A 57671-nucleotide genomic window follows, 5' to 3' on the forward strand; every position below is an offset into this window, starting at 1 on the left:
AAAGTTTGATGCTCAATGAATTAAACTTCGTAATGAATTACGTGTTCACTCTTGAGACTTGGTATTCATTTTTCGTCTTGCGACGTCAAGAATCCGTATCTTCGAGTGCCCACACAGATTGTCTGATAAATTGTTAAAGAGCAGTGCAACGCGGCTTTCGCTCACCGTTGCGAGGTGGCGTATATTACGCTTTCCTCTTTTTGAGTCAAGCCTTTATTTTCGCTTTCCTCACAGACTTCTTAACGAAGCCTTTCTGACCCGGCGGCCTGTATGCCGTTGTTCCGTGTCAGTGGTGGCGCATTATAGGGAGTTATTAGAGCCTGACAAGACCTAAATGCAAAAAAAAGCTCAACCGTTCACTTTTCAAACAACATTTGAACCAAAAGCCTATTTTCGCCTGGTTTTTAAACAAAAACGAGCCCGTCAGGGCTCGTTTTATTCAAATTTGTGACTTACTGCACTGCCACAATACGATCATCATTGGCTTCAAGGCGAATCACTTTGCCAGGAACCAGTTCACCAGACAGGATTTGCTGCGCCAGTGGGTTTTCGATCTGCTGTTGAATAGCACGTTTTAACGGACGCGCCCCGTAGACCGGATCGTAACCGTTGGCGCTCAACAGTTTCAGCGCCTCGTCGGAGATATGGATTTCATAACCACGTTCTTCCAGACGTTTGTACAGACGCTGCAGCTGGATCTGAGCAATAGAAGCGATGTGTTGCTCACCTAACGGATGGAATACCACAACTTCATCAATACGGTTGATAAATTCCGGACGGAAGTTTTGGCTAACCACACCCAGCACCATCTCTTTCATTCGACCGTAATCCAGTTCGCCAAAGCGCTCCTGAATGAGATCGGAACCGAGGTTAGAAGTCATAATGACCACCGTATTACGGAAGTCGACCGTTCTCCCCTGCCCGTCAGTCAGCCGACCGTCGTCCAGCACCTGCAACAGAATGTTGAATACATCCGGATGCGCTTTTTCTACTTCATCCAACAAGATGACGGAATAAGGACGACGGCGTACCGCTTCCGTCAAATAACCGCCTTCTTCATAGCCGACATATCCCGGAGGCGCCCCGACCAAACGAGACACGGAGTGTTTCTCCATAAACTCAGACATGTCGATACGCACCATCGCGTCGTCGCTGTCGAACATAAAGTTAGCCAGCGCTTTACACAGTTCGGTTTTACCGACCCCCGTCGGCCCAAGGAACAGGAAGGAACCAATCGGACGGTTCGGATCGGACAGCCCCGCGCGGCTACGACGTATGGCGTTCGATACTGCTTCAACGGCTTCATTCTGCCCGATCACACGGCTGTGTAACTCTTGTTCCATACGCAACAGTTTTTCACGTTCGCCTTCCAGCATTCTGGCAACCGGAATACCGGTCCAGCGCGCCAGCACTTCGGCAATTTCCGCATCCGTTACTTTGTTACGTAACAGACGCATGGTTTTACCTTCCGACTGGGTCGCGGCTTCCAACTGTTTTTCCAGCTCCGGAATTTTGCCGTACTGCAGTTCAGACATTCGCGCCAGGTCGCCAACGCGACGCGCCTGCTCGATGGCGATCTTCGCCTGCTCCAGCTCCGCTTTAATAGTTTGCGTACCAGAGAGCGACGCTTTTTCCGCTTTCCACTCTTCTTCCAGCTCAGAGTACTGACGCTCTTTATCGTCCAGTTCTTCATTCAGCATATCGAGACGTTTTTTACTCGCCTCGTCAGACTCTTTCATCAACGCCTGCTGTTCCAGTTTGAGCTGAATAATGCGGCGGTCGAGCCTGTCCAGCTCCTCCGGCTTAGAGTCAATCTGCATACGAATGCTGGATGCCGCTTCATCGATCAGGTCGATAGCTTTATCCGGCAACTGACGGTCGGCGATATAGCGGTGAGACAATGTTGCCGCCGCCACAATCGCCGGGTCAGTGATCTGCACATGGTGGTGCAGCTCGTAACGTTCTTTCAGGCCACGCAGAATAGCAATGGTGTCTTCCACTGAAGGTTCTGCGACAAACACTTTTTGAAAACGACGTTCCAGCGCCGCGTCTTTTTCAATGTACTGACGGTATTCATCCAGCGTGGTGGCGCCCACACAGTGCAGTTCACCACGCGCCAGCGCCGGTTTCAGCATATTCCCGGCGTCCATTGCGCCATCGGCCTTACCTGCGCCAACCATGGTGTGCAGCTCATCGATAAACAGGATGACGTTGCCTTCCTGTTTTGCGAGGTCGTTCAGCACGCCTTTCAGACGCTCTTCAAATTCGCCGCGATATTTCGCCCCGGCCACCAGCGCGCCCATATCCAGCGCCAGTACGCGGCGACCTTTTAAGCCTTCAGGGACTTCACCATTAATAATGCGCTGCGCCAGCCCTTCAACAATTGCCGTTTTACCGACCCCTGGCTCACCGATTAACACTGGGTTGTTTTTAGTACGACGTTGCAGCACCTGAATGGTGCGGCGAATTTCTTCATCACGACCGATAACCGGATCGAGCTTGCCCTGTTCGGCGCGCTCGGTCAGATCGACGGTATATTTTTTCAAGGCCTGACGTTGGTCTTCAGCCCCTTGATCGTTCACGCTTTCACCTCCGCGCATCTGTTCAATTGCCTGAGTGATATTGGCCGTGGTCGCACCGGCTGATTTCAGCAGATCGGTTAACGTGCCGCGAGACTCAAGCGCCGCCAGAACAAACAGCTCTGACGAAATAAAATTGTCCCCCCGTTTTTGCGCCAGCTTGTCGCAAAGGTTCAGTACGCGTACCAGTTCCGAAGAAGGCTGCACGTCGCCGCCGGTGCCTTCCACCTGCGGTAAACGGCTCAGCGCCTGATCGATAGCGGTGCGCAACTGGCCAGCATTAATGCCGGCGGAGGTTAATAAAGGACGTATCGACCCCCCTTCCTGGTTCAGCAAGGCGCTCATTAAATGAAGTGGTTCGATGAATTGATTGTCGTGCCCCAGCGCAAGCGACTGGGCATCGGCAAGAGCAAGCTGGAATTTATTAGTAAGACGATCCAGACGCATAACTCCTCCCATAACAGGTCAAAATTGCTACTGGAGATTAAATGAGGTCATCCCTCAATTATTCAAGGTGAATGACCTGAATTATGTGAAAAGAAAGTTACCCGTACCGGATCGTCTTGATTCTTTAGGTTATATCAGCCAAATAAAACTTGCCATACGACCTGTCGTCTTGTCGCGACGATAAGAGAAGAAAGTCTCACTTTCGCTAAAGGTGCAGCGATCCCCGCCATAGACATGTTCAACGCCGGTATTCGCCAGACGTTGGCGTGCAAGCTGATAAATATCCGCCAGAAATTTTTCCCCGTGCGGCAAAAATGCGCTATCGGCTTGCGCATCTTTTGCTAAAAATGCGTCACGCACTTCCGGCCCCACTTCAAACGCGGTCGGGCCGATCGCCGGACCTAACCAGGCGATGATATTTTCTGGTTTGTCAGCAAAGCAGGTGACAGTTTCCTCCAGTACGCCTTCACATAATCCGCGCCAGCCCGCATGAGCCGCCGCCACTTCTGTTCCCTCACGGTTACAGAATAGCACAGGCAGGCAGTCTGCCGTCATTACCGCGCAGACGGTTCCTGGCGTATTGCTGTAAGACGCATCCGCACGTTTGGAGGCATAAGGTTCTCCGGTAAGCCTCAACACATTTTTACCGTGAACCTGTTCAAGCCAGACAGGTTTCGAAGGCAGATTGCCCGCCGCAAACAGACGCTTGCGGTTCTCTTCAACATGCTCCGGGTTATCGCCGCAATGCGCGCCCAGATTCAGCGAGTCGTAAGGCGGTAAACTCACCCCGCCAATACGGGTAGAACTACAGGCTGCGACGCCTTTCGGCAGCGGCCACTGCGGGACAATCAGTGCATTCATAACCAGTCCACATCATCTTTATGATCTTCGAAATCGGCGCGCATCGCATCGATAAGGTCCACCATATCTTGTGGAATCGGCGCGTGCCACTCCATTTCGATACCCGATACAGGATGGTAGAGACGCAGCATCGTTGCATGCAGCGCCTGGCGGTCAAACTTACGCAGCGTGGAAATAAATTCTTCCGATGCGCCTTTCGGTGGACGTGGACGACCACCGTAGACCTGATCGCCCACTAACGGGTGCGTAATATGCGCCATATGCACGCGGATCTGGTGCGTACGCCCAGTCTCCAGACGCAGCCTAAGACGCGTGTGCACACGGAAATGTTCCATAATGCGGTAGTGGGTCACCGCCGGTTTGCCCATGGGATGCACCGACATATGGGTACGTTTGGTCGGGTGACGACTGATGGGTTCATTCACCGTTCCTCCCGCCGTCATATGTCCGATCGCGACCGCTTCATATTCGCGGGTAATCTCACGCAGCTGCAAAGACTCCACCAGGCGCGTTTGCGCCGGAACGGTTTTGGCCACCACCATCAGCCCCGTCGTGTCCTTATCCAGACGATGCACAATGCCCGCGCGCGGAACATCCGCAATCGGCGGATAATAATGTAGCAACGCGTTCAGTACCGTACCGTCCGGGTTACCCGCGCCAGGATGTACCACCAGATCGCGTGGTTTGTTGATAACCAGAATATCGTCATCTTCATAAACAATATCTAACGGGATATCCTGCGCTTCAAAACGAATCTCTTCGTCGATCTCCGCATCAATAGCCACCCGCTCGCCGCCTAACACTTTTTCTTTTGGCTTATCGCAAAGTTGACCATTGACCAACACGCGCTGATTCAAAATCCATTCTTTTATACGCGAACGTGAATAATCCGGGAACATTTCGGCCAAAGCCTGATCTAAGCGTTGACCGAGTTGGTTTTCGGAGACCGTTGCGGTGAGTTGTACTCGTTGTGCCATATACAGCTTCTTCGTTTAACGTTGGGTTTTACGGCTTTGCCGTTTAATATAGTGTGCTATTGTAGCTGGTCTTAACCGGGAGCAGGAACAGAGAATCTCCCGTAAAACATTTTGAGGAAAGTCAAAACGTCATGACGCGCATGAAATATCTGGTGGCAGCAGCCACGTTGAGCCTGTTTCTGGCGGGTTGCTCGGGTTCAAAGGAAGAGGTGCCCGATAATCCGCCGAATGAAATCTACGCGACTGCTCAGCAAAAGCTGCAGGACGGTAACTGGAAACAGGCAATAACGCAATTGGAAGCGTTAGATAATCGTTATCCATTCGGACCGTATTCTCAGCAGGTGCAGTTGGATCTTATCTACGCCTATTACAAAAACGCCGATTTGCCGCTAGCGCAGGCCGCCATCGATCGTTTTATGCGTCTTAATCCAACGCACCCTAATATTGACTATGTCATGTACATGCGCGGCCTGACGAACATGGCGCTGGATGATAGCGCGCTGCAAGGTTTCTTTGGCGTCGATCGCAGCGATCGCGATCCGCAACATGCGCGGGCGGCGTTCAATGACTTTTCGAAACTGGTACGCAGCTATCCTAATAGCCAGTACACCACCGACGCCACTAAGCGTCTGGTATTCCTGAAAGACCGTCTGGCGAAATATGAATATTCCGTCGCAGAGTACTATACCGCGCGCGGCGCATGGGTTGCGGTCGTAAACCGGGTAGAAGGTATGCTACGCAATTATCCTGATACGCAGGCCACGCGCGATGCGTTGCCGCTGATGGAAAACGCCTATCGTCAGATGCAGCTGAATGCGCAGGCTGACAAAGTCGCGAAAATTATTGCCGCTAACAGCAAAAACACCTGAAGCAATACCAACAAGCAAAACGGCAGCCTTCCGGCTGCCGTTTTTTTATTCGGTATCTGATGCAACAGAAATGATTTCACTGCAACGCATCCAGTCAAATATGGCCTGCTTTCAGCCATTCCTCAAGTAAAAGATCGCTTCTTCCTGCGATGCCTCACAAAAAGTTCGCCTTGACAAAAAGTGACAAAATAATGTGATTTACATCACACATTTTGACATTAAGAACGGTATGCTGGAATCACCAAGACGGGAAAGACAAGAGGTAAAATTTATGACAATGAACATTACCAGTAAACAAATGGAAATTACTCCGGCAATCCGCCAACATGTCGCAGACCGTCTCGCCAAACTGGAAAAATGGCAAACTCACCTGATTAATCCTCATATCATTCTGTCTAAAGAGCCACAGGGCTTTATTGCTGACGCCACCATTAATACACCGAACGGACATCTGGTCGCCAGCGCAAAACACGAAGATATGTACACCGCTATTAATGAATTGATCAACAAGCTGGAACGGCAGCTCAATAAAGTGCAGCACAAAGGCGAAGCCCGTCGTGCCACCGCATCGGTGAAAGATGCCAGCTTCGTCGAAGCAGAAGAAGAGTAGTCCCTTACATTGAGTGTATCGCCAACGCGCCTTCGGGCGCGTTTTTTGTTGACAGGATTAAAACAGTACGGGTACTGTACTTACGTACACAAAGGAAACAGTTATGAAGCTCACCCGGTTTTTCTTCGCATTCTTTTTTATCTTCCCCTGACCGGGAGGCGTTTCGTCATGTGATAAAGAATGCGAAGACGAACAAGAAGGCCTCCCCCACCGGGAGGCCTTTTTTATTGATAACAAAAAAGGCAACACTATGACATCGGAAAACCCATTACTGGCGCTGCGAGATAAAATCAGCGCTTTAGACGAAGAGTTACTGGCCTTACTGGCAAAACGACGCGCGCTGGCGATTGAAGTGGGACAAGCAAAACTACTGTCGCATCGTCCGGTTCGGGATATCGATCGTGAACGCGCGCTGCTGGACAGGCTCATCCATCTCGGTAAAGCCCACCATCTCGACGCACACTACATTACCCGTCTGTTCCAGCTTATCATTGAAGACTCCGTGCTTACTCAGCAGGCGCTGCTGCAACAACATCTGAATAATACTCACCCTCATTCGGCACGTATTGCGTTTCTTGGGCCGAAAGGCTCCTATTCTCATCTCGCGGCGCGCCAGTATGCTGCACGCCATTTTGAGCAATTTATCGAGAGCGGCTGCGCAAAATTCGCCGATATTTTTCATCAGGTCGAAACCGGTCAGGCCGATTACGCCGTGGTTCCGATAGAGAACACCAGCTCCGGCGCTATCAACGATGTGTACGACTTATTGCAACACACCAGTCTGTCGATTGTCGGTGAGATGACCGTCACTATCGATCACTGCGTGCTGGTTTCCGGCGCTACGGATCTGAATACCATCGAAACGGTGTACAGCCATCCGCAGCCGTTCCAGCAGTGCAGTAAGTTTTTGAGCCGCTATCCGCACTGGAAAATCGACTATACCGAGAGTACGTCGGCAGCGATGGAAAAAGTCGCGCAGGCGAACTCTCCGCGCGTCGCGGCGCTCGGCAGCGAGGCAGGCGGCATGTTGCACGGTTTACAGGTGCTGGAACGCATCGCCGCAAACCAGACGCAGAATATCACCCGCTTTCTGGTGCTAGCGCGCAAAGCCATCAACGTTTCCGATCAGATTCCGGCAAAAACCACTCTGTTAATCGCCACCGGGCAGCAGGCTGGCGCGCTGGTCGAAGCGCTGCTGGTGCTGCGTAACCACAATCTCATCATGACGAAACTGGAGTCGCGCCCCATTCACGGCAATCCGTGGGAAGAGATGTTTTATCTCGATGTTCAGGCGAACCTGGAGTCGCAGGTAATGCAAAGCGCGCTAAAAGAGCTGGGCGAGATCACGCGCTCAATGAAAGTGCTTGGCTGCTATCCCAGCGAAAACGTCGTGCCGGTAGAACCTGCCTGACGTTCAATAAAACGGATTTTCTTCATCCCTGCGACGGCTACCTGCAGGGTGAAGATGGCGCCGGAGAGCGGATAATCCGCCACTTCCTGAGCAGACATATTTTCTCTGGTAGTTGTAATAAACAGCGTTTTCATATCTGCGCCGCCAAAGCAAACCATCGTCGGACAACGTACCGGCAACCGGTACTCTTCCAGCTGCTCTCCTTGCGGTGAGAAACGCGCCACGCGCCAGCCGTCAAACATCGCGCTCCAGTAGCACCCTTCGCTATCCATCGCCGCGCCGTCGGGAAGTCCTTCTCCTTCGCCAAAATGGCGAAAAAGTTCACGCTTGCCCGGTTCGCCATGCTTATCAAGTAACGTGCGGTATATCACGCCATTCGGCGTATCGGAGGTATACATCCACTGGTTATCCGGGCTGAACGCCAGGCCGTTGTGTCCCTGGATATCGCACTGGATCACTTTTGCCGTCAGGTCATGATCGATCCGAATCAGCAACGCGCCATTATAGTCACCTGGCGCCCAGAACGTTCCGGCATAAAAACGTCCATCGCCATCAGTGCCGCCATCGTTAAAACGCGCCAGTTTCGTATTAGAGGGATTGTCGCAAACCTTACGCTGCAATAATCCATTTTTATCGGCCAGCCAGATAGCATGACGCATGGCCACAATAAATCCGCCCTGCTCACGCAAGGCAAAACAGCCCACCTCTTCCGGAAACGCCAGCACGCTATGCGTCCCACTCGCCGGATGGTAACGATGGATCTCCTGTTCCAGGATATCGGTCCAATACAGCGCGCTTTCATCCTCGCTCCATGTGGGGCATTCTGGTAGATGTCCGACATAATCAAATAAAACGTGCGGCGTAGTCATAACGGTTCCTTAAACGAAAAAAGCCAGCAAAGCTGGCTTTTAGTATAGATGTCATCATTATGGTCGGCTGTCATTCGCCTGACGCAATAACACACGGCTTTCATTCTGGAAGCGTCTGGCATAATCGCCAAACCAGTGTTCAACTTTGCGAAAACTGTCGATAAAAGCCTGCTTATCACCCTGTTCCAGTAACCCGATCGCATCACCAAAACGTTTATAGTAACGCTTGATAAGCGCCAGATTGCGCTCCGACGACATAATAATGTCCGCATACAGCTGCGGGTCCTGGGCGAACAGACGCCCGACCATCGCCAGCTCCAGTCGATAAATCGGCGATGATAGCGCCAGAAGCTGCTCAAGCTGGACGTTCTCTTCCGCCAGATGCAGCCCATAAGCGAAGGTAGCAAAGTGGCGCAACGCCTGGATAAAAGCCATGTTCTGATCGTGCTCGACAGCGCTAATTCGATGCAACCGCGCGCCCCACACCTGGATTTGCTCAAGGAACCACTGATACGCTTCCGGTTGACGCCCATCACACCAGACCACCACCTGCTTCGCCAGGCTCCCGCTGTCCGGACCAAACATCGGATGCAAGCCCAACACGGGGCCATCATGGGCCGCCAACATTGCCTGCAACGGACCGCTTTTCACCGATGCCAGATCGACCAGAATACAGTCGGACGGCAGGGGCGGCAGTTGCGCTATGACCTGTTCAGTAACATGAATCGGCACGCTGACGATCACCATTCCGGCATCGGCAACAATGTCCCTGGCGCGCGGCCAGTCCTGCTGTTCCAGAATACGGACCTGATAGCCCGACAGCGTGAGCATTTTTTCAAACAGACGCCCCATCTGTCCGCCGCCGCCCACAATGACGACCGGACGCAGAGAAGGACAAAGCGTTTTGAACCCCTTATCATTTTCGCTGGAGTAAGATTCACGCATTACCCGGCGCAGGACATCTTCAATGAGATCGGGCGGGACACCGATCGCTTCTGCTTCCGCCCGTCGTGAAGCCAGCATAGAGGCCTCACGCTCCGGCACGTAAATAGGCAGGCCAAAACGGCTTTTCACCTCGCCGACTTTGGCAACCAGTTCCAGGCGCTTAGCCAGTAAATTCAACAACGCTTTATCGACATCATCTATTTGATCGCGTAATGCGGTCAATTCAGCAACCATAACAACCTCTTATGCGACGCGCACCGCCAGCTGGCCGCTCAAATCTTTATGAATTTCACGTAACAGGGCATCGGTCATCTCCCAGCTAATACAAGCATCGGTGACGGAAACGCCATACTTCATTTCGCTGCGCGGCTGTTCGGAAGACTGATTACCCTCATGAATATTACTTTCAATCATTAAGCCAATGATTGAACGATTGCCATCTTTAATCTGCGCAACCACAGATTCGGCAACGGCTGGCTGGCGGCGATAATCTTTATTGGAGTTACCATGACTGCAATCTACCATCAGCGAAGGACGTAGTCCCGCCTGTTCCATCTCTTTTTCACACTGAGCGACATCTGCCGGGCTATAGTTTGGCGCTTTGCCGCCACGCAGAATTACATGGCCATGCGGATTTCCCTGGGTTTGCAATAACGCAACCTGGCCGGCCTGGTTAATGCCAACAAAACGATGAGGTTGCGCAGCGGCGCGCATGGCGTTAATCGCTGTCGCCAGGCTGCCATCCGTGCCGTTTTTAAAGCCGACCGGCATAGAAAGACCAGACGCCATTTCGCGGTGGGTTTGCGATTCGGTTGTGCGCGCGCCTATCGCCGACCAGCTAAACAGATCGCCCAGGTATTGCGGGCTGTTCGGATCCAACGCTTCGGTCGCCAATGGCAACCCCATATTCACCAGTTCCACCAGTAGCTGACGCGCTATTTTCAACCCGGCTTCCACATCAAATGAGCCATCCATGTGAGGATCGTTAATCAGCCCTTTCCAGCCGACGGTAGTCCGCGGCTTTTCAAAATAGACGCGCATTACCAGATAGAGGCTATCGCTGACCTCTGCGGCAAGGGCTTTAAATCGACGGGCATATTCCAGAGCGGTTTCAGGATCGTGAATAGAACAAGGACCGCATACCACCAACAGACGCGGATCGCGCCCGGCAATAATGTCAGAAATGATTCCCCGGGACTGCGCTATCTGCGCTTCCTGCGCCAGACTCAACGGAAAGGCCGCTTTAAGCTGCTCCGGCGTCATTAATACCTGTTCATCGGTGATACGTACGTTATTCAGCGCGTCTTTTTGCATGATGGCGATCCTGTCTTTTCTTGTTTGCGATAGTTGATCCTCCACGAGGATGTTTAAACCATACCACAAAAAGTAAAGATTTCAATCCATATTACGTAAAATAAACTTTACACCATACGAAATAGTCGATTAAACCCCTTCATTTTGTATCAAAAACTTTACACAACAAGTGAATTATTTTATTCCCAGCCTCAGAAAAGCGGTAAAATGAGCGATGCTCGCTATTTTTTGATTATTTTTTCTCCGCACACATATTTTTACTTTCTGATATAGGGTGATTAATACCATAATCACAAGAATTTAATATCAGGGACGCCAATTAAATTATTCATATTACCAATAAGACATAATGACGATATGGCAAAATAATGTTATTTTGCTACAAACAATCACGGATGTATTTTAATGCTTTACGACTGAAGATGGTGGGGACTTGTTAATGCGTTTTTCTCACCGATTTATCCTTCTGTTATCGCTATTATTAGCCAGCTTGCCTCTGTATGCTCAACGCGTCACGGAAGAAGAGAAATCCGTACGCGCCATCGTCTCCGGTATCGTCAGTTATACACACTGGCCGGCGTTATCCGGGCCGCCAAGGCTATGCATATTTTCATCTGCGCGTTTTGTCAGGGTACTTAGCGAAGAGGCTGACTGGGCTTTCCCTTATCAACCGCTTGTCATCCGTACCACACAAGAAGCCCTGAGCGCCCGCTGTGATGGTTTTTACTTTGGCAATGAATCGCCAGCTTATCAGGTGGAGTTAACGCGTCATTATCCAGTTAATGCTTTGTTATTAATTGCCGAGCAAAACACCGAATGTATTATTGGCAGCGCATTTTGTCTGATCATTAACAATGATGAAGTCAAATTTTCCGTCAACCTGGACTCCCTCTCGCATAGCGGCGTGAGAGTAAATCCAGAAGTATTAATGCTTGCACGGAATCAAAAGCATGAATAAGGAATTTTCTCTGTCCAGACCAACATTTAAACGCACACTTCGGCGGATTAGTATAATCAGCGTGCTGCTTACGATGACATTGATCTGGCTATTAATTTGCGTTGCGTCTGTCCTTACGCTCAAACAGTATGCGCAAAAGAATCTCGATTTGACCGCCGCCACAATGGCCCATAGCCTTGAAGCGGCACTGGTATTTTCCGATAACGCGGCCGCAGCGGAAACGCTCGCCACACTGGGACGCCAGGGACAATTTTCAGCGGCGGAGGTCCGCGATAAAAATGGCCGTACTATCGCCTCATGGCGCTATGATGCGCGAGCCGCAGACGATAAGCTCATCGGCTTAATTAGCCACTGGCTTTTTCCATTGCCGGTATCGCAACCCGTCTGGCACAACGGCAGGGCCATCGGCGAAGTACGGCTTGTCGCCCGCGACAGCCTTATTGGTCATTTTATCTGGCTATCGCTGGCAGTGCTGACAGGATGTATTCTGCTGGCATCCGGCATTGCCCTGCTGCTCACGCGTTATTTACACAATGGCGTTGTGGATGCGCTGCAAAATATTACTGAAGTTGTACACGACGTTCGCACTAACCGAAATTTTTCACGCCGGGTACCTGATGAGCGTATTGCGGAATTTCACCTGTTTGCGCAGGATTTCAATAGCCTTCTGGATGAGATGGAAGAATGGCAGCTACGGCTTCAGGCTAAAAATGCCCAGTTACTACGTACCGCGCTGCACGATCCGCTGACGGGGCTTGCCAATCGCGCAGCATTTCGCAGCTGTATTAACGCGCTGATGAAGGACAATTCCGCTCGTAGCAGTTCGGCATTGTTATTTCTGGATGGCGATAACTTTAAATATATTAATGATACCTGGGGACATGCGGCAGGCGACCGGGTACTTATAGAGGTTGCCAAAAGATTAGCGGAATTCGGTGGTAGCCGTTATCAAACTTACCGACTCGGCGGCGATGAATTTGCGATGGTGCTTTACGGTGTACATTCGGAATATGAAGTACAACGTATTTGCGCAGCGCTATCCCAGGCGTTTAATCGACCTTTTGAACTGCATAACGGCCAGCGAATAACGATGACCCTGAGTATTGGCTTTGCGCTGACATGGGAACATGCCACTGCCGAAAAACTACAAGAACTGGCCGATCGAAATATGTATCAGGCTAAACACCGGCGTGCGGAACGCTCGCTAAACTAAGGAACGGGCCTGGCCGTTTCTGACTCAGCGTTGAGACCACTGACCCAGACTAAACATGCAACCGTCTATGGCGTGGAGCAAACCCATAAAAAAGGGGCCAGCGTAATGCCAGCCCCTTCTTTTCTACAAGCTTTCGGATGTTGCGAAAGCGCGTTCTTAGTTAAGACGCTCTTTGATACGAGCCGCTTTACCAGTACGCTCACGCAGGTAGTACAGTTTAGCTTTACGAACAGCACCACGACGTTTAACAGCAATGCTGTCAACTACCGGAGAGTGAGTCTGGAAGACACGCTCAACGCCTTCGCCGTTGGAAATTTTACGAACAGTGAATGCAGAGTGCAGACCGCGGTTACGAATAGCGATAACCACGCCCTCGAATGCCTGCAGACGTTTCTTAGTACCTTCAACAACCCATACTTTCACTTCCACGGTATCGCCCGGACGGAAGGAAGGTACGTTCTGCTTCATCTGCTCTTGTTCAAGTTGCTTAATAATGTTGCTCATAATTTAATCTCTTATCCTGGGTAAACTGATATTCGGGGGCCTATGCCATCCCATCATGTTTATGCTGCTGTTGTGCGTGTTCTGTTTTGAACTCCGCCAGCAACCTTGCTTGCTCTTCAGTCAGAGCCAGGTTTTCCAGAAGTTCAGGTCTTCTAAGCCAGGTTCGGCCCAGCGACTGTTTCAAACGCCAGCGACGTATCTCAGCATGGTTTCCCGACAGCAATACTGGCGGTACTTCCATCCCCTCTAACACTTCAGGGCGCGTATAGTGCGGACAATCCAGCAATCCATCAGCAAACGAATCTTCGATTGCTGATGCCTCATGCCCCAGAACTCCCGGTATAAACCGGGCGACGGAGTCAATCAGCGTCATTGCCGGTAGTTCGCCACCGCTGAGAACGTAATCGCCAATTGACCATTCTTCATCAATTTCGGTCTGAATTACGCGCTCATCTACGCCTTCGTAGCGACCACACACCAGAATGAGTTTCTGATTCGTGGCCAGCTCGCTAACGCCCGCTTGATCAAGCTTGCGTCCCTGAGGCGACAGATAAATCACTTTAGCGCCTTCACCTGCCGCGGCTTTTGCTGCGTGAATGGCGTCCCGCAAGGGTTGCACCATCATTAACATCCCCGGTCCGCCGCCGTAAGGACGATCGTCCACGGTACGGTGCCGGTCATGAGTAAAGTCTCGAGGACTCCAGCTCTGGATGTTCAGCAGGCCATTTTTTACTGCCCGGCCAGTTACCCCGTAATCGGTAATTGCGCGGAACATTTCAGGAAACAGGCTAACGATACCTATAAACACAAGCCAATCCCCATAACGCCGACTTTTACCGTTTATCCGGTGGTTTAAAAACCAGGATCCCAGTCTACTTCGATAGTACGAGTAGCGAGATCGACTTTCTTGATAACCTGCCCATCGAGGAACGGTACTAGTCGTTCCTTGATACCAAATGCATCTTTCAGGTTCGCCTTAATGACGAGAACGTCATTCGACCCGGTTTCCATCATGTCGATAACTTTACCGAGATCGTAGCCTTCAGCGGTGACTACCTGGCAGCCCATCAGGTCTTTCCAGTAGTAGTCTCCCTCCTCAAGCGCAGGAAGTTGCGAGGAATCCACGACAATTTCGCAATTCGTCAGAAGATTCGCGGCATCTCGATCGTCAACGCCTTTCAGCTTGATGATCAGATCCTGATTGTGGTGCTTCCAGCTTTCCAGCTGTACCTGCTGCCACTGACCCGCCTTCTGGATAAACCAAGGCTGATAGTCAAAAATGCTTTCGGCGTCTTCAGTGGAGGAAAACACTCTGAGCCAACCACGGATACCGTATGAAGAACCCATTTTCCCCAGTACAACCGGTTCAGCGGGTACTTGTGCGGCGAGTTGCTTGCTCATCATGACCACCGTGACAGATTAAGCTGCTTTTTTTACTTCTTTGATCAGCGCCGCAACGCGATCGGAAATGGTTGCGCCCTGGCCAACCCAGTGAGCGATGCGATCCAGATCCAGGCGGGTGCCTTCTTCTTTTTCGCTAGCGATTGGGTTGAAGAAACCAACGCGCTCAATGAAGCGACCGTTGCGTGCATTACGGCTGTCGGTGACAACAACCTGGTAGAACGGACGCTTTTTAGCGCCGTGACGAGCTAAACGAATAGTTACCATAACATCCTCTTGTGTGAATAAAACAACCGGGCCCCATCGAGGAACGGAGCCCGGCGTCATATTAAAAGCCCGAAAATTTTACTGATTTCTGGGAAAATTGCAATCAACAGTTAATAACTCTGCTGTAGAAGGCCGTCGGCGGCGCAGCGAGTTCGGTGCCGGCGTGCGCGCAGCCACCGCAGCGTACACGCAGTACGTGAGGATGGCGAGCACACCCCGGTGCCGAAATAGCAAGTGAGCCAGGCCGGGAAATTAGCGGCCAGGGAAGCCTGGCGGCATCATCCCCTTCATACTCCGCATCATCTTCGCCATCCCGCCCTTCTTCATCTTCTTCATCATGCGCTGCATGTCGTCGAACTGTTTCAGAAGGCGGTTAACGTCCTGCACCTGCATCCCGCAGCCTTGTGCAATACGGCGTTTACGGGAACCTTTGATGATTTCCGGCTTCGCGCGTTCTTTCAGCGTCATCGAATTGATGATCGCCTCCATACGCACCAGCACTTTGTCATCCATCTGCGATTTAACGTTGTCCGGAATCTGCCCCATGCCCGGTAATTTGCCCATCAGACTGGCCATACCGCCCATGTTTTTCATCTGTTTGAGCTGTTCCAGGAAGTCGTTCAGGTCGAAACCGTCGCCTTTCTTCAGTTTGGTCGCCAGCTTTTCAGCCTGTGCGCGGTCAACTTTGCTTTCGATATCTTCGATAAGAGACAGTACGTCGCCCATACCGAGAATACGCGAGGCGATACGGTCCGGGTGGAACGGCTCCAGCGCGTCGGTTTTCTCGCCGACACCGAGGAATTTAATCGGCTTGCCGGTGATATGACGAATAGAGAGCGCCGCACCGCCACGCGCATCACCATCGACCTTGGTCAGCACCACGCCGGTTAACGGCAGCGCTTCGTTAAAGGCTTTTGCGGTATTCGCGGCATCCTGACCGGTCATCGCATCGACGACAAACAGCGTTTCTACTGGCTTCATAGAAGCGTGGACCTGTTTGATTTCGTCCATCATCGCTTCGTCAACGTGCAGACGACCGGCGGTATCCACCAGCAGCACGTCGTAGAATTTGAGCTTCGCTTCTTTCAGCGCGGCGTTGACGATATCAACCGGTTTCTGGCCGACATCAGACGGGAAGAAATCCACGCCAACCTGCTCAGCCAGCGTTTCGAGCTGTTTGATCGCCGCCGGGCGATAGACGTCGGCAGAGACGACCAGCACTTTCTTCTTGTGCTTCTCGCGCAAGAATTTACCCAGCTTACCGACGCTGGTGGTTTTACCCGCCCCCTGCAGACCCGCCATCAATACTACGGCTGGCGGCTGCGCAGCTAAATTCAGCGTCTGGTTCTCTTCGCCCATCGCCGCAACCAGTTCGCTACGGACAATCTTGACGAACTCCTGCCCTGGGGTCAGGCTCTTGTTAACTTCATGACCAACCGCTTTCTCTTTTACGCGATTGATGAACTCACGCACTACCGGCAGCGCAACGTCAGCCTCCAGCAGCGCCATGCGCACTTCGCGCAGCGTCTCTTTAACGTTGTCTTCAGTAAGGCGCCCACGGCCACTGATATTGCGCAGCGTGCGCGACAAACGATCGGTTAAATTATCAAACATTGTCTCTCGCCTGGGGTGGAAACGGTTGGTCGCCGCAGCGACACAGTTACAGAATTTCGCCACAGTATACCATGAAGCCGTCTTTGTTGTTATGCAACGGTTGGAGCTGCGGTCACGTAACGCTATACTGCTTCTCTTTCTCACTGGTCAACTGTCGACACAACTATGCCCGTTTTTGCTTTACTTGCCCTTGTCGCCTACTCCTTCAGCCTCGCGCTGATCGTTCCCGGACTGTTGCAAAAAAACAGCGGCTGGCGGCGTATGGCTATTCTTTCTGCGGTCATCGCTCTGGTGTGCCATGCTGTCGCGCTGGAATCGCGTATTCTGCCCGGCGGCGACAGTGGACAAAACCTGAGCCTGCTGAATGTCGGTTCGCTGGTCAGCCTGATGATCTGCACGGTAATGACCATTGTCGCGTCGCGTAATCGCGGCTGGCTACTTCTGCCCATTGTCTATGCTTTTGCGCTGATTAACCTGGCCTTCGCCACGTTTATGCCTAATGAATATATTACGCATCTGGAAGCGACCCCAGGCATGATGGTGCACATCGGTCTGTCGCTTTTCTCTTACGCGACGCTGATAATCGCCGCGCTGTATGCGCTACAACTGGCGTGGATCGACTATCAGTTGAAGAACAAAAAGCTGGCGTTTAGTAATGAAATGCCGCCATTGATGAGCATTGAGCGCAAAATGTTTCATATCACGCAGATTGGCGTCGTACTGCTGACCCTTACTCTGTGTACCGGCCTGTTTTACATGCATAACCTGTTCAGTACTGAAAATATTGATAAAGCCGTGCTCTCTATCGTGGCATGGTTTGTCTATATCGTTCTGCTGTGGGGGCATTACCATGAAGGCTGGCGGGGTCGGCGGGTCGTGTGGTTTAACGTCGCAGGCGCGGGTATTCTGACGCTGGCCTATTTTGGTAGCCGCATATTACAGCAATTTGTAAGCTAAGCTTTTAAAGGAGTTTCCCCTGGAACACATCTCCACCACCACGCTGATTATCATATTAATCATCATGGTGGTCATCTCGGCCTATTTTTCCGGTTCCGAAACTGGAATGATGACGCTAAACCGTTACCGTTTACGCCATATGGCGAAGCAAGGTAATCGCTCGGCAAAACGGGTAGAAAAATTACTGCGTAAACCCGACCGACTGATAAGCCTGGTGCTGATCGGCAATAACCTGGTCAACATTCTTGCCTCGGCGCTCGGCACGATTGTGGGTATGCGGCTTTACGGCGACGCTGGCGTGGCTATCGCCACCGGGGTACTGACGTTTGTCGTGTTAGTTTTTGCCGAAGTCCTGCCCAAAACTATCGCCGCGCTCTATCCGGAAAAAGTGGCCTATCCCAGCAGCTTCCTGCTGGCGCCGTTACAGATACTGATGATGCCGCTGGTGTGGTTACTTAACACCATCACCCGCCTACTGATGCGTCTGATGGGAATTAAAACGGACATCGTGGTCAGCGGGTCGTTAAGCAAAGAGGAATTACGCACTATCGTGCATGAATCCCGTTCGCAAATCTCTCGCCGCAATCAGGATATGCTGCTGTCGGTTCTCGACCTGGAAAAGGTCAGCGTGGATGACATCATGGTGCCGCGTAATGAAATTATCGGAATCGATATCAATGACGACTGGAAGTCTATCGAGCGGCAGCTCACCCACTCGCCGCACGGACGCATTGTGCTCTATCGCGATTCGCTGGATGACGCCATCAGTATGCTGCGCGTGCGTGAAGCCTGGCGGTTAATGGCCGAGAAAAAAGAGTTCACCAAAGAGATGATGCTGCGCGCCGCCGATGAAATCTATTACGTCCCGGAAGGTACGCCGCTCAGTACGCAACTGATCAAATTTCAGCGCAATAAAAAGAAAGTCGGACTGGTCGTCAACGAATATGGCGATATCCAGGGGCTGGTCACCGTGGAAGATATTCTCGAAGAGATCGTTGGCGACTTCACCACATCGATGTCGCCAACACTGGCGGAAGAGGTCACGCCGCAAAACGACGGTTCGGTCATTATTGACGGTACCGCCAACGTCCGGGAAATCAATAAAGCGTTTAACTGGCACCTGCCGGAAGATGACGCGCGCACCGTCAACGGGGTGATTCTGGAGGCGCTGGAGGAAATTCCGGTTGCTGGTACGCGCGTGCGCATTGAGCAGTACGATATCGATATTCTTGATGTACAGGAAAATATGATTAAGCAGGTAAAGGTTGTACCGGTAAAACCGCTGCGCGAGAGTATTCTTGAATAACCCTCCTCCTTTCTTAAAACGGCAGCCAATGGTTTGCCGTTTTCCTTGTTAATTAAGATCTTATTCATTCATCTCCTCTCCGGAATAGTGACACAATAAAAACTTATTAATGGAAAGGAAAACCATACTATGTACGATGATTACGTTGTTGAATGGGATCTGGCGTTTGCTGAATATTTAAAAAAGCTGGCCAGCATTTTCTTAAAGGAAACGCCAGATTTATGGCCCAATATCGTCTCCCGCCTCGCCAGCGATCCTGCCAGTTTTGAAGACGACGAGGACGATGACTACGGGATGGTGGAAGTGCTTGATTGCAGTGGCGGTGATTTAGACAATCGTGCATTGTTACAGGCATTCATGCAGGTTCTACGTACTGAAGGCGTTATTGAAGAAATCGATTACAAGGGGGATGGTGAAGAAGGTCTGCTCGCCACTTTTGCGGCCAATCGTTATTATGACCTGACAAAAGATTTTGCCAGTACAGATGAACTAAAAACGCGACTACTGGCACTCACCAGATATGATGAAATAGGCAAAGTCTGCAAAAAAGGCGACCGTTACGTCGATGAGATATTTGAGCGCATTCAAAGCCAGCTCAACGAACGTGGCTTTCAGATAGCCAGTCTCAATGAAAGCACTGATGCCTATAATATATTTGTTTTACCTATGGATGAGTACGAACAAATAGCTGACTTCGACACTCCATGGCTCGAAGTACAGGATTTTTTAAGCTAAAAAAATGGCCGACTTTACATCGGCCATCAGACTTTTACTTCGCCTTCGCTACAGTCACCATCGCCGCGCGAATGGTACGACCGTTCAGCGTATAGCCTTTCTGCATAATACCCAGCACATTGCCTGCCGGAACCTCTTCCGACTCCACCATCGCAATCGCCTGATGCACGTTCGGGTCCAGCGGCACGTTGGTCTCAGCAATCACTTCCACGCCGAACTTACGCACCACATCCAGCATAGACTTCAGCGTCAGCTCAATCCCTTCGACCATTGCCGCCATATCCGGATTGGCTTTGTCTGCGACTTCCAGCGCGCGATCCAGGCTATCGATTACCGGCAGCAATTCGTTGACGAACTTCTCGAGAGCGAATTTATGCGCTTTTTCGATATCCTGTTCAGTACGACGGCGCAGGTTTTCCATTTCCGCTTTGATACGCAACACGGTGTCGCGTTCGCGAGTCTGGGCTTCTGCAAGCTGAACTTCCAGATTCGCAATTTTTTCATCGCGCGGATCCACCTGCTCAGCAGAATCGTTTGGTTCAACTGCCTCAACCTCTTCGTGCTGATCCATGATAATTTCTTCCGGGGCTTGCCCCTCAGGCGTTTTCTGTTCTTTACTACTCATGAATTTCTCCGCGTTTTTTTCGCATTCATCTCGCTAACTTCGCTTATTATGGGGATCAGATTCAGGGTTTCAAGGGAAGTACTCACATTGTCATCAATCTTCGCTACAAGGACCTCAGAAAAATGAATAATCATTTCAAGTGTATCGGCATTGTGGGGCATCCGCGTCATCCCACCGCACTCACGACACATGAAATGCTCTACCGTTGGCTATGCGATCAGGGTTATGAGGTCATTGTGGAGCAACAAATCGCCCACGAATTACAGCTAAAAAATGTACCAACCGGTACGCTGGCGGAAATTGGTCAACAGGCGGATCTGGCGGTAGTCGTGGGCGGCGACGGTAATATGCTTGGCGCAGCGCGTACGCTGGCGCGTTATGACATCAATGTGATTGGCATTAACCGCGGTAATCTTGGCTTCCTGACCGATCTCGATCCGGACAACGCCCTGCAACAATTATCTGATGTGCTGGAAGGGCGCTATATCTCCGAAAAACGTTTTCTGCTGGAAGCGCAGGTCTGCCAACAGGATCGCCAGAAGCGTATCAGCACAGCCATTAATGAAGTGGTGCTGCATCCGGGAAAAGTGGCGCATATGATCGAATTCGAGGTTTATATTGATGAAACCTTCGCTTTTTCACAGCGGTCTGATGGTCTGATCATTTCTACGCCGACCGGCTCCACCGCCTATTCGCTCTCCGCAGGCGGCCCTATTCTGACCCCTTCACTGGATGCCATCACCCTGGTGCCGATGTTCCCGCATACCTTGTCGGCGCGCCCGTTAGTCATTAACAGCAGTAGCACGATTCGTCTGCGTTTTTCGCATCGCCGTAGCGATCTGGAAATTAGCTGCGACAGCCAGATAGCGCTGCCTATTCAGGAAGGAGAAGATGTGCTAATTCGCCGCTGCGACTACCACCTCAACCTGATACATCCCAAAGACTATAGCTATTTCAATACATTAAGCACAAAACTCGGTTGGTCAAAAAAATTATTCTAATTTTACGTTAGCCTCTTTACTGTATAAAAAACCAGTTTATACTGTATTTAATTACAGTCATGGTTTTTCATACAGGAAAACAGCTATGTTGGCGCAACTGACCATCAGCAATTTTGCTATCGTTCGTGAGCTTGAGATCGATTTTCAGAGCGGAATGACCGTCATTACTGGTGAAACCGGCGCGGGTAAATCTATTGCGATTGATGCCCTGGGTCTGTGTCTGGGCGGTCGCGCTGAGGCCGATATGGTCCGTACCGGAGCAACCCGCGCCGATTTGTGTGCCCGCTTTGCACTGAAAGACACGCCTGCGGCATTGCGCTGGCTGGAAGAAAACCAGCTTGAAGAAGGGCGCGAATGCTTACTTCGCCGCGTTATCAGCAGCGATGGTCGCTCACGGGGCTTTATTAACGGCACCGCTGTGCCCCTGTCTCAATTACGCGAGCTCGGTCAGTTGCTGATTCAAATTCACGGTCAACATGCGCACCAGCAGCTTACCAAACCCGAACAGCAAAAATCGCTGCTGGATAGCTATGCCAACGAAGCCGCTTTAGCGCAGCAGATGGCTGCCCGCTACCAATTATGGCATCAAAGCTGCCGCGATCTCGCCCATCACCAACAACAAAGCCAGGAACGCGCCGCGCGCGCGGAACTGCTGCAATATCAGTTAAAAGAGTTGAACGACTTTAATCCGCAGGCCGGCGAATTCGAGCAAATTGACGAAGAGTACAAACGGCTGGCCAACAGCGGGCAGTTGCTTACGACCAGCCAGAACGCTCTGGCGCTACTCGCGGACGGCGAAGACGTTAACCTGCAAAGCCAGTTATATAGCGCAAAACAACTGGTTAGCGAGCTGGTGGGTATGGACAGCAAGCTTTCCGGCATCCTGGATATGCTGGAAGAAGCCACTATCCAACTCACCGAAGCCAGCGATGAATTACGCCACTATTGCGAGCGTCTGGATTTAGACCCCAATCGCCTGTTTGAACTTGAACAGCGCATCGCTAAACAAATTTCGCTGGCGCGAAAACATCACGTCAGCCCGGAAGCGCTGCCGCAGCTTTATCAGTCACTGCTCGAAGAACAGCAGCAGCTCGACGATCAGGCCGATTCGCTGGAAACGCTGACGCTGGCGGTTAATAAGCATCACCAACAAGCGCTGGAAACGGCGCAAGCGCTGCATCAACAGCGTCAGTTTTACGCTCAGGAGCTGGGGCAGTTGATCACTGAAAGTATGCATTTACTTTCGATGCCGCACGGTCTGTTTACTATCGACGTGAAATTTGATGAGCATCATCTGAGCAACGACGGCGCCGATCGCGTGGAGTTTAAAGTGACGACAAACCCAGGTCAGCCGCTGCAGCCTATCGCTAAAGTCGCGTCTGGCGGTGAACTGTCGCGCATTGCGCTGGCTATTCAGGTGATTACCGCGCGCAAAATGGAAACGCCGGCGCTAATTTTTGACGAGGTCGATGTTGGCATCAGCGGCCCAACCGCCGCCGTGGTCGGTAAACTCCTGCGTCAGCTTGGCGAATCCACTCAGGTGATGTGCGTCACTCACCTGCCACAGGTAGCCGGGTGCGGTCACCAGCACTTCTTTGTCAGTAAAGAAACAGACGGGGCAATGACCGAAACCCATATGCAACCGTTGGATAAACGTGCGCGTTTACAGGAACTGGCCCGCCTGTTGGGAGGAAGTGAAGTTACGCGTAATACGCTGGCAAACGCAAAAGAACTGCTGGCGGCGTAAACTTTTTTACCTCCCGAAGGTCTGAGTTCACAACAAAAACGCCGTAAGACCCGACAGCAAAAGGTTTTAAAGTGATGAAAGGTCTATTATCATCGGCATATTAATATGAGCCACGTACTGCTCAGGCCCGAAAAGGAACCCAATCACTATGCGCTGTAAAACGCTGACTGCTGCCGCAGCAGTACTCCTGATGTTGACCGCAGGCTGTTCCACTCTGGAGCGAGTGGTTTACCGACCTGACATCAATCAGGGGAACTATCTTACACCTACGGATGTCGCCAAAGTGCGTGTTGGTATGACGCAACAACAGGTTGCGTATACTTTAGGCACGCCGATGATGTCCGATCCTTTTGGTACGAACACCTGGTTTTATGTCTTCCGCCAGCAGCCAGGACATGAGAACGTGACGCAGCAGACTCTGACGCTCACCTTTAACAGCAGCGGCGTGTTAACCAATATTGATAACAAACCGGCGTTGACGAAGTAATTTTGTGATACCGCCTGATGATGTTACGTTCATCAGGCCTGCAAACCTCTCCCCCGCCATTTGGTACGAGTTTGCCTGATGGCGCTACGCTTATCTGGCTTACAGGCACACCTGTGCTTCATGTGTGGTACGGCTTTCACACCGTTATCCGGCAAAAGAGTCTAATTATCTGCCAGCCGATTTTTCGGCGCGCTGGCGGCGTAATGCCTTTGGATCGGCGATTAAAGGACGGTAAATTTCAACCCGATCGCCATCCTGCACCGTATCGGTGAGTTTTACCGGACGACTGTAGATACCCACTTTATTTTTCGCCAGATCGATATCCGTGCGCAACTCCAGCAAGCCGGAAGCGCGAATCGCCTCCTCGACCGTCGCGCCCTCTTCCAGCGTTACGCGCTGCAAATACTGCTTTTCCGGCAGCGCATAAGCCACTTCAACCACAAGTTTATCCGGCACGGTAAACCTCTTTGGCGCGAACCGTAAACGCCTGCACCATGTTTGACGCTAACTCTTTGAATACACGACCAAACGCCAGCTCAATGAGTTTATTGGTAAACTCAAAATCAAGCTGAAACTCAATACGGCACGCCTCGGGGCTGAGCGGGGTAAATTTCCAGCCGCCGATCAGCTTTTTAAAGGGGCCATCCACCAGATGCATCAGAATGCTCTGGTTACGCGTTAGCTGATTACGCGTCGTAAACGTCTTGCTGATACCCGCCTTCGACACGTCAACAGCCGCCGTCATCTGTGCTGGCGATGACTCCAGGACGCGACTACCAACACACCCAGGCAAAAACTGGGGATACGATTGCACGTCATTCACTAACTGATACATCTGTTCCGCACTGTAGGGGACTAAAGCAGTCCGACTAATCTGAGGCATAGCAATTCCCATCAACATAAATCGTGTAAATAATACCACTTATCAGCGAGTAAAAAAAATGCTGTCCCCAACCGTCATGCCTTAATTGTGCGTGCATAGCCCAACTCATGCTAAGATAGATTTTTGCACCTCATCAGGACGTAATGGGGTGTTTTCGATATCAGATTACCTATGAATTCACGACACTTATGACGAAGAAAAAAGCACATAAACCGGGCTCAGCCACCATCGCGCTGAATAAGCGCGCCCGGCACGAATACTTTATCGAAGAAGAGTTCGAGGCTGGTCTCGCCCTGCAAGGCTGGGAAGTAAAATCTCTGCGCGCAGGAAAAGCCAATATCGGCGACAGTTACGTTATCCTCAAAGATGGCGAGGCTTGGCTGTTTGGCGCAAACTTTACGCCGATGGCGGTCGCCTCGACACATGTCGTATGCGACCCAACCCGAACCCGCAAACTGTTGTTAAATCAGCGTGAGCTTGATTCGCTGTATGGCCGTATTAATCGTGAAGGTTATACTGTCGTCGCGCTTTCTCTGTACTGGAAAAATGCCTGGTGCAAAGTGAAGATCGGCGTGGCGAAAGGTAAAAAACAACATGATAAACGTTCCGATCTTAAAGAACGTGAGTGGCAACTGGATAAAGCACGCATTATGAAAAATGCAGGCCGATAATAGACATTTTTTGTGACCAGCTTCTCAGTATGAAGCTGGTCAATATTCATATCTCATGCATGCCTCGAAAATATATTCTCTGTGTCTGACGCTTATCAATAGCAATAAATACCACAACAAGAATATATTCTTTGTTTAAAAAATTTTTATAGCCTAATAACACAATACTTCAAATGATTTTTATAAAATTTAATATTGCTGAATACCTTCACAAAAGGTATTGTTTTTATGTTAAAAAAGAAAAAGAAGAAGAATTTAAAATTCATTATAAAACATAAAGATAAATAAAAAATCATCATGCGTTGTTAGCCCACCCCACCTCTCCTTAACACAAACTCCGTTATATTTCAGACGCACTAACACCTTTATCAATAGATCTTAATTTGCAGAAAGATTTTTTTCTGACTATATCATCTAATACGAAAGCACTAGTCAGGCACAAAAAACAAAGGGTTATTCGGCGAGAAAACCAGACCTTCACCTACGCTCATAAAAAAGAATATGGCTACGGAAATTCATCTCTCACGATGAACGGGAAGGCTCGTCTACGCATTTTGCCCTGAACGTCGTGCCCGTTAATTAATACACAGAGCAAATCCATCAGGAGCTAATTTATGCCTCTACTCGCCGTGGTTTCGAAATTGACTGGCGTCTCCACCACTGTGGAATCCTCAGCGGTCACTCTTAACTCCCCATCAATTGTTAAATTATCAGTGGCCCGGGAGGAAATTAGTCAACTTACGCGCATTAATCAGGATCTGGTGGTGACGCTCCATTCCGGCGAAACGATCACGATTAAAAACTTTTACGTTACCAACGATCTGGGCGCAAGCCAGCTGGTACTGGCGGAAAACGATGGCACGTTATGGTGGGTAGAAAATCCGCAAGCCGGGCTACATTTTGAACAAATCGCTGATATTAATGAGCTGCTGGTCACTTCCGGCGCTTCCCATGAAGCAGGCGGCGCCGTTTGGCCGTGGGTACTGGCTGGCGCGGTGGCGGCTGGCGGCATTGCCGCTATCGCGTCTTCCGGCGGCGGCGATTCCCACCATCATTCGGATGGCGATAATCCGCCCCCCGATAACACCAATCCTGACGGTAATCCCCCTGATAACAGCAATCCCGGCGGCAGTAACCCTAACGGCAATACTCCAGGTAGCAGTAATCCTGTAGATACTACCCCGCCTCTCGCTCCCGGCAACTTGTTGATTTCAGCGGACGGAAAAACGGTGAGCGGCGAGGCCGAAGCGGGCAGTACCATTACCATCAAAGATCCTTCAGGTAACGTCGTTGGCGAGGGCAAAGCGGATAGCGACGGTAAATTTAGTATTGATCTGACAGCGCCACAGCTTAGCGGCGAACAACTTACCGTGACCGCGACTGACGATGCCGGCAATACCGGCCCATCCGCAACTATCGATGCGCCCAACATTCCTCTCCCCGATACACCAGCTATCACCGCCGCTATCGATGATGCCGCTCCCCTCACCGGCACGCTGAGCAATAATCAGTTTACGAACGACAATACCCCCACTCTGGAGGGCACCGGCAGCGCAGGCACAGTCATCCATATTTACGCCAATGGTCAGGAAATAGGCTCAACAACGGTTGATAGCAGCGGAAGCTGGCGTTTTGCCATTACCAGCGCGCTAGCGGATGGGGAAAATCATTTCACCGCCATTGCGGCTAACGTTAAAGGCGAAAGTAGCGAATCAGCCCGCTTTACACTGACTATCGACACACTCAGCCCCGATGCCCCACGCGTTGAACTGATTGCCGATAACACCGGTTTGCTCACCGGGCCGCTACAGAATAATGACCGGACTGACGAGGCAAAACCGCTATTTTCCGGGCAGGGAGAGGCAGGCAATACCATCACGATTAAAGAGGGTTCAACCGTTATCGGCAGCGCTACCGTAGACGAAAATGGGCGCTGGACCTTTACGCCGACTACACCGTTAAGCGATGGCGAACATACCTTTACCGTCGAACAAAGCGACAAAGCCGGAAACGTGAGCCGCGTGACGACAACGCCTACTATCATTGTGGACACCACGCCGCCTGACGCCGCTATCATTGATAATGTCGCGAAAGACGGCACAACCGTTAGCGGTACCGCTGAAGCTGGCAGTACCGTGTCGATCTATGACCCGGCGGGAAATTACCTGGGCTCCACGATTACCGGAGAAAATAACCACTTCAGCATCACGCTGAGTCCGGCCCAGACCCACGGCGAGCGTCTGGAAGCGCGTATTCAGGACGCCGTCGGTAACATCGGCCCCACCACGGAATTTACCGCTTCTGATTCACAGTATCCTGCCCAGCCGACTATCCTTACCGTGACGGATGACGCTGGCGCCGTTACCGGGCTGCTGAAAAATGGCGATGCCACAGATGATAACCGCCCAACTCTCAGCGGTATTGCCGAACCAGGCAGTACGATATCGATTAACGATAATGGCTTTCCTGTACCGACCTTTCCGCCCATTGTCGCTGACGCTGACGGCAAATGGAGCTTTACCCCCTCGCTGGCACTTGCCGATGGCGACCATGTCTTTACCGCTACCGCGACCAACGATCGCGGCACCAGCGGGCAGTCCGTCTCCTTTACCATTGATATCGACACGCAGCCGCCGGTGCTGGAAGGCCTGGCGGTTAGCGACGTCGGCGACAGACTTACCGGCACTACGGAAGCTGGCAGTACTGTGGTTATCAAAGACAGCCAGGGAAATACGCTCGGTAGTGGAACGGCAGGCGACGACGGTACCTTCTCAATAGGTATTAGCCCGGCGAAAATTAACGGCGAAACATTAAGCATTAGCGTTACCGATAAAGCCACGAATAGCGGTCCGGTAGAAACGCTGAACGCGCCGGATAAAACTGCGCCTGCGGCACCGGACGGTCTTATCGTGGCGACCGACGGTCTGTCCGTAAGCGGTCAGGCGGAAGCCGGGGCAACGGTCACTATCCGCGACAGTAGCAACACCGTACTTGGCAGCGCCGTCGCTAACGGCAACGGACAATTTATCGTTCCGCTGAATACGGCGCAGACTAACGGCCAGGCGCTTATCGCTACCGCCACCGATGTTGCGAAAAACGAAAGCGCCGCCGCGACGGTTATCGCGCCGGACAGTACCGCGCCGGAAATGCCGAAAAACGTGGTAATTAGTGAGGATGGCACCAGTATCAGCGGCACCGCCGAACCGGGTAGCGCCATCACGATCGCTACGCCGGACGGCACGCCGCTTGGCAGCGGCAAAGCAGATGGCGAAGGTCATTTTACCCTTCCCCTTGTCCCCGCGCAGACCAACGGCGAACAGGTTACCGTCACCGCCACCGACAGCGCCAACAACGTCAGCCCGCCAACTACAGCGCAAGCGCCCGATATCACCGCCCCGGATAAGCCCATTATCACTCAGGTGCTGGACGATGTGGAAAGCTTCACCGGGCCGCTGGTTAACGGACAAACCACCAATGACAACCGCCCCACCCTTAGCGGTACGGCGGAGGCTGGCGCGCGTGTCGAAGTCTTTGATAACGGTGTTTCGCTGGGACTCGCCACGCTACAGCCCAACGGCGCCTGGACGTTTACGCCGTCGCAAAATTTAGGTGAAGGCGCGCATCGACTGACCGTAATCGCAACCGACGCTAAAGGCAATGCCAGTCCGGCCGCGTCATTCGACCTGGTGGTCGATACGCAATCGCCGCAGCAACCGGTAATCACCTTCATTACAGATGATGCGCCGGGTATTCTCGGTAGCGTCGCGCATCTGGGGCTCACTAACGACAGCACGCCAACGATTAACGGTACAGGTGAACCGGGTTCCACAGTACACCTGTATCAGAATGGTGCCCGGATAGCAGATATTATCGTCGGTAATTCCGGCGTCTGGAGCTACGCCTACACCACGGCCTCGCCACTGGCGGACGACACCTACACCTTTACCGTGACGGCCAGCGACAGTAACGGCAACACCACGCCTTTTTCGACCGATTTTACGATTACCATTGATACCCAGGCCCCTGCCGCTCCCGGCGTTATCGGCGTAGCTGACGGCGACGGAAATACGATTGATACCAATCAGATTACCCAGGAATCCCAGCCCCGGTTAAGCGGTAGCGGCACCGCAGGCGATACAATCATCCTTTACGATAACGGCAATGCCATAGGTCAGGTGCTGGTCGGCACGGACGGGCGCTGGCAGTTTACGCCGCCTGCCGCGCTGGGCGACGGCGACCACCTTCTGACCGCTCGCGCCAACGATCCGGCGGGGAACGAAAGTCCCGAATCCATCAGCTTTACCCTACGCATCGATACCCAGGCGCCGGATGCGCCGCAGATCGTGTCAGCCGCCATCACAGGCGGAGAAGGCGAGGTGCTACTGGCAAACGGCAGTATTACCAATCAGCGTATGCCGACCCTCAGCGGCACCGGCGAACCCGGCGCCATCATCACCCTGTACAATAACGGCGTAGAACTGGCTACCGTCCAGGTCAATCCACAGGGTAGCTGGACCTATCCGCTAACCCGTAATCTGAGCGAAGGGTTAAACATCCTGACGGCCACCGCCACGGATGCCGCAGGCAATAGTAGCCCCACCTCCGGCGTTTTCTCCGTTACCCTTGATACCCAGCCTCCAGCGCAGCCTGACGCGCCGCTAATCAGCGATAACGTCGCGCCGGTTATCGGCAACATCGGCAATAATGGCGCAACGAACGATACCACGCCGACCTTCAGCGGCACGGGAGAGATCGGCAGCACGATAATTCTCTACAATAATGGCAGTGAAATTGGTCGCACAACGGTAGGCGATAACGGTAGCTGGAACTTTACGCCTGCGGCACTGACGCCAGAAACCTATACCATTACCGTCACGGAAACCGATATAGCGGGCAATATCAGTCCGCCTTCCGCCTCAGTCACTTTTACGCTAGACACCACTGCGCCCGCCAATCCAGTTATCACTTTTGCCGAAGATAACGTCGGCGAAGTCCAGGATACTATTGTCAGCGGCGCAACCACTGACGACAATACACCGGTCATTCACGGCACTGGCGACATCGGCAGCATTATTACGCTCTATAACGGCAGCAGCGTTTTAGGCGTAGTCACCGTCGATGAGACCGGCACCTGGACGCTGCCGGTGACCAGCGCGTTGCCGGATGGCGTCTACACCCTGACCGCCATTGCCGCCGATGCCGCCGGAAACAGCAGTGGCGTATCGAACAGCTTTACCTTCACCGTCGACACCGTTCCGTTGCTGCCGCCCGTCGTCAATGAGATCCTTGACGATATTGCACCAGTGACCGGGCCATTAACCGATGGCGCCTTTACTAACGATCGGACGCTGACTATCAACGGCAGCGGCGAAAACGGCAGCACCGTCACGATTTACGACAATGGCGTGGCAATCGGTACAGCGGTCGTCACCGACGGCGTCTGGACATTCAATACGCCCGAATTGTCAGAAGCCAGCCATGCGCTAACCTTCAGCGCGACTGACGATGCTGGAAATACCACGGCGCAAACCCAACCGATCACCATTACCGTGGATATCACCGCCCCGCCCGCGCCAACAGTCCAGACGGTGGATGACGATGGCACGCGCGTGGCCGGACTTGCCGACCCTTACGCTACCGTTGAAATTCATCATATCGATGGCACCCTGGTCGGCAGCGCTGTCGCTAATGGCACCGGTGAATTCGTCGTTACGCTCAGTCCGGCGCAAACCGATGGCGGTACGCTGACGGCAATTGCTATCGATCGCGCGGGGAATAACGGCCCGGCTACGAATTTTCCCGCTTCCGACAGCGGTCTGCCCGCCGTCCCGGCCATCACGGCGATTGAAGATAATGTCGGGAGCGTACAGGGGAATATTGCGGCGGGCGGCGCCACGGACGACACCACGCCAACGCTGCACGGCACCACGGATATCGGCTCTACCGTTGAAGTTTTCATTGATGGCGATTCGGCAGGCTTTGCCACCGTTGACGCCAGCGGGAACTGGATCTTTGAGATCGCGACGCCATTAAGCGAAAGCACACATTACTTCACCGTCCAGGCAACCAATGCGAATGGCCCGGGTGGCCTGTCCGCACCGGTCGGGATCACTGTCGATCTTAGCGCGCCGGCGCAACCGGTTATTACCAGCGCAACGGATGATGTCCCCGGCATGACCGGTACGCTGGATAACGGCGCGCTCACCAATGATTCACGCCCGACGCTCAACGGAACGGGAGAAGCAGGCGCCACGATCCGCATTCTGGATAACGGCGTAGAAATCGGTTCCGCTACGGTAGATCAAAGCGGCAACTGGCGCTTCACCCCGAACGCGCCGCTGGAGAGCATCGCACATATCTTTACCGCCGTGGCGACCGATCCCGCCGGCAATAGCGGCCAGCCTTCGGACGGCTTTACGCTGAGCATTGACGCGCAGGCGCCAGATGTGCCAGTTATCACGTCCGTGATTGACGATAACAATCAACCGACCGTTCCGGTGTTACCGGGGCAATCCACCGACGATCGGCAGCCAATACTGAACGGAACTGGCGAACCTGGCGCGACAATCACCATTTTTGATAACGGTACGCCGCTTGGCACAGCTCAGGTAGGCGAAAACGGTAGCTGGACCTTCCCGGTGCCCCGCAATTTGTCAGAGGGAAGCCATAATCTGACGGTTAGCGCTACCGATCCGGCGGGCAATACCAGCGCGGTCTCCGCGCCGTGGACGATCGTGGTCGATATTACGCCTCCGGCGATCCCGGTTCTCACCTCCGTCGTGGATGACCAGCCCGGTATTACCGGCAACCTGGTAAGCGGGCAGCTAACGAACGATGCGACGCCCACCCTGAACGGGCGCGGAGAGGCAGGCGCGACGATTAATGTCTATCTTGACGATAATCCCGCGTCCATCGGTACCACGACGGTGAATAGCGACGGCACGTGGAGTTTCACGCCGCAGACGCCGCTTGCAAACGGTAGCCACACGTTCACCCTTAGCGCCACCGATCCGGCGGGTAATAGCAGCGCGGTGTCCAGCGGATTTGTGCTGACGATTGACGCCACACCGCCCGCCGCGCCGGTTATCGCCAGCGTGGCAGACAATACGGCGCCGGTAACGGGCATCGTCCCCAACGGCGGCTCGACGAACGAAACCCGACCAACACTTTCGGGTACCGGTGAGGCGGGTACAACCATCTCGATTTATAATGGCAGCGCGCTGGTCGGCACGGCGCAAGTTCAGGCCAACGGTAGCTGGAGCTTTACGCCGTCTACCTCGCTGGGCGCGGGCGTCTGGAACCTGACGGCGACAGCAACCGATGCGGCAGGCAATACCAGCGCCGCGTCCGAAATACGCTCGTTTACTATTGATACCACGGCTCCCGCCGCGCCTGTTATTGATACGGTCTACGACGGTACGGGCCCCATTACCGGCAATCTGAGTTCAGGGCAGATCACAGACGAGGCGCGCCCTGTCATTAGCGGCACCCGTGAAGCCAACACAACTATTCGTCTCTACGATAACGGCACGCTGCTGGCTGAAATTCCCGCCGACAATAGCAGTAGCTGGCGCTACACGCCCGATGCCTCGCTGGCGACGGGCAACCATGTAATTACCGTCATTGCCGTTGATGCCGCAGGCAACGCCAGTCCCGTTTCAGACAGCGTTAATTTCGTCGTCGATACCACGCCGCCGCTGACGCCGGTAATCACATCAGTCAGTGACGATCAGGCGCCAGGCCTCGGCACGATCGCGAACGGCCAAAATACCAACGATCCTACGCCAACCTTCAGCGGCACCGCAGAAGCCGGCGCCACGATTACGCTCTATGAAAATGGTACGGTCATTGGCACGACAACGGCTCAGCCTGACGGCGCGTGGAGCGTCGCCACCTCAACGCTGGCAAGCGGAACGCACGTCATCACCGCCGTCGCCACCGATGCCGCAGGAAACAGCAGCCCGAACAGTACGGCTTTCACCCTGACGGTCGATACCACCGCGCCGCAAACGCCAATCCTGACGTCCGTGGTGGATGACGTCGCGGGCGGGGTCACAGGAAATCTCGCTAATGGTCAGATAACCAATGATAACCGCCCCACGCTGAACGGCACTGCCGAAGCGGGCAGCGTGATCAGTATCTATGATGGCAACACTCTGCTTGGCGTCACCTCGGCTAACGCGGGCGGCGCGTGGAGCTTCACGCCAACGACAGGGTTAAACGACGGCACGCGCACATTAACAGTGACCGCCACCGACCCGGCAGGCAACGTTAGCCCGGCCACCAGCGGTTTTACTATCGTGGTCGATACCCTTGCGCCAACGGTTCCGCTTATAACCAGCATCGTTGATGATGTCCCGAACAATACCGGCGCCATTGGCAATGGACAATCGACCAACGACACACAGCCGACGCTCAACGGTACCGCGGAAGCCAACAGCGCGGTAAGCATCTTCGATAATGGCGCGCTGGTCGCGACCGTGAACGCCAATGCCAGCGGCAACTGGAGCTGGACGCCAACCGCCGCGCTCAGCCAGGGAAGTCACGCTTATAGCGTTAGCGCCGCCGATGCGGCTGGCAACGTTAGCGCCGCTTCGCCATCGACAACGATTATCGTGGATACCATTGCGCCCGGCGCGCCCGGCAACCTGGTCATCAATGCTACCGGTAATCGCGTGACGGGCACCGCGGAAGCAGGCAGTACAGTGACGATTACCTCTGAGACTGGTGTGGTACTGGGAACCGCCACCGCCGACGGTACAGGTAGCTTCACCGCCACACTCACGCCCGCGCAGACCAATGGTCAGCCGCTACTGGCATTTGCCCAGGATAAAGCAGGCAACACTGGCATTGCCGCCGGATTTACCGCGCCCGATACGCGCGTGCCGGAGGCACCGATCATCACCAACGTAGTGGATGATGTGGGTATTTATACCGGCGCTATCGCCAACGGTCAGGTCACTAATGACGCACAACCCACATTGAATGGTACCGCTCAGGCGGGCGCCACGGTGAGCATTTATAACAACGGGGCGCTGCTCGGCACCACCACGGCGAACGCCAGCGGAAACTGGAGCTTTACCCCGACAGGTAATTTGACCGAAGGCAGCCACGCCTTCACCGCCACCGCGACTAACGCCAACGGAACAGGCAGCGTCTCCAGCGCCGCGACAGTGATTGTCGATACGCTGGCGCCCGGTACGCCGTCAGGTACGCTCAGCGCCGATGGCGGTTCACTTTCCGGACAGGCAGAGGCAAACAGCACCGTAACCGTCACGCTGGCGGGCGGCGTGACGCTCACCACCACCGCCGGCAGCAACGGCGCATGGTCTCTCACCTTGCCGACAAAACAAATTGAAGGTCAGCTCATTAACGTGACGGCCACTGACGCTGCGGGTAATGCCTCCGGCGCGTTAGGCATTACCGCGCCGGTTCTGCCGCTGGCGGCAAGGGATAACATCACCAGTCTTGATCTGACTTCGACCGCCGTCACCAGCACGCAAAACTATTCGGATTACGGCCTGCTGCTGGTTGGCGCGCTTGGCAATGTCGCCTCGGTTTTGGGTAACGATACCGCTCAGGTTGAGTTCACCATTGCTGAAGGTGGTACGGGCGACGTCACCATCGATGCCGCCGCAACGGGAATCGTGCTTTCGCTGCTCAGTACTCAGGAGATTGTGGTACAGCGCTACGACACCAGCCTCGGCGCCTGGACGACGATTGTCAACACCGCCGTTGGCGACTTCGCGAATTTGCTTACCCTGACCGGGAGCGGCGTTACCCTGAACCTGAGCGGCCTGGGCGAAGGCCAGTACCGGGTACTCACTTATAACACCAGTCTGCTCGCTACCGGGTCATATACCAGCCTGGATGTCGATGTACACCAGACCAGCGCAGGTATTATTAGCGGGCCAACCATCAGTACCGGCAACGTCATGGCTGATGATACCGCGCCGACGGGCACCACGGTCACCGCCATCACCAACGCCAACGGTGTCAGTACGCCGGTCGGCGCGGGCGGCGTGGATATCCAGGGACAATACGGCACGCTGCACATTAATCAGGATGGCAGTTACACCTACACGCTGACTAACCCCACGGCGGGATACGGACATAAAGAGAGCTTCACCTACACCATTACCCAGAATGGCGTCGGTAGCAGCGCCGCGCAACTGGTTATCAATCTGGGTCCCGCGCCTGTACCGGGCAGCGTGATAGCGACAGACAATAACGCCTCTCTGGTCTTTGATACTCACGTTAGCTACGTCAACAACGGTCCCTCGACACAAAGCGGCGTCACGGTATTAAGCGTCGGACTTGGTAATGTACTGAACGCGAATCTGCTTGATGATATGACTAATCCGATCATCTTTAACGTTGAAGAAGGCGCTACGCGAACCATGACGTTACAGGGAATCGTCGGCGGCGTCTCACTGGTTTCCACGTTCGATCTGTACGTTTATCGCTTCAACGATGCCATTCAGCAATATGAGCAGTTTCGGGTGCAAAAGGGCTGGATTAACACCCTGCTGTTAGCCGGACAGTCCCAGCCGCTGACCCTGACGTTGCCTGGCGGCGAATACCTGTTCGTGCTGAATACCGCCAGCGGCATTAGCGTCCTCACTGGCTATACGCTGGCGATTTCCCAGGACCACACCTATGCCGTTGACAGTATCACCGCCAACACCACCGGCAACGTACTGACCAATGATGTCGCCCCTACGGGCGCCCTCCTCACTGAAGTAAACGGCGTGGCGATTGCGGCGACCGGCACGACGGAGGTAAACGGGCTGTATGGCTCGCTCATCATTGACGCAAGAGGCAACTATACCTACACGCTGAAGAATGGCGTCGGCGCCGACAGCATTAAAACGCCGGACAGCTTTATCTATACGGTCAAAGCGCCAAACGGCGATACCGATACGGCCTCGCTCAATATCACGCCAACCGCCAGGGCGCTGGATGCGATTAATGATGTCAGCGATACCCTTAGCGTCGCCACGCTTCAGGATACCTCTGCCTGGCTGGACTCCAGCGTCGGCAGCGCCAGTTGGGGGCTACTCGGCAAATCGGGCAGCGGGAGCGGCACCTTTGACGTTGCAACGGGCACCGTACTTAAAGGCGCGTCACTGGTCTTTGATGTCTCCACGCTCATTACGCTGGGCAATCTGAATATTAGCTGGGCCATTCAGGAGAACGGGACCGTCATACGCAACGGAACCGTTCCGGTGGCGAATATCACGCTGGGCAGCGCGACGGTGACCGTCAACCTGAGCGGCCTGGAGCTGGATGCCGGAACGTACACGCTTAACTTTACCGGCACCAATACCCTGGCCGGGGCGGCGACGATCACGCCACGCGTCATCGGCACCACCGTCGATCTGGATAATTTTGAAACGTCCGGAACGCATACCGTTCTCGGCAATATTTTTGACGGCAGCGATGCGGCGGGGGCGATGGATCAGCTTAATACGGTGAATACCCGCCTGAGCATTAGCGGGTATAACGGCAGCGCCGCCACGCTGGACGCCGCGGCGAATACCACCAGCGCCACGATTCAGGGACATTACGGCACATTGCAAATTAACCTTGATGGCGCTTACACCTACACCCTGAATAATGGCGTCGCGATGTCGTCCATCACCAGTAAAGAGGTCTTTACCTATCAACTGGATGACAAGATGGGTCATACGGATAGCGCCACATTGACCATTGATATGGCGCCACAAATCGTCAGTACCAACCAAAACGATGTTCTCATCGGCTCCGCCTATGGCGATACGCTGATTTACCACCTGTTAAACGGCGCGGACGCGACCGGCGGCAACGGCGCCGATCGCTGGCAAAACTTCTCTACCGCGCAGGGCGACAAGATCGATATCCACGAACTGCTGACGGGATGGGATCACCAGGCGGCGACGCTGGGTAACTTTATTCAGGTTCATACCAGCGGCGCCAATACGGTGATATCCGTCGATCGCGACGGCGCCGGCAGTGCGTTTAAATCCACTGACCTTGTCACTCTGGAGAATGTGCAGCTCACGCTAAATGATCTGTTGCAGAACAACCACCTGATAACCGGCGGTTGATAAAAAAGCCCCGAACGCCACGACGTTCGGGGCAACAAGCGGTGATATTTAAAAGGGATAAACTATGGGAAGAGTCGCGCCTGTCGCCATCGTACTGGCATTTGCTTTGTTTCATCACCAGCCCCGGGGCGCAGAAGCGCCGCCAATGATTACATCCGAAGGATTAGCAACGGACCAGATGCTTCCTTCGCTGGATGGCTCCGCCGCTGAGTTGCCGCTCAGCGCCGCCGCGCCGGGCAACCTGACGCTCAATGACGCGGTCAATCGCGCCGTTAACTGGCATCCTTCTATTCGCGAAGCCGTCGGCAAACTGCTCGCACAGAATGAACAAATAGAGGTCGCCAAATCGAAATATTATCCGCAAGTCAGCGCTGGCGTGAACAATGGGTACAGCAATACCTACACCGATCACGGGTATAGCCCCTCGCTGGTGCTGTCGGTATCGCAAATGCTTTATGACTTCGGCAAAGTGGCAAGCCAGGTTCGCGCCGAAACCGCAGGCGCAGCGCAGCAACAGGCCAATGTGTTGCTCAGTATTGATACCGTCGCGCACGAAACCGCCAACGCCATTGTACAAACGCAGAGCTGGCAGCAAATGGTAGAAGCGGCGGAAGAACAGCTCGTCGCGCTGAACGGCATCGGTAAACTTATCCGGCAGCGCAGCGATGAAGGCGCTACGTCGCTATCTGACGTAGTGCAAACCGAAGCCAGAATCGAATCCGCCCGCTCGCAACTGGCGCAGTATCAGGCCAATCTCGACAGTGCGAAAGCCTCACTGATGAGCTGGCTGGGCTGGAATTCGCTTAACGGCATCAATAATGACTTCCCGGCGAAACTTGCTCGCAGCTGTGAGACGGCGACTCCCGACGATCGGCTGGTGCCTGCGGTACTGGCCGCCTGGGCGCAGGCCAACGTTGCGCGGGCGAATCTGGACTATGCCAGCGCGCAAATGACGCCGACGATTTCGCTCGAACCTTCTGTACAACATTATCTTAATGATAAATATCCCAGTCATGAAGTGCTGGATAAAACCCAGTATTCCACCTGGGTAAAAGTTGAGATGCCGCTTTATCAGGGCGGAGGGCTGACTGCCCGACGCAACGCCGCCAGCCATGCGGTAGACGCGGCTCAGTCGACCATTCAGCGCACCCGGCTTGATGTCCGCCAGAAACTGATGGAGGCGCGCAGCCAGGCAATGAGCCTTGCCAGCGCGTTACAAATCCTTCGTCGGCAACAGCAGCTTAGCGAACGCACGCGCGAACTGTATCAGCAGCAATACCTTGACCTCGGTTCCCGACCGCTGCTCGACGTGCTTAATGCGGAGCAGGAAGTTTACCAGGCGCGTTTTGCCGAACTGCAAACGGAAAGCCAGTTGCATCAGTTGCAACTGAACTGTCTGTATAACACCGGCGCGCTTCGTCAGGCGTTCGCGTTAAATCATCGCAGCATTCAATCCGTGGAGATCCAGCCATGACCCGCGCCGCCCCCGATGTAGAAGAGGTACTCAGTGAGCGCGCGCTAAGCCAATGGGCGCAGGCCATCAGCTATGTCGCCGGTCATTATCGCGTTGCCTGTTCTCCCGGTTCAATTCAGGCCAACGCCCCGTGGTTTAGGGGTAAAAGCAGAACGACCGCCTTAACGCAGCTCGCGCGGCAGGCGGGTTTATCCTTTCATGCGCCGGACATAGACAAAACGGCATTTAGTCAGTGGCGATTGCCGTTGGTTGTCGAGCTCCGGGACGGGCAGTTATTGGTCATCGAGCATGTTAATGGCGAAGATGCGGTAGACGTTTTTGTGATTGAAGAAGAGGGCCAGCGTAACCGCCTGACGCTCAGCGAGTTATTGCCGGAGATCCTCTATGTTGCCGCGCTACGCCCGCTATCGGCGCTCAAGGATAGCCGCGTCGACCGCTATATCTCCCGCTTTAAACCCGACTGGATGCGCGAGCTGGTTCTGCAGGATATGCGCCCTTATTTACCGGTAATGGTCGCCGCCTTTCTGATTAACGTGCTGTCGCTGGCCGGGATTGTGTTCTCTATGCAGGTTTACGATCGGGTGATCCCCGCTCAGTCATATCCTACCCTGTACGTGCTCTCCTTCGGCGTGCTGGTAGCGGTGCTGTTCGGTTTTCTGCTGCGTGAAGCGCGTACGCACATTATGGACGTGCTCGGTAAACGCGCCGATATGCGCATTTCCGATCGGGTATTCGGTCATGCGTTAAGGCTGCGCAACAGCGCTATCCCCCGTTCCACCGGCAGTTTTATCTCGCAGTTACGCGAACTGGAGCAGATCCGCGAGATGATTACCTCTTCAACGCTGGCGACCATTGTCGATCTGCCTTTCTTTTTCCTGTTTATGATAGTCCTGGCGATTATTGCCCCACCGCTGGCATGGATAGCGCCCGTGGCGGCTCTGCTGATGATCCTGCCGGGCGTGGCACTGCAAAAAAAACTGGCTGTCCTCGCCAACCAGGCCGCCCACGAAGCGACGCTACGCAATGCAGTCTTGGTCGAAAGCGTTCAGGGGCTGGAAGATATTAAACTGATGCAGGCGGAGAACCGCTTTCTTCAGCAGTGGAATAGCTATATCCGTATTACCGGCGAGTCGGGTCTACGCACCCGCAAACTCACGCAAGGGCTTATCAGTTGGGGGATGTCGGTACAAAGTCTGGTGTATGCCGCAGTGATTATGTTCGGCGCGCCGATGGTCATTGAAGGCAGTATGACTACCGGCGCCGTGGTCGCCGCGTCGATGCTCGGCTCGCGGATGATCGCGCCAATGGCTAACCTGTGCGGCGTGCTGGCGCGCTGGCAGCAGGTGAAAGCGGCGAAGATGGGTCTCGACAACATTATGCAACTGCCCACCGAGACACAGCATGACGATAGCCTGATACACCGCGACATCCTCCACGGGCATTACCTCTTTGAAAACGCTCAGTTTCGTTACCATAACGACGATCAACGCATACCGTTGCGCCTCGTGCGTCTGGAGATCATGCCAGGCGAGCGGATTGCGATACTGGGGCGTAACGGTGCGGGTAAATCCACACTTTTACAGGCGATGGCGGGTGGCCTGGAGATGATTCAGGGGGATGCCCGGCTTGATAATCTCAGCTTGTCGCACATCGATATGGCGGATTTACGCCGCAACATCGGCTTTCTTAGCCAGAACGCGCGGCTTTTCTTCGGCACCCTACGAGAGAACCTGACGCTCGGCGCGCCGCACGCCAACGATGAACAGATTTTTGACGCGCTCGAAGTCAGCGGCGGCGCCGTCTTCGTCAGGCGGCTGGCAAAAGGGTTGGATCATCCCATTATGGAGGGCGGTAACGGCCTGTCCGGCGGGCAGCGTCAGTCCCTGTTGCTGGCGAGAATGCTGCTGCGCTCCCCCAATATTGTGCTACTTGACGAACCCAGCGCCTCGCTGGACGAGCATACGGAGCGAGAGTTTATTCAGCGGTTACATCAGTGGCTTGGCAACCGTACCCTGGTCGTCGCGACGCACCGGGTACCAATACTGGAGCTGGTTGAGCGTGTCATTGTCCTGAAAGAAGGACAACTGGTGATGGATGCGCCAAAAGCGCAGGCGCTTAACGCGGATCGGATGCAAAGTCACCGTCGGGAGTGGAAAAATGAAAACCAATCAGCATGATGCCGCGATGGACGATCCCGATATTCAGCGTGAACGGGCGTTTTCCGGCGCGGGTCGTATTGTTCTGATCAGCTCACTGTTATTTCTCATTCTCGGCATCTGGGCGTGGTTTGGCCGACTGGATGAGGTTTCCACCGGCAACGGGAAAGTGATCCCCAGTTCACGCGAACAGGTTCTGCAGTCGCTGGATGGCGGCATTCTGGCGCAGTTGACGGTGCGGGAAGGCGACAGAGTTCAGGCTAACCAGATTGTCGCCCGGCTTGATCCGACGCGTCTGGCGTCCAATGTGGGTGAAAGTGCGGCAAAATATCGCGCTTCACTCGCCTCCAGCGCACGGTTAACTGCGGAAGTCAGCGACTTACCTCTCGCCTTCCCCGCTGAGCTGAACGGCTGGCCGGATCTGATTGCCGCAGAGACGCGTCTCTATAAAAGCCGCCGCGCGCAGCTGGCCGATACCGAAGCCGAGTTACGGGATGCGCTGGCGTCGGTTAATAAAGAGCTGACCATTACCCAGCGGCTGGAGAAAAGCGGCGCGGCCAGTCATGTTGAAGTGCTACGCCTGCAACGACAAAAAAGCGATTTAGGCTTAAAAATTACCGATCTGCGCTCACAATATTATGTGCAGGCACGCGAAGCGTTATCGAAAGCGAACGCTGAGGTCGATATGCTCTCCGCCATTTTAAAAGGACGCGAGGATTCCGTCACCCGCCTCACCGTACGTTCGCCGGTTCGCGGCATTGTTAAAAATATCCAGGTCACGACGATTGGCGGCGTGATCCCGCCTAACGGCGAGATGATGGAGATAGTGCCGGTAGACGATCGTCTGCTGATTGAAACCCGCCTTTCGCCACGTGATATCGCCTTTATTCATCCCGGCCAACGCGCATTGGTTAAAATTACTGCTTATGATTACGCCATTTACGGCGGGCTTGACGGCGTGGTGGAGACCATTTCACCAGACACCATTCAGGATAAAGTGAAACCGGAAATTTTCTACTATCGCGTGTTTATCCGCACCCACCAGGACTATCTACAAAATAAATCAGGACGCCGTTTTTCGATTGTTCCAGGCATGATCGCCACGGTGGATATCAAAACCGGTGAAAAAACCATTGTCGACTATTTAATCAAACCGTTTAATCGCGCGAAAGAAGCGCTACGCGAGCGGTAAATCGTTGAAGATAAGAAGATACGGGGGCTGGTCACGCGTGTCACAAGTCTGTTATACTTACCTTACACATTGGGGCTGATTCTGGATTCGACGGGATTTGCGAAACCCAAGGTGCATGCCGAGGGGCGGTTGGCCTCGTAAAAAGCCGCAAAAAAATAGTCGCAAACGACGAAAACTACGCTTTAGCAGCTTAATAACCTGCTTAGAGCCCTCTCTCCCTAGCCTCCGCTCTTAGGACGGGGATCAAGAGAGGTCAAACCCAAAAGAGATCGCGCGGATGCCCTGCCTGGGGTTGAAGCGTTAAAACGAATCAGGCTAGTCTGGTAGTGGCGTGTCCGTCCGCAGGTGCCAGGCGAATGTAAAGACTGACTAAGCATGTAGTACCGAGGATGTAGGAATTTCGGACGCGGGTTCAACTCCCGCCAGCTCCACCAAACATTCATTCATGATGCATCATGAACCTTAAAAAAGCCTGTAACTTCAACGAGTTGCAGGCTTTTTTTGTTGCATGTGTGGTCATGATATCTGTATGAATCTTGAGCATTATGTATCTTGTTTTGCACCGCGTTGCCAGAACGCTAAAAAAAACAAGGTGCAAAAACATGCCTAAGTTGTTGAAATCCCTAACCAATACCGAGATCGCTGCCGCCAAGCCGCAGAAGACCGAGTATATGCTGCGCGATGGCGACGGACTGGCGTTGTTGATTAAGCCATCCGGCAGAAAGATCTGGTACTTCGAATACACTCCCCCGGCGCTGAAAAAACGGACCAAAATCAGCATTGGCCCCTACCCGGTAGTCACCCTCGCCATGGCGCGTGATTTCAGGTTGCAATACCGGCGTCTACTCGTGCAGGGCATCGACCCACAGACCCATCTGGAGCAGGTTGCAGAGGAGCAACGACTCCAGAATGAATGCACGCTGGAAAAAGTTGCGGAACAGTGGCTCAAAGAGAAAAAACGGACCAGCGATCTTAGCGAAGATCACGCCAAAGATGTCTGGCGCTCGCTGGAGATGCACGTCTTCCCCTCTCTGGGCAGTACGCCCGTCACCGAGATCCGCCCGAAGATGCTCAAGGAACACCTCACCCCGCTGGAAGAACAGGGTATCCTCGAAACGCTGCGGCGGGTTATCTCACGGCTTAATGAAATCTTCCGTTTTGCCATCTCTGAAGAACTCATCGAGTTCAATCCGGCTGACAACTTGGTTGCCCGTTTCAAGAAACCGAAAAAGCAGAATATGCCCGCCCTTCACCCCAGCGAATTGGGCAGACTAATGCTGGCTGCTACATAACGCCTCTATCCGTAAAGAAACCCGCTGCCTTATCGAATGGGAGCTACTGACCTGGGTTCGCCCCGGCGAAGCCGTTAGCGCCCGCTGGTGCGACATCGATATGAAAAAAGCGGAATGGCGTATCCCTGACACCTTTATGAAGATGAACCGTTCGCACACGGTGCCGCTCAGCAAACAGGCGCTGCGCGTTCTTCAGATCATGGAGCCCGTCAGCCGCCATCGCCCGTGGGTTTTCCCCAGCATCCGCAAACCGCTGGAGCATATGCACCAGCAGACCGCGAACGCCGCGCTTATCCGTATGGGGTTCGGCGGTGAGCTGGTTGCCCATGGTATGCGCAGCATTGCCAGAACGGCGGGAGCAGGTCATTTTCCCCGTGAAGTCCTGGAATCTGCGCTGGCACACCAGAAAGAAGACGAGATCGAAGCAGCCTACAACCGCAGCGACTACCTGGAACAAAGGCGGCCGCTCATGCAGTGGTGGGGAAACTACGTTGATGCCGCCAGACGGCAGGCGCTGCTCGGTGCAGAAGAACCGCTGAGGATCGTGGAAGGAGAATAATGTGACCAGTCCCATTCGTCAGAATCTGTTTGAACGGGAATGTGATATGCCGCTGCTGGAAGCGCGGCATCTCGCCCTTCTGCTTCTCGGCCTGGACGCTTCCTAACCCGCAAATGCCCTGCCGAAAGAACATCAGGAAAATTACCGTATCCTGCACGACGCCATCAGCCGCACCATCAAAGCAACGGGCATGGTCAGCGCCCCGGCGAACAAACGCATGTTCTATGCCGATGAGATGTTCGCACTGGCCTAGCGGCTTATTGATGACGAACTCACGCCGCCAGAAATTAAGGCCCGGAGCCTGAAGGCGGTGATGAAACTGTCCCGCAACAGCCGTGGCCGCAAGTGGCTGAAGACGCTCGGTGACGACGCGCTACAGGATCTCACGGCTTCAGCACAATCTTCCCAGCGTGGGATGCATAAACGCGACAAGGCACGGGAGAATACAGTCCGGCTCTGTTGGCTGCTGGTTCAACTTCTGGTTGAGGAGACTGATGGGCGTTATGGGACGTCTGATAAACCGGCTTCGGATGGGATACTTCGAAAGCTGAAAACGCTGGCACAGGAGCGGGAAGTGCCGTCAGATGGACTCGGGCGGGGAACGTTTTATGAGGTGCTGAAGATGGGGCGTGGAAAAGACTCTTAGGTAATTACTGTTTGTACAGTAACAGGATTATCTAATATCACATTCAATTGCTATAGGTAATGTCAAGAATCAAAATCTGTGAACATTTTTCCCTATAAAATATGAAAACAAATTCTCAATATCCTGTGTAAGGATGCGAACAGTGAGCGACTTCAGCCAATTGCCTGCAACGATTAAGGATTTACCTTTTATCTTGGACGAATTTAAGGCCGGCTCTGAAAATGGCAATTTCTCCAAAGATTTTCTAAATTCAAAATTAGCTAAAACCCTCGAAAAACAATTGCGCGAACTCTTCTCACGGCAAGAGCTGGGCGATCAGGCTGGTCACTACTTTTACATACTAGCCAGGGAGTCCGATGGCCGTAGAGTTGGATTCATTTGGTTAATGATTACTCCAGATCCCGATAACCAACCGATACTAGAAATCCGTGCCATTTGCATCACAAAACAGTTCCGTAATAAAGGGCTGGGTGCAGTTATGCTTGATGAGTGGCTAGAAGCTTATCCCCACCACCCGTTCCAAGCAAAATGTTTCCAACGTTCAACACGTACGATAGAGATGCTTAAACGACGTGGTTTTTATGTGCACAACACCAGCCCTACAGGAAGACAGCTTCTCGTTCGCAACCGTCTGGTGACTATTTGACATTTAAGAGAATGGCTTGCCGCACATATAAAGTGCGGCCTTATTTGAGGCAATTAAGAGAGTAGCCACTCTCTGTCGCTAGTGGTAACTGTCCAATGAAGGTTGGATATTAAAAACGTCACTCAGAACACCATCAAGTTCACCTTGCATATCACCAAAGAAACAAATCTTTGAGTTTGCAGGCGCGTTTCTCAAAGTTGCTTTGACTTTAGTTTTAAGTGGTGTTTCACCCAACTTCACTTGCTGAAATACCAATGTATTATTAGGAGAAGGATGATTAATGATCACTTCAAGGGCCGCTTGTCCAACAAGTGTTAGTGTAGGTTCACCATTTTCAAGCTTCCCGCCAGATAGCGCACAGTAATAAATTTTCCTATCGAACTGAACCTCCAACGCCATGAACCTCACGTCGGTATCCTCCTCAATGCCCATTTGCTCCTTAATTGCTGTTAAAGTATCGGCATTAGGACGTATCCCTTCGATCATACGTGACTTGATTATTGACATGACATTGTCCTCTATGAACTTGGTTTTGAGCCATACATTACGCGTGATTCTCCAGAATTTATCATTTGAAACATCAGTTTTCTTTTAAGATCATCCCACTGCCAGCAAATCATTGTACTGAGTTACGTACCCCGGCGAGAGCATCTGCACTGACGCCGCCGAGATGATGGTGGTGCGTCGTCCATCTTATGTGTTGAGCAAAGCCAGTAACCACACCACCTAACTGATCCGCCTAAATCGCAATACCACCCCATGTCACCGGCGTATTTAGTACCGGGGCCGGTGTTTCATCGGTCAGGCTTTCCGGTATCGGTTCGTGAATCAGCCGCGTTTGAACTTTGATTTTATCTGAGTTTGAGGGATGCCCCTCCTACCCCGGCGCGCGGGCTTTACCCCCGTCACCTGCGCACAACGATCGCGGGTGTTTTCGTGCACTTGCAAAAACGCCGCTAGCGCCCACAGATACTGCCGCTATCGTCCAGAAAACGCGCCGATTATTTGTGCAATTTTGTGCACTACCTTGCACCAGACTCATTTCGTTACCCGTATGTTTCATTTAAAATGACATAGTCATGATATATTCTGAGAACCATCTAAACCTGTTCCCATGTCAAAAGATAAATGTGCTTTACGGTTACTCAATGCGGTGAGCTCCCTGCATTTTTCCAACGAGAGAAAGTAAAAGTTATAATTTGGTCTTTCAATTAATTCTAAATTAACTCTCAATGACATCAGGGCATACAAGAATGGATTTTCACCTGCAAAGACATCGGCACCACCGATTGACTCAATATTTTCTTCGGTTACTTTATCAATAACCACATCAAACAAATTACTTCCTTTTTTGAATAAAAATTCATTTTCAAAGTCCATATAATAAAGACCTGCGTCACCCAATCCTAAAACACCTTCATAATCATTCATTCTTAAACCTTTGTTATAACGATATATGCCAGGTTCATTTTCCACCATATTATTAATTGTTATCAATTTATTGGTAGGCAAGTAATCCAAACTATTTATTTCCTTCACGTTTTTATGCTTCAACTTTATCTTATTTAAAACCACCTTAGCCCAATTATATATACCTCTTTCTGCGTAAATCCCTCCGCTCATTGAATAGTGAACTCCATCAATGGAACTCATCACCTCCCTTTTATTGATAATATAAAAAGAAGTATCACCGGATATGGCGTCAGAAACAGGAAGTGAATTGACATCTAAAATTCTACCCAAGTGTTTTTCAAAAGAAACAGCCACTTCATTTTTATATTTATCAACTAACCCATCATCTAATTCAGATTCAACAACAAACTGAGAAAGCAAATTGAGTTTTTCAACAACTACGCCTTCAAGACTTTCAGAAACATCCTTCCTGTTCGATTTATCAGAACTTCCTTTTTCTATTTCTTCAAGCGCCCTGCTAAAATCATCACTTTTCAAATATGTTATTATCGATTGTAACTGATAAGTTGTAATTGCTGTATTTTCTAAGAACTCTTTCTTATCTCGGATGAAGATTGAATTGAGATTATTACTATTAAATGGAGATTGTGTCATAAGAAAAGCTATAGCTCTATAAGTATCATTGCTTATAGATATAGATGTCACCTCATAATCAGGTATTTCTCTTAGAGTTCTACTTGCGTCAAAATCTGGTTCGCTGGGGATTACAAAAAGTGCATCATAGGTTCCTTCTCTATAATAGACATCTTCAAAAAATGCTGCATTAGTCCATGACTTTAGATAATTGCATAGATTTCTAAACTCATCTTTTTCTTGTTTCTCATTATCTGAAAGATAGATCAGACGAATCAAAATTAATGTTACAATACCTTTAACACACTGAACCATTTTATTTTCAATTACACTTAGTGACTCCCCATCGGTGGCGTGTTCAAGATATCGTAACTCATTGGTTAAAAAATTCGTATTCAACTCGAACGCCATATAATTTCGAGCCATCAAATTTTGACGAGTTGTGTGCACATATAAATCAAACATACTAAAATCATCATCACCAAAACCATATCTTGCACGATCATGTAAGGATCGACAGATAATGCGATAGAATTCATAGAAATAATCTTCAGTATATAAATACCTTCCGAGATTAATAATCCAGCCCATTACCTCTCTTGCTTTTTTTAAATCGCCACTTGTCATAAGCTCAAATGAAACCTTCTCGAAAAACATCGCGAAGATAGTACTGTCTATTCTATTCTTTTTATTTGAGAACCCGAACGAATGATCTAGGCTACTTATGGTTCTTATAACATCATTTTTTTCCGTGAGCGTAAACAAGGCCTTAACACCAAAATCAATCCCTACTTCGTCACCTTTTAACAAACTGCTTCTGATATTGTTTATCACAGCTTGTTCATACTTATGGTAAAAAACAATTTCTTCAGGCAACATATTTCTTGTTAATAATGCCCTTTCTAGAATAGTTTTAATCCGTAATATTATTTTTTCATCAACATACATTCCTTTCTTAGACTCAATATTAAAAGAAGAATATGAAATGCTTTGATAAAAATTTAAGCTAATACGTAGCTTAAATTCATTACCACCAGTACATTCATTAATTATTTCATCAATTTCTTTTAGACATTGGACACAGATCCCGCATAACAATAATTTATTTCGGCCCGAGAAAATATCTAACGTATGCTGCTCTAAGGCTAGAGAGTCTGAACTCCAACCATTTTCGATAAAACTTAACTTTTCACAACATGAGTCAAAATCTGCAACCAACTTCTGCAAATGAATATTAGAAGAATAATAACCCTCACCCTTAGACTGTAAATCAGAAAATAAAAACTCTCTTATGATTGTTGGCTTTTCCGTAACATTATACAACTTTAGATACATTAGCCCATAACTTAGAATAAAGAAAAGTGAGAGGGCGATAGAAATCACATATGCAATCATCCCTCCCCCCAAAGCTAGCAGGATGACTCCGGATAATAAGCTAAATATAGAATTCAAGCTAAATGACAAAAAGTTACTACGACTCAGAAGTAATGATTTACATATATCTTCAAATCCTGATTCTGAATAATTAGAAACTTGATTAACAAACATCCCCATGAACGTTATTGATAACGCAGCAATAGTTCCGTGTATGCCTAACACGCCAGCCCAAACGCTGGTTGTCCAGTTTAGTTTGACATCATTGACGTACGAAGGTGATATAAATAAATATTTTTCATTTTGCTCTACACTTTGAGAGTGAACGACACCAAGTATTCCAAGAGAAACAATAAGTAAATAAAAAACAAAAATAAGTACTACTTCCTTATTAAGGAGGTATAAACCACCTCTGAAGATTATGACATTTCTCAACATATCCTCCAACTTGAAAATATCTATATCTCAAATTAGTTTTAATCAAAAAGTTTTATTAATACCTCGATGATACATAACCTCCCATACAATTGAGATCAGTTCATCATGGCTAACGTTCAGCCCCTCACCCGAGTCATAGTTACTTATTATTTCCCCCAATCTCTCATCTGTTAAATTTGGAGTAATTGAAGGGCTTTTACTTTTCTTACGATCAGATAAAGTTGATGCTTGTTTTTCTTTCCAGGCCTTTTCTGCCTTTTCATTATTTAGTTGCCACTGTGTATACTTTTCCAAAAAATCTTTTTCTGTTGTAATACGTTTCTTTTCTATATTGTCAGCTAGAAGCAAGGCGTACTTCACATTCTGAATAGCACTTATATGATTATTTTTATTCTGAACAGCCAGAGGATTAACATCGATTTCGTCAAATGATCGTCTCCCTTTGCATCTATTACAAATTTTATCAGTGTTGTAAAATTTTTCTTTGTAATGGAGTTCAGTGCCACACTTTCTGCATCGTTTTATTTTATTGTTAATAAAATCAATTACTTCCAGTTCTCTTTCAAACTTAAAATCGTCATGAAACATGCTTTTCCCCTACTATTTTCTGCCAAACAGTCTCGCCCATTCTAACGGATCTAACGTCTTTAACATCGCAGCGTAACTCCCCACTGGATCATACCGAATACTGCCGCTATCAATACTATGCCGTAGTTGCATATGTCTCCACAACTTAGTAGTTTTACTGTCCATACTGTTATCCTTAACGCGCTTTAACTCATCATAACCAACAACTGAAACAATGCTACCAGCAATGCGCATTTGCCCACCACGTAGCAACAACTCTATCTGTCCCAAACTAAGCTCTAAACCAATAGAGTTGGCATAATCATTTAGAGTTGCTATTCGCTCTGTGGGAACTGGACTTGGCTTATCACTAGTTGGCATATGACTTTCCTGCTGTCGTAATTCCCGCGCTACTTTAAGATAGCTTTCGGCTCTAGCCTGAAAAATTTCATCACAATCAGGCGTAGTAATTGCATAAGCAAGATTCTCAAACACATCGGCAGGTGATTTTTTCCGTTCTGGTTTGTAGTTTCTAATGCTTTCGTTGAGCCGTTTTTTCTGCTCGCAGCTCATTTGACCAATTTTATACTGCTCTGGATCTTCAGACGGTAAATTTCCAGCCCCTCTATTTGTGTGTTTTTCGTACTCAGTACAGTTATTGACACGAGTCCAAGAGGGAGCGGGCGAGCCCTTAAGGTCAAAACCTCGACCGGCGTCGTCGTCAGCTTTTGGCTTCATTTTGACAATACGATAAGAATGGAGACGAGTTTCAACCGGAGGAATAGTCGATGCTGGCATGACTACGCCTTTAATTACTCTCTGAAACTCGCCGTCCTGCTCGGCTCATCCCGGTGCTGATACCAGGCGCGCAACACAAGCCTATTCCGTGTCACGAACGGGCCACCCTGCAAGGTTATGTATAGCCCTAACTATTTTGAAGATTTGTAGTCGTGCGTTGCCATTCGTTAACCTCAGCATGTACAGGCCTGATTAGGTAAGGGAAAAATAAAATTTTTTATTTTCAATTAATTATTGAAAAAATCATCAGTTCTGGCAGCAAATAACTTATACCCGGACTCATTATTTTCTATCCGGACTCTCCTTTTTCACCCGGACCTATACCTCCCCTCCCCGTTCCGCGCTATAGCCGCATCGACACTCTGTTCCCGTGAGGTGCAATCATGAAAACCCGTGCTGACAATAACGATGATTTTCCCGAAAGTGGTAATGTGTGTATGCGGCAGGTGGTCCAGTTTCTGGCGATGAGCGAATCGTCGGTTTACCGCCTGATTAAAAACACCGACTTTCCCCGCCCCGTCCACCTCTCTTCCCGACTGGTGGTCTTCGATGCCGCTGAAATCCGTCAGTGGCAACAGCGCCGCACCGCCATCCGCTAATCCATGCTTAGGGATGAGCCGACCGATGCCCCATCATGAAACGCGCCCCTTTTCTCAACAAGCAGTCTCCCGACCGCACGCTCGAAGTGGTGATCCTTGCCGGAAGCCTGGCATGGGAGACCTCACGCGTGTGGCGAAAAGATCCCGACCGGGAAGATGATGTTCCTCCGGTGGTACTCGGCCCGGATGAACTGGGCGATCTGGATAACCTGACCATTATCAGACCAGACACACTCTACGTCCGGGTACTCCGTGATCTCCTCCCAATATCAGAGCCATCATTCATCCAGACGCAGACCTGTAAAGCAGATTTTGCAATATCGATACCAACAACTCTGATCGTGTTCATGTAATGTTACTCTAGAATTAATGCAGTCATTAAAAGTATGGCACTGACTCCTTTAGGAAGAGGCGTCCATCACATCACTGCACGGAAAGTCTGCACAGAACACGATCTGCCGCCGGACACCATTAAATTGCCCCGCAACGCGTTATCAATACTACTACCGACGTTTCCCGTTACCTTGCTGTCGGTACGTTTACCTCATTGTCTGAAAGGTTATTTACGAAGTTATCATTAATAATCCACGGGCGTCTGGTATGCGAATCCAGTTCCCCAATCCTGGCGCTTTGCCTTTGCGACCATACGCACGTAAATAAGCCTGAAACCAAACTTCACCGCTTAACGCTCTCCTCTTCCCCGATTTTTATGAAAAAAATCATCACATGATCAAGGGTCGTATTTGTTATTGCATTTTTCAAATGATATTGGTAATTATTATCATTAACGACTTGTTCGATTTATGACGTGGAGAGAGAGGATTTCTCATGCGTATTCTGTTTGTCGGTCCACCACTGTATGGACTGCTATACCCTGTGCTGTCCCTGGCGCAAGCGTTTCGTGTTAATGGCCATGAAGTGCTGATTGCAAGCGGTGGAAAATTTGCACAGAAAGCAGCCGAAGCTGGGTTGGTGGTATTTGACGCTGCGCCTGGTTTCGATTCGGAAGCGGGTTATCGCCGTCAGGAGGCATTACGAAAAGAAAATAACATTGGAACAAAAATGGGGAACTTCTCATTCTTCAGCGAAGAGATGACTGACCCGCTGGTCGCGTTCGCCGGGCAGTGGCGACCAGATCTCATCGTCTATCCTCCCCTTGGGGTCGTTGGACCACTGATTGCCGCTAAGTATGACATTCCGGTAGTGATGCAAACCGTCGGCTTCGGTCATACGCCCTGGCACATCAAAGGCGTGACGAAATCACTTTCTAACGCCTACCGCCGCCATGGGGTCAGCGCGCCACCAAGAGATCTGGCGTGGATAGACGTCACACCGCCCAGCATGAGCATACTGCAAAATGACGGAGAGCCGGTTATCTCCATGCAATACGTCCCGTATAACGGCGGCGCCGTCTGGGAAGAATGGTGGGAACGTACACCTGATCGCAAGCGTCTTCTGGTCAGCCTCGGCACCGTCAAACCGATGGTGGATGGCCTGGATCTGATTTCCTGGGTAATGGATTCTGCCAGCGAAGTAGATGCCGAAATCATCCTGCATCTTCCGGCAAACGCCCGCTCGGATTTACGTTCACTGCCGCCGAATGTCCGTCTGGTCGACTGGCTTCCGATGGGCGTTTTCCTTAACGGCGCCGACGGTTTTATCCACCATGGCGGCGCAGGCAACACCCTGACGGCGCTGCATGCCGGCATTCCGCAGATAGTCTTTGGCCAGGGTGCCGACAGACCCGTCAATGCCCGCGCCGTGGTCGAGCGCGGATGCGGCATTATTCCCGGTAAGAGCGGGCTTACGAGCAGCATGATCAATACCTTCCTCGGTAATCGCGCGCTTCGCGAGGCGTCGCAGGAGGTCGCGGCGGAAATGGCGGCCCAGCCTTGCCCGACCGAGGTGGCAAAAAAACTGATCGCCATGCTGCAACACGGCTAACCGCGGCAGCGCAATGACAATATGGCGGCTGAGCCCAGACTGTGTCGCCATATCTCATCTTTCACCAATAAGGAGGCTTAATGCCCGCGACTCATTCCCCCATGCCCGCTCGTGCCTGGATAGTTCGCCTTGCCCGCGTGTGTTGGGAACGTAAAACACTGAGCATCATTGTCATCGTAGCATCAGTATCGACCATTTTACTGGCTGCGCTGACGCCGCTAATAACGCGTCAGGCCGTCAATGACGCGATAGCAGGCGATACGACCCACCTGCCGTTACTTGCCTGCGGCCTGCTGTTAATTGCCCTTTTTGATTTTATCGGGAATTACGTGCGCCGCGGCTATGCCGGAGAACTCTCGTTGTGGGTTCAGCATACGTTACGTAGCCGTGCGTTCGACAGTATTCAAAAACTGGACGGCGCAGGCCAGGACGCCTTGCATACCGGGCAGGTCATTTCGCGTACCAACAGCGATCTTCAACAGGTACACACCTTGCTACAGATGTGCCCGGTGCCGCTGGCGGTGCTCACTTACTATGTGGCCGGTATCGCGGTAATGCTATGGATGTCGCCATCTATGACGCTTATCGTGATTTGCGTACTGGCCGCCCTTGCCATTACCGCCCTGCGCGCCCGTCGCCGTGTTTTCGCGCAAACGGGGCTTGCCTCAGACCGGCTGGCGCACATGACGGAACATATGCGCGAAGTATTGGAACAGATCTCAGTGGTGAAGTCCTGCGTGGCGGAGTTACGCGAAACGCGTTGGCTCGATGGTCAGTCGCGGCAGATGGTGCGGGTACGCATCGGCGCCGCTATCTCGCAGGCGATGCCGGGCGCAACCATGCTGGCGCTACCGGTGATAGGGCAAATCGTCCTGCTGTGCTATGGCGGCTGGTCGGTAATGAATGGGCGCATCGATCTGGGAACCTTCGTTGCGTTCGCGAGTTTTCTCGCTATGCTGACCGGCCCTACCCGCGTACTGGCATCGTTTTTGGTTATCGCACAGCGCACACAGGCGTCGGTAGAGCGCGTCTTTGCGCTTATCGACACGCGTTCTCGCATGGAAGACGGTACTGAGTCGGTTAAAGGTCAGATTATCGGGCTGGACGTGGAGAAGATGAGTTTCCACTATGACAACGGTAACCGTATCCTCAATGAGATCTCGTTTTCCATTCACGCCGGTGAAACCGTGGCAGTGGTTGGCGCATCCGGCTCCGGAAAATCAACATTGCTGATGTTGCTGGCGCGCTTTTACGATCCCACCTCCGGCGGGGTGTGGCTCAACACCACTGCGGGTCAACAGAATATTCGCGACCTGAAACTGACGGCGCTTCGTCGTCGCGTTGGCGTAGTGTTTGAAGACGCGTTTCTGTTTGCCGGTACGGTGGCGGAAAACATCGCCTATGGGCACCCGCAAGCGACTCAGGACGACATTCGACGCGCCGCCGATGCCGCAGGCGCCAGCGGGTTCATCAATGCGCTACCGCAGGGGTTCAACACCCGACTGGCCGAACGCGGAAGCAACCTCTCCGGCGGCCAACGCCAGCGTATTGCGCTAGCCCGGGCACTGATTACCGCGCCGGAACTGCTGATTCTCGATGACACCACCTCGGCGGTCGATGCCGGTACTGAAGCGGAAATTAACACGGCTCTTGGTCGTTATGCCGATAATGAGCATATGCTGCTGGTGATTGCACGCCGCCGTTCAACACTGCAGTTAGCCGATCGGATCGTCGTGCTGGATAAAGGCCGCGTCGTGGATATCGGTACCCAGGCGGAGCTGGATGCAAGGTGTCCGACGTTTCGCTCGCTGATGAGCGGCGAGGGGGATTTTCTCGCCCTTGCCCCGGCAGAACAACGTACGCTATGGCCAACAACGCAGGCGGTAAAATCCGACGACGCGCATGAGCGCCAGACAACCGCCGGAAAAGGTTTTGTCGACCGGATGACGCGCGTTCCGGAACGCGCCGTACAGATGGCGCTGGCAGGCCACGGGCGTCAAGTCTCATCGCTGCTGACGCCAGTAGCCTGGATGTTCGTCATCGCCGCCCTGCTTATCGCGCTTGATTCCGCCGCAGGCGTTGGCGTGCTGGTGCTTTTGCAGCGCGGTATTGACTCAGGCGTTGCCGCAGGGGATATGTCGACTATTGGCATATGCGCCCTGCTCGCGCTGTGTCTGGTAGCGATCGGTTGGTGCTGCTATGCGCTGCAAACGATCTTCGCCGCCCGCGCGGCAGAGTCGGTACAGCATACGGTACGCTTACGCAGCTTCAGCCACCTGCTACGCCTGAGTCTTCCCTGGCACGAGAAGCACATCGACTCGCGTCTTACTCGCATGACCGTCGATGTTGATTCACTCGCCCGATTTCTGCAAAACGGTCTTGCCAGCGCGGCCACCAGCATCGTGACGATGGTCGCTATCGCCGCGGCAATGTTCTGGCTTGACCCCATTCTTGCATTAACGGCATTAAGCGCCGTGCCTGTAGTAATGCTGGCGACGTGGATTTACCGCCGTTTGAGCTCGCCTGCCTACGCCCAGGCACGGCTGGAAATTGGTAAGGTGAACAGTACGCTTCAGGAAAAGGTCTCCGGTATGCGGGTAGTGCAGTCACACGGTCAACAGAAGCAGGAAGCCGCCAGGCTACGGGCGTTATCAGACAACTTCCGCGCCACCCGCGTGCGGGCGCAAAAATACCTTGCTGTCTATTTTCCGTTCCTGACCTTCTGCACCGAGGCCGCCTATGCCGCCGTGCTTTTAATCGGGGCGACCCGGGTCGCCGAAGGCGAAATGACGCCCGGGATACTGGCGGCGTTCTTCCTGCTATTGGGCCAATTTTATGGCCCGGTACAGCAGTTGTCAGGCATTGTTGATTCCTGGCAGCAGGCGACCGCCAGCGGCAAACATATCAATGCGCTATTGGCGACTGAGGAAACGGAGAATATTGAACCGTCCTCCATAACGCCTGGCACTGGCGGCGCGCTACGTCTGGAGGCATTGACATTCCGCTATCCCGAAAAAACGCAACCTGTGCTTGATAATCTCTCGCTCACCATTCCGCCAGGAACGGTAGTCGCGGTGGTCGGACGTAGCGGCGCCGGCAAATCGACGCTGATCAAGCTGCTGGCCGGGCTCTACTCTCCCGGCAGCGGGCAAATCCGTGTCGGTGAGCGCCTAATTGATGCCGCGTCGCTTAGTGATTATCGTCGCCAGACGGGGCTGGTCACTCAGGATGTCGCATTATTTAGCGGCGATATTGCCGAAAATATCCGCTATTCGCGGCCAGACAGCAGCGACACGGAGGTGGAGATCGCGGCGCGACGGGCGGGACTCTTTGAAACTGTGCAACATCTGCCGCTGGGGTTTCGTACTCCGGTCAATAACGGCGGTACGGATCTGTCCGCGGGCCAGCGTCAGTTGATTGCCCTCGCCCGCGCCCAACTGGCGCAGGCGCACATTCTGCTGCTCGACGAGGCGACAGCGCGTATCGACCGCAGCGCCGAGGAGCGCTTAATAACCTCGCTTACCGGAGTGACGCATACCGAGAAACGCATCGCGCTTATCGTCGCGCACCGGCTGACCACCGCTCGCCGCTGCGATGTGATTGTCGTAATCGATAAAGGATGTATCGCTGAATATGGCAGCCATGAGCAGTTGATAGCGGCTCATGGCCTGTACGCTCGTCTGTGGCGGGACAGCATCGGCCAGACACGCGATACGCAAGGATAGGTCACAGGATAGTTTTTATCGCCACGATTTACGCAAAAGAAAGCCCGCAAGCGGCTGTTCCTGTAACAGCCGCTTTAGCTATTGATACTGACCGAAATATAAATGAGATGGAATACAGAAAATGAGACTGAGCCCGCCCGTCGCTCCTGTCGCTATACAGACCGCTACGCGCCTTCGCCGCCAACTCGCCGCCGGAATCCAGGTTGACGCTTCTCACTTCTGGCGAGAAGCAAACTCGCTCGCGCTGCCGCTGGTGACAGCCATTAACGGCGCAGACGATGAACGGGAAGTCACCTTCCTGTGGCGTGCCGCCTCTCCTCTGCGGGGGGTTTATGTTCGCCTGAACCGTGTCACCGATAAAGATAACGTGGCGAAAGGTATGATGACGCAACTGCCCACAACGGATATCTGGCATCTGACGCTTCGCTTACCGGCGTCCTACTGCGGTTCCTATACGATGGTCGAAATACCACCGAAAACCCCGGACGAGACGGTGTTGCAGCTTGGAAGCCGTTTCGCCTCCCTTGTCGGGAAGGCGGACCCGCTGAACAGCACGCCGGGAATAAATGTTCGGGGCAATGCGCAGGAGTCCGTTCTGGCGTTGGATCATGCCCCGGCACAGGAGGAGTGGTCAGGCTGTCGCGCTTACGCCGGGCAGCTTTTCACCTCAGAACATCGGCTCGCCGGACAACGTCGCCGTGTGCGGCTGTATCTTCCTGACGTTCCTGTCGAACAACCGCTGGGCTTGCTGGTACTCACGGATGGCGAGATCTGGTTCGACCATCTTGGGGTAAGCGCCGCCATTGACGCCGCCATCCGCAGCGGACGCATCGCGCCGGTGGCCGTACTCGGCGTTGATAACATCAACGCGGGTG

The 57671-nt window shown here is 52.3% G+C and carries 40 protein-coding genes, 1 other RNA gene, 3 pseudogenes and 1 other annotated feature (1 of these 45 running past the window's edge); of the genes and pseudogenes, 26 read left to right on the plus strand and 18 right to left on the minus strand.

Annotated elements, in window-relative coordinates; all coding sequences use genetic code 11:
* Positions 1-452: 452 nt before the first annotated feature.
* The 3 genes from clpB to rluD all read right to left on the minus strand — a co-directional run bounded on the left by clpB (position 453) and on the right by rluD (position 4864).
* Entirely contained in the window at positions 453-3026 is a 2574-nt protein-coding gene (clpB, locus tag NAZ64_RS03970; protein WP_001235092.1) for an ATP-dependent chaperone ClpB, read from the minus strand.
* Positions 3027-3155: 129 nt separating this feature from the next.
* Positions 3156-3887, minus strand: a complete 732-nt coding sequence (gene yfiH, locus NAZ64_RS03975) for a purine nucleoside phosphorylase YfiH (protein WP_000992639.1) — start codon at positions 3885-3887, stop codon at positions 3156-3158.
* Positions 3884-4864 carry a 23S rRNA pseudouridine(1911/1915/1917) synthase RluD gene (gene rluD, locus NAZ64_RS03980; protein WP_000079130.1) on the minus strand — a complete coding sequence of 327 codons (981 nt, stop codon included), beginning with the start codon at positions 4862-4864 and terminating at the stop codon, positions 3884-3886. Before rluD ends, yfiH begins: the two co-directional genes overlap by 4 nt.
* 131 nt (positions 4865-4995) lie before the next feature.
* Between rluD and bamD the strand changes: the two genes are divergently transcribed.
* From bamD to pheA, 4 genes are all read left to right on the plus strand, one after another.
* Entirely contained in the window at positions 4996-5733 is a 738-nt protein-coding gene (gene bamD, locus NAZ64_RS03985) for an outer membrane protein assembly factor BamD (protein WP_000197660.1), read from the plus strand.
* A 271-nt stretch (positions 5734-6004) separates the two neighbouring features.
* Positions 6005-6343, plus strand: coding sequence for a ribosome-associated translation inhibitor RaiA (gene raiA / locus NAZ64_RS03990; protein WP_000178449.1), 339 nt, complete (start codon positions 6005-6007; stop codon positions 6341-6343).
* A 102-nt stretch (positions 6344-6445) separates the two neighbouring features.
* Positions 6446-6571: a sequence feature (Phe leader region), on the plus strand.
* A complete protein-coding gene (pheL, locus tag NAZ64_RS03995; protein ID WP_010989056.1) occupies positions 6447-6494 on the plus strand; it encodes a pheA operon leader peptide PheL in 48 nt (15 codons plus the stop codon). (Overlaps the previous feature by 48 nt.)
* Positions 6572-6593: 22 nt before the next feature.
* The gene (gene pheA / locus NAZ64_RS04000; protein WP_220569696.1) at positions 6594-7754 is read left to right on the plus strand and encodes a bifunctional chorismate mutase/prephenate dehydratase; all 1161 of its coding nucleotides are present in this window, start codon (positions 6594-6596) and stop codon (positions 7752-7754) included.
* Here the strand turns inward: pheA and NAZ64_RS04005 are convergent.
* The 3 genes from NAZ64_RS04005 to aroF are packed head-to-tail and all read right to left on the minus strand — an operon-like array spanning position 7715 to position 10882.
* Entirely contained in the window at positions 7715-8623 is a 909-nt protein-coding gene (locus tag NAZ64_RS04005; protein WP_220569695.1) for an SMP-30/gluconolactonase/LRE family protein, read from the minus strand. The genes pheA and NAZ64_RS04005 overlap by 40 nt on opposite strands.
* Before the next feature lie 57 nt (positions 8624-8680).
* A complete protein-coding gene (gene tyrA / locus NAZ64_RS04010) occupies positions 8681-9802 on the minus strand; it encodes a bifunctional chorismate mutase/prephenate dehydrogenase (RefSeq protein ID WP_000225191.1) in 1122 nt (373 codons plus the stop codon).
* A gap of 9 nt (positions 9803-9811) precedes the next feature.
* Complete coding sequence (gene aroF / locus NAZ64_RS04015; RefSeq protein ID WP_001168062.1) at positions 9812-10882, minus strand: 3-deoxy-7-phosphoheptulonate synthase AroF; 1071 nt, start codon at positions 10880-10882, stop codon at positions 9812-9814.
* A 439-nt stretch (positions 10883-11321) separates the two neighbouring features.
* Between aroF and yfiR the strand changes: the two genes are divergently transcribed.
* Together yfiR and dgcN are read left to right on the plus strand one after the other, a co-directional pair.
* Positions 11322-11840: a regulatory sequestration protein YfiR gene (gene yfiR, locus NAZ64_RS04020; protein WP_001212379.1), complete on the plus strand. Its 519-nt coding sequence runs from the start codon at positions 11322-11324 to the stop codon at positions 11838-11840.
* The gene (gene dgcN, locus NAZ64_RS04025; protein WP_052932732.1) at positions 11833-13053 is read left to right on the plus strand and encodes a diguanylate cyclase DgcN/YfiN; all 1221 of its coding nucleotides are present in this window, start codon (positions 11833-11835) and stop codon (positions 13051-13053) included. The genes yfiR and dgcN overlap by 8 nt, the downstream gene beginning before the upstream one ends.
* A 156-nt stretch (positions 13054-13209) precedes the next feature.
* Here dgcN and rplS read toward each other — a convergent pair whose 3' ends face one another.
* The 5 genes from rplS to ffh all read right to left on the minus strand — a co-directional run bounded on the left by rplS (position 13210) and on the right by ffh (position 16839).
* Positions 13210-13557, minus strand: coding sequence for a 50S ribosomal protein L19 (gene rplS / locus NAZ64_RS04030; protein ID WP_000065257.1), 348 nt, complete (start codon positions 13555-13557; stop codon positions 13210-13212).
* A gap of 40 nt (positions 13558-13597) precedes the next feature.
* A complete protein-coding gene (gene trmD, locus NAZ64_RS04035) occupies positions 13598-14365 on the minus strand; it encodes a tRNA (guanosine(37)-N1)-methyltransferase TrmD (protein ID WP_000469813.1) in 768 nt (255 codons plus the stop codon).
* Between the two features lie 44 nt (positions 14366-14409).
* Positions 14410-14958, minus strand: a complete 549-nt coding sequence (gene rimM / locus NAZ64_RS04040) for a ribosome maturation factor RimM (protein WP_000043266.1) — start codon at positions 14956-14958, stop codon at positions 14410-14412.
* Positions 14959-14976: 18 nt separating this feature from the next.
* Complete coding sequence (gene rpsP / locus NAZ64_RS04045) at positions 14977-15225, minus strand: 30S ribosomal protein S16 (protein WP_000256453.1); 249 nt, start codon at positions 15223-15225, stop codon at positions 14977-14979.
* A gap of 252 nt (positions 15226-15477) precedes the next feature.
* Positions 15478-16839 (minus strand): signal recognition particle protein, encoded by a 1362-nt coding sequence (gene ffh / locus NAZ64_RS04050; protein WP_220569694.1) that lies wholly within the window; start codon positions 16837-16839, stop codon positions 15478-15480.
* 165 nt (positions 16840-17004) lie between these two features.
* Here ffh and NAZ64_RS04055 point away from each other — a divergent pair, with 165 nt between their 5' ends.
* The 3 genes from NAZ64_RS04055 to NAZ64_RS04065 all read left to right on the plus strand — a co-directional run bounded on the left by NAZ64_RS04055 (position 17005) and on the right by NAZ64_RS04065 (position 19837).
* The gene (locus NAZ64_RS04055) at positions 17005-17796 is read left to right on the plus strand and encodes a cytochrome C assembly family protein (protein WP_001537507.1); all 792 of its coding nucleotides are present in this window, start codon (positions 17005-17007) and stop codon (positions 17794-17796) included.
* A 19-nt stretch (positions 17797-17815) separates the two neighbouring features.
* Entirely contained in the window at positions 17816-19102 is a 1287-nt protein-coding gene (locus NAZ64_RS04060) for an HlyC/CorC family transporter (RefSeq protein WP_127908301.1), read from the plus strand.
* Positions 19103-19231: 129 nt separating this feature from the next.
* On the plus strand, positions 19232-19837 hold the full coding sequence (locus NAZ64_RS04065) for a DUF6630 family protein (RefSeq protein ID WP_220569693.1): 606 nt from the start codon (positions 19232-19234) through the stop codon (positions 19835-19837).
* A gap of 34 nt (positions 19838-19871) precedes the next feature.
* Here the strand turns inward: NAZ64_RS04065 and grpE are convergent, their stop codons facing one another.
* Complete coding sequence (grpE, locus tag NAZ64_RS04070) at positions 19872-20462, minus strand: nucleotide exchange factor GrpE (RefSeq protein ID WP_001518875.1); 591 nt, start codon at positions 20460-20462, stop codon at positions 19872-19874.
* Between the two features lie 122 nt (positions 20463-20584).
* Between grpE and nadK the strand changes: the two genes are divergently transcribed.
* From nadK to bamE, 3 genes are all read left to right on the plus strand, one after another.
* Positions 20585-21463, plus strand: coding sequence for an NAD(+) kinase (gene nadK / locus NAZ64_RS04075; protein WP_001059155.1), 879 nt, complete (start codon positions 20585-20587; stop codon positions 21461-21463).
* An 85-nt stretch (positions 21464-21548) separates the two neighbouring features.
* The gene (gene recN / locus NAZ64_RS04080) at positions 21549-23210 is read left to right on the plus strand and encodes a DNA repair protein RecN (protein WP_000880965.1); all 1662 of its coding nucleotides are present in this window, start codon (positions 21549-21551) and stop codon (positions 23208-23210) included.
* Positions 23211-23358: 148 nt separating this feature from the next.
* The gene (bamE, locus tag NAZ64_RS04085) at positions 23359-23697 is read left to right on the plus strand and encodes an outer membrane protein assembly factor BamE (protein ID WP_131046461.1); all 339 of its coding nucleotides are present in this window, start codon (positions 23359-23361) and stop codon (positions 23695-23697) included.
* 165 nt (positions 23698-23862) lie between these two features.
* On the opposite strand, the gene NAZ64_RS04090 is transcribed toward bamE, so the two are convergent.
* Together NAZ64_RS04090 and NAZ64_RS04095 are read right to left on the minus strand one after the other, a co-directional pair.
* Positions 23863-24153, minus strand: a complete 291-nt coding sequence (locus tag NAZ64_RS04090) for an RnfH family protein (RefSeq protein ID WP_001112990.1) — start codon at positions 24151-24153, stop codon at positions 23863-23865.
* On the minus strand, positions 24143-24580 hold the full coding sequence (locus NAZ64_RS04095) for a type II toxin-antitoxin system RatA family toxin (protein WP_001543334.1): 438 nt from the start codon (positions 24578-24580) through the stop codon (positions 24143-24145). The genes NAZ64_RS04090 and NAZ64_RS04095 overlap by 11 nt, the downstream gene beginning before the upstream one ends.
* Positions 24581-24768: 188 nt before the next feature.
* On the opposite strand from NAZ64_RS04095, the gene smpB reads away from it, so the two are divergent.
* The 9 genes and pseudogenes from smpB (at position 24769) to NAZ64_RS04140 (ending at position 45305) form a co-directional block, all read left to right on the plus strand.
* Positions 24769-25251, plus strand: a complete 483-nt coding sequence (smpB, locus tag NAZ64_RS04100; protein ID WP_001518569.1) for an SsrA-binding protein SmpB — start codon at positions 24769-24771, stop codon at positions 25249-25251.
* A 614-nt stretch (positions 25252-25865) separates the two neighbouring features.
* Positions 25866-37340: a biofilm-associated protein BapA gene (gene bapA, locus NAZ64_RS04105; protein WP_483640874.1), complete on the plus strand. Its 11475-nt coding sequence runs from the start codon at positions 25866-25868 to the stop codon at positions 37338-37340.
* 64 nt (positions 37341-37404) lie between these two features.
* Positions 37405-38814 carry a TolC family outer membrane protein gene (locus NAZ64_RS04110; protein WP_156010505.1) on the plus strand — a complete coding sequence of 470 codons (1410 nt, stop codon included), beginning with the start codon at positions 37405-37407 and terminating at the stop codon, positions 38812-38814.
* A complete protein-coding gene (locus tag NAZ64_RS04115; protein WP_220569691.1) occupies positions 38811-40991 on the plus strand; it encodes a type I secretion system permease/ATPase in 2181 nt (726 codons plus the stop codon). Before NAZ64_RS04110 ends, NAZ64_RS04115 begins: the two co-directional genes overlap by 4 nt.
* A gap of 7 nt (positions 40992-40998) precedes the next feature.
* Positions 40999-42162 (plus strand): HlyD family type I secretion periplasmic adaptor subunit, encoded by a 1164-nt coding sequence (locus NAZ64_RS04120; RefSeq protein ID WP_072103235.1) that lies wholly within the window; start codon positions 40999-41001, stop codon positions 42160-42162.
* A 71-nt stretch (positions 42163-42233) separates the two neighbouring features.
* Positions 42234-42596: a transfer-messenger RNA gene (gene ssrA, locus NAZ64_RS04125) on the plus strand.
* 168 nt (positions 42597-42764) lie between these two features.
* Positions 42765-44013 (plus strand): annotated as a pseudogene (locus NAZ64_RS04130) (integrase domain-containing protein).
* A 1-nt stretch (position 44014) separates the two neighbouring features.
* Positions 44015-44659, plus strand: a pseudogene (locus NAZ64_RS04135) (hypothetical protein).
* Positions 44660-44801: 142 nt separating this feature from the next.
* A complete protein-coding gene (locus NAZ64_RS04140) occupies positions 44802-45305 on the plus strand; it encodes a GNAT family N-acetyltransferase (protein WP_167851658.1) in 504 nt (167 codons plus the stop codon).
* A 78-nt stretch (positions 45306-45383) separates the two neighbouring features.
* On the opposite strand, the gene NAZ64_RS04145 is transcribed toward NAZ64_RS04140, so the two are convergent.
* The 4 genes from NAZ64_RS04145 to NAZ64_RS04160 all read right to left on the minus strand — a co-directional run bounded on the left by NAZ64_RS04145 (position 45384) and on the right by NAZ64_RS04160 (position 50528).
* Positions 45384-45812 (minus strand): hypothetical protein, encoded by a 429-nt coding sequence (locus NAZ64_RS04145; RefSeq protein ID WP_135491486.1) that lies wholly within the window; start codon positions 45810-45812, stop codon positions 45384-45386.
* A 570-nt stretch (positions 45813-46382) separates the two neighbouring features.
* Complete coding sequence (locus tag NAZ64_RS04150; protein ID WP_220569689.1) at positions 46383-49163, minus strand: hypothetical protein; 2781 nt, start codon at positions 49161-49163, stop codon at positions 46383-46385.
* Positions 49164-49205: 42 nt separating this feature from the next.
* Complete coding sequence (locus NAZ64_RS04155; protein ID WP_220569688.1) at positions 49206-49751, minus strand: hypothetical protein; 546 nt, start codon at positions 49749-49751, stop codon at positions 49206-49208.
* Positions 49752-49763: 12 nt separating this feature from the next.
* On the minus strand, positions 49764-50528 hold the full coding sequence (locus NAZ64_RS04160) for a hypothetical protein (RefSeq protein WP_220569687.1): 765 nt from the start codon (positions 50526-50528) through the stop codon (positions 49764-49766).
* Between the two features lie 383 nt (positions 50529-50911).
* Here NAZ64_RS04160 and NAZ64_RS04165 point away from each other — a divergent pair, with 383 nt between their 5' ends.
* From NAZ64_RS04165 to NAZ64_RS04185, 5 genes and pseudogenes are all read left to right on the plus strand, one after another.
* Positions 50912-51127, plus strand: coding sequence for an AlpA family phage regulatory protein (locus tag NAZ64_RS04165; RefSeq protein WP_220569686.1), 216 nt, complete (start codon positions 50912-50914; stop codon positions 51125-51127).
* A 35-nt stretch (positions 51128-51162) separates the two neighbouring features.
* Positions 51163-51381 (plus strand): annotated as a pseudogene (locus tag NAZ64_RS04170) (DUF927 domain-containing protein); the annotation flags it as partial.
* A gap of 574 nt (positions 51382-51955) precedes the next feature.
* Complete coding sequence (gene iroB, locus NAZ64_RS04175; protein ID WP_220569685.1) at positions 51956-53071, plus strand: salmochelin biosynthesis C-glycosyltransferase IroB; 1116 nt, start codon at positions 51956-51958, stop codon at positions 53069-53071.
* Between the two features lie 80 nt (positions 53072-53151).
* Positions 53152-56796 (plus strand): salmochelin/enterobactin export ABC transporter IroC, encoded by a 3645-nt coding sequence (gene iroC / locus NAZ64_RS04180; protein WP_220569684.1) that lies wholly within the window; start codon positions 53152-53154, stop codon positions 56794-56796.
* Between the two features lie 121 nt (positions 56797-56917).
* Positions 56918-57671: the 5' portion of an alpha/beta hydrolase-fold protein gene (locus tag NAZ64_RS04185; RefSeq protein ID WP_220569683.1), read on the plus strand. It continues 491 nt past the right edge of the window; the window shows 754 of its 1245 coding nt (coding positions 1-754); the start codon lies at positions 56918-56920; its stop codon lies beyond the right edge, outside the window.

The organism is Salmonella sp. A1325, from assembly GCF_056991255.1.

Coding starts and splice junctions, on each gene's coding strand:
- clpB (WP_001235092.1), bottom strand. CDS start 3,026: ATGCGTCTGGATCGTCTTACTAATAAATTCCAGCTTGCTCTTGCCGAT.
- yfiH (WP_000992639.1), bottom strand. CDS start 3,887: ATGAATGCACTGATTGTCCCGCAGTGGCCGCTGCCGAAAGGCGTCGCA.
- rluD (WP_000079130.1), bottom strand. CDS start 4,864: ATGGCACAACGAGTACAACTCACCGCAACGGTCTCCGAAAACCAACTC.
- bamD (WP_000197660.1), top strand. CDS start 4,996: ATGACGCGCATGAAATATCTGGTGGCAGCAGCCACGTTGAGCCTGTTT.
- raiA (WP_000178449.1), top strand. CDS start 6,005: ATGACAATGAACATTACCAGTAAACAAATGGAAATTACTCCGGCAATC.
- pheA (WP_220569696.1), top strand. CDS start 6,594: ATGACATCGGAAAACCCATTACTGGCGCTGCGAGATAAAATCAGCGCT.
- NAZ64_RS04005 (WP_220569695.1), bottom strand. CDS start 8,623: ATGACTACGCCGCACGTTTTATTTGATTATGTCGGACATCTACCAGAA.
- tyrA (WP_000225191.1), bottom strand. CDS start 9,802: ATGGTTGCTGAATTGACCGCATTACGCGATCAAATAGATGATGTCGAT.
- aroF (WP_001168062.1), bottom strand. CDS start 10,882: ATGCAAAAAGACGCGCTGAATAACGTACGTATCACCGATGAACAGGTA.
- yfiR (WP_001212379.1), top strand. CDS start 11,322: ATGCGTTTTTCTCACCGATTTATCCTTCTGTTATCGCTATTATTAGCC.
- dgcN (WP_052932732.1), top strand. CDS start 11,833: ATGAATAAGGAATTTTCTCTGTCCAGACCAACATTTAAACGCACACTT.
- rplS (WP_000065257.1), bottom strand. CDS start 13,557: ATGAGCAACATTATTAAGCAACTTGAACAAGAGCAGATGAAGCAGAAC.
- rimM (WP_000043266.1), bottom strand. CDS start 14,958: ATGAGCAAGCAACTCGCCGCACAAGTACCCGCTGAACCGGTTGTACTG.
- rpsP (WP_000256453.1), bottom strand. CDS start 15,225: ATGGTAACTATTCGTTTAGCTCGTCACGGCGCTAAAAAGCGTCCGTTC.
- ffh (WP_220569694.1), bottom strand. CDS start 16,839: ATGTTTGATAATTTAACCGATCGTTTGTCGCGCACGCTGCGCAATATC.
- NAZ64_RS04055 (WP_001537507.1), top strand. CDS start 17,005: ATGCCCGTTTTTGCTTTACTTGCCCTTGTCGCCTACTCCTTCAGCCTC.
- NAZ64_RS04065 (WP_220569693.1), top strand. CDS start 19,232: ATGTACGATGATTACGTTGTTGAATGGGATCTGGCGTTTGCTGAATAT.
- grpE (WP_001518875.1), bottom strand. CDS start 20,462: ATGAGTAGTAAAGAACAGAAAACGCCTGAGGGGCAAGCCCCGGAAGAA.
- nadK (WP_001059155.1), top strand. CDS start 20,585: ATGAATAATCATTTCAAGTGTATCGGCATTGTGGGGCATCCGCGTCAT.
- recN (WP_000880965.1), top strand. CDS start 21,549: ATGTTGGCGCAACTGACCATCAGCAATTTTGCTATCGTTCGTGAGCTT.
- bamE (WP_131046461.1), top strand. CDS start 23,359: ATGCGCTGTAAAACGCTGACTGCTGCCGCAGCAGTACTCCTGATGTTG.
- NAZ64_RS04095 (WP_001543334.1), bottom strand. CDS start 24,580: ATGCCTCAGATTAGTCGGACTGCTTTAGTCCCCTACAGTGCGGAACAG.
- smpB (WP_001518569.1), top strand. CDS start 24,769: ATGACGAAGAAAAAAGCACATAAACCGGGCTCAGCCACCATCGCGCTG.
- bapA (WP_483640874.1), top strand. CDS start 25,866: ATGCCTCTACTCGCCGTGGTTTCGAAATTGACTGGCGTCTCCACCACT.
- NAZ64_RS04110 (WP_156010505.1), top strand. CDS start 37,405: ATGGGAAGAGTCGCGCCTGTCGCCATCGTACTGGCATTTGCTTTGTTT.
- NAZ64_RS04115 (WP_220569691.1), top strand. CDS start 38,811: ATGACCCGCGCCGCCCCCGATGTAGAAGAGGTACTCAGTGAGCGCGCG.
- NAZ64_RS04120 (WP_072103235.1), top strand. CDS start 40,999: ATGGACGATCCCGATATTCAGCGTGAACGGGCGTTTTCCGGCGCGGGT.
- NAZ64_RS04145 (WP_135491486.1), bottom strand. CDS start 45,812: ATGTCAATAATCAAGTCACGTATGATCGAAGGGATACGTCCTAATGCC.
- NAZ64_RS04150 (WP_220569689.1), bottom strand. CDS start 49,163: ATGTTGAGAAATGTCATAATCTTCAGAGGTGGTTTATACCTCCTTAAT.
- NAZ64_RS04155 (WP_220569688.1), bottom strand. CDS start 49,751: ATGTTTCATGACGATTTTAAGTTTGAAAGAGAACTGGAAGTAATTGAT.
- NAZ64_RS04160 (WP_220569687.1), bottom strand. CDS start 50,528: ATGCCAGCATCGACTATTCCTCCGGTTGAAACTCGTCTCCATTCTTAT.
- NAZ64_RS04165 (WP_220569686.1), top strand. CDS start 50,912: ATGAAAACCCGTGCTGACAATAACGATGATTTTCCCGAAAGTGGTAAT.
- iroB (WP_220569685.1), top strand. CDS start 51,956: ATGCGTATTCTGTTTGTCGGTCCACCACTGTATGGACTGCTATACCCT.
- iroC (WP_220569684.1), top strand. CDS start 53,152: ATGCCCGCGACTCATTCCCCCATGCCCGCTCGTGCCTGGATAGTTCGC.